This window comes from Geodermatophilus sp. SYSU D00700 (assembly GCF_054050255.1).
Window position 1 is genome coordinate 113,680 of sequence record NZ_JBJGZA010000007.1, and the last position, 57,533, is coordinate 171,212.

Below are 57,533 nucleotides of genomic sequence, written 5' to 3' on the forward strand. Positions count from 1 at the left end.
GCCCCTCGTACTCCAGCGCGACCTGCCACTGCTCGTAGCCGAGGTCCGCGTGCGCCACGGTGCGTCCTCCGCGGTCGACGACGGGGAGCTGTGGGACGGGGTCGGGCAGCTCGCTGCTGACCAGCCAGTAGCGGATCAGGCTCTCCGGCCGGGACGCCGCCAGCGGCGTCAGCAGGGGAGCGCACTCCCGCGCCCGGACCACCCCGCGGACTCCGTCCGCCCGCTCGAGCCGCTCGGCGAGCGCCGCGGCATCGAGGTGCCCGGCCCGGTACAGGGCGTCCCCGACGGCGACCAGCTCCTGACCCGACATCCGGGCGGCCAGGTCCAGCCAGGTCTGCGGACCGCTGGTGACCGGGATCCCCGTACACCGGACCTCGTCCTGGGCGGTCAGGTCCCGGACGTGGACGCGGACGCGCTGCCGGCGCGCCCGGTACACCCCCGGCCGCACCGCGAACTCGAGCGGCCACGACGCCCGGAGCGGTGCGCCCAGCAGGACGGCCGCGGTCCGGTGGGAGGCGACCGCGCCCTCGGGCAGGACGGCGAGCGCGGCACGGGCGGCGTTCGCCGTCGTCAGCGGGACCGACCGGGAGACGAAGGCGCCGCGGGTGACCCGCACGCCGTCCCCCGCGAGCTGCGCGCGGGTCAGCTCGGCGACGTCGGCCGCGGCGCGGGTGTAGATCGGCGGGAGCAGGTGTCTGGTCACGCACCGACGCTGACCGCGACGGCGGGCGGTGGCCGGGGGCGCCGGTCACCGGTGGACGGACGCTGCGGCTGTGGATCCACGCGACTGCGCAGTCGTGGTCGCCGCCCGCGGCGCGCCGGCGCGTGTCGTCGACCGCAGGTGCTCACTCGGCCCGGACACGAGGACGACGAGGGGCCCCGGTCCGGGTGGACCGGGGCCCCTCGTCGGGTGGTCAGGACTCGATGTTGGCCATGACGTGCTTGACGCGGGTGTAGTCCTCCAGGCCGTACAGCGAGAGGTCCTTGCCGTAGCCGGAGTGCTTGAACCCGCCGTGCGGCATCTCGGCGACCAGCGGGATGTGGGTGTTGATCCACACGCAGCCGAAGTCCAGCCGCTTGCTCATGCGCATCGCGCGGCCGAAGTCCCTCGTCCACACGCTGGAGGCCAGACCCAGCTCGACGCCGTTGGCCCAGCGCACCGCCTCGTCCTCGTCGGTGAACCGCTGCACGGTGATGACCGGGCCGAAGACCTCCCGCTGCACCATCTCGTCGTCCTGCCGCAGGCCCGCCACCACGGTCGGCTCGACGAAGAAGCCCCGGTCGCCCAGCCGGTGCCCACCGGTGGTGACCTCGGCGTGGTCGGGCGCGCGGTCGAGGAACCCGGTGACGTGCGCCAGCTGGTTGGCGTTGTTCACCGGCGGCACCAGGGCGTCCTCGTCGCCGGCGCCCTTCTCGTAGGTGGTGGCGGTGTTGCGGGCCTGCTCGGTCAGCGCCGCGACGAAGTCGTCGTGGATCCCGGGGCCGGCCAGCACCCGGGAGGCGGCGGTGCAGTCCTGCCCGGCGTTGAAGTAGCCGGCGACGGCGATCGCCTCGGCCGCGGCCTCGAGGTCGGCGTCGTCGAAGACCACGACCGGCGCCTTGCCGCCGAGCTCGAGGTGCACCCGCTTGACGTCCTTGGCCGCGGCGCCGGCGACCTCCATGCCGGCGCGGACCGACCCGGTGATCGCCACCAGCTGCGGCGTCCGGTGCTCCACGAGCGCCCGGCCGGTGTCGCGGTCGCCGCAGACGACGTTGAGCACGCCCGGCGGCAGGATCTCGGCGGCCAGCTCGGCCAGCCGCAGCGTGGTGACCGGCGTGGTGTCCGAGGGCTTGAGGACGACGGTGTTGCCCGCCGCCAGCGCCGGGGCGATCTTCCAGACCGCCATCATCATCGGGTAGTTCCACGGGGTCACCTGGCCGACGACGCCGATGGGCTCGCGCCGGATGAAGCTGGTGTGCCCCTTCATGTACTCCGCGGCCGCCTTGCCCTCCAGCGTGCGGGCGGCACCGGCGAAGAACCGGATCTGGTCGACCATCGGGGGGATCTCCTCCGAGGCGGTCAGCCCGAGCGGCTTGCCGGTGTTGCGGCTCTCCAGCGCCACGAGCTCCTCGGCGTGCTCCTCCACCGCGTCGGCCAGCTTGAGCAGCGCCTGCTGCCGCTCCGAGGGGGTGGTGTCCCGCCAGGTCTCGAACGCGTCGGCGGCCACCCGGTAGGCGCGGTCGACGTCCTCGGGGCCCGACACCGGCGCGGAGGCGAACACCTCCCCGGTGGACGGGTCGACGAGGTCCATCCGGCGGCCGTCGGCGGTGTCGACGTGCTCCCCGCCGACGACGTTGCGCAGTTCGAGCTTCTCGCTCACTCGGGGTCCCTCTCGTCGGTCATCGGTGCTGATCCGGTGGTCATGGTGCTACCGGGCCGCTGATCGGTCCAGCACCGGGGGTCTCCGGCTGCGGATTCCCTGCTCCCTCTGCCTCCACCTCGGCGAGCAGTTCGGAGCCGGTGACGACCTTCTCGGCGAAGTGCCGGTGCATCCACGCCAGGTGGTCGTGCCGGCTGCGCATGATCCGCAGCGTGTCCCAGTTGGGGAACACCTGCTGCAGCACGTGCTCCTGCATCAACCGGGGGTCGACCTCGTAGACGTGCTCGAACGTCGTCTGCGCCACCTCGCTGACCCGCACCGGCGGTGGCGGGGTGTGCTGCTCGGCGAAGCGGTACGGAGCGGTCGCGGCCGGGCCGGCGGGCTGGTCATCGGTTCTCATCGGTCGTGTCCCTCCCGTAGGCCCGGTCGAGCAGGTACTTGCCCGGGTTCATGACGTTGTTCGGGTCCAGCGCCCGCTTGACCTCGAGCATCACGTCGAACCCCTTGCCGAGTTCCTGCGGGAGCAGGTCGACCTCGCCCTCGCGGCAGGAGCCGTGGCAGGCGCTCATCGACCCGCCGTGCGCGATCGCCACCGCGGCGATGTCGCGCTTGGCCTGCACCCAGGCGGCCCAGGCGGCGTCGTCGAGGCGCTGCTCCCAGATGCCGACGTCGATCTCGGTGAGGTAGTCGACCCCGGTGCTGCCGGAGGTGTAGGCGAACATGCCCCAGTCGTCGAAGACGTCGGTCTTCCGGCGCAGGTCGGCCATGATCTCGTGCCAGGCTCGGCTGACCGCGGGGACGGCGGAGAAGTTGACCGCGGCGTCCTCGCAGTGCCAGGACATCGGGATGACCTGGCCGTCCTTGGTCCGGCCGTGCAGGGGAGTGGCGTACCGGTCGTGCCGGGCGGCCCAGTCGCCCTCGGAGATCTCGTCGCCGAGGTAGCGGGCCCCGTGCTCCTTCGCGATCCGGAACAGCCGCTTCCCGCCGGCGCGCACCTCGTCCTCGTAGCCGTACATGACCGCGCAGACCAGGGCGCGGACGTCGGCCGGCTGCGGGATGTAGGCCTCGTCGTCGCGGCGCAGGTAGGCGACCTTGTGCTCGTCGAAGAGCACGGCGCCGGCGAAGGTGGCCACCCCGGCGCGGGCCAGCGCGCCGGTGCACGCGTGGGCGTCCTCGTAGCTGTCGAACGCCCAGAACGGGGAGAGCTCGGCCTCGGGCTTGGGGAACAGCTTCAGCGTCGCCCGCGTGGCGATGCCGAGGGTGCCCTGGTGCCCCATGAACAGGTGCTTGAGCTGGTAGCCGCTGGAGCTCTTGCTGATCTTCTGGCCGATGCCGTCGCCGACGTGCAGCACCTCGCCGGTCGGCAGCACGTGGTCGAAGCTGAGCACCAGGTCGCGGGTGTGCCCGTACCGGGAGCCGATCAGCGACCAGCCGCTGGTGCCGATCCGGCCGCCGACCAGCGAGCACGGGTAGGACGCCGGGTCGTCCGGGTAGAACAGCCCGTGCGGTGCCAGCCGCTCGTTGAGCTTGAGCATGTTGATGCCGGTGCCGACGGTGACGGTCCGGTTGACCAGGTCCAGCTCGTGGATCTGGTCCATCTTCTTGACGTCGACGACGATGCCGCGCCGGTGCGGGACGGCGCCGTCGGTGAGCCCGGTGCCGCCGTCGCGGGGGACGACGGGGACCTTCAGCTCGTTGGCGATCCGGACCACCGCGGCCACCTGCTCGGTGGAGGTGGGCATGACCACCACGTCGGGCACCCGCTCGGACCAGCGGTGCACCGGGAAGGGCGCCGGCACGCGGGCCCGGTTCCAGCGGTCGGTCTTGGCCAGCAGGAGCTGGTCGTCGGCCAGCACCGGCCGCAGCGCGGCGACGAGCTGGTTGAGCCGGTCCTCGCCGAGCGGCTCGGTGGTGAACGGGGCCGGTTCGGTCATTGTCATGGTCAGTGTCCTCCGCACCCGCAGCCGCCGGAACCGTTGCCGCACCCGCTCCCGCCGCAGCCGCCGCGCGAGCTGCCGTGCGCCCGCCGGGCCCGGCCGGGGACGCCGGTGCGCTCCTGGGCCAGCCGGCGGTCGCCGACGTCGCCGCGGGAGCCGCCCACGCTGATGCCGAGGGACTGGGCGAACAGCTCGTGCAGGTCGACGACGTCGATGTCCTGCGCGTCGCCGGCCTCCGACAGCGGGCGCTCCGACCACGGGCAGGCGCTGACCAGCGTGTCGACGTCGAGCTCGGCGGCCCGCTCGAGGCGCAGTGCGCTGATCTTGGCGGTCAGCTCGGGCTTCTCGATCGGCAGGCCGCCGCCGCCTCCGGAGCAGTAGGACCACTGGGTCACCCGGTCGACGTCCTCGAAGCGCAGCCCGGGGATGGCGCGCAGCAGCTCGCGAGGCTCCTGCCAGATCCCCTTGCGCTTGTTGAGCCGGCACGGGTCGTGGTACGTGATCGCCCGGTCCACCGGCACCGAGGGGGTCAGCCGCCCCTCGCGCAGCAGCTGGGCCAGCACCTCGATGACCAGCACGACCTCGATGTCGAACTCCTCGCCGAAGTACCTGGGGTAGTCCTCGGTGAAGCTGATGTAGTCGTGCGGGTCGAGCACGAGCACCCGCCTGGTGCCGGTGGCCCGCCAGTCGTCGAGGTTGTGCCGGGCGAACCGCTGCGCCTGCTCGGTGTACCCCATCTCGGCGGCCGGCCCGCCGCAGCACCACTGGTCGCGCATCAGGCCGAACTCGTAGCCGGCCATCTGCAGCATCTGCGCCACGGCTCGCGGCACCGACGTCCGGTAGAAGGCGGCCTCGCAGTCGACGAACAGCACCGTCTCCCCGCCGACCGGGATGTCGAGCCCCTCGGCCCAGTCGCGCACCCTCTCCTGGCTGATCGGCGTCTCGCCCAGGACCGGCTCGTGGGTGCGCAGGTCGGTGCGCTCGTTCCACACCTGCCAGCTCGGCTGGTGCACGCCGCTCTCCACGGCCAGCGAGCGCACCGCCTTGACGACGTCGACCGTGCGGGTGCGGAACCGGTAGAAGTCGCCGGTGAACAGCGTGTTGGGACAGCGCAGCTCGCACGCACCGCACTGGGTGCAGTTGACGTAGTCGGCGGCGACGTCGGCGACGTCGAGTTCGCCGCGCTCCATGGCGACGACGTTGGCGTGGAAGGCCGTCGGGGTCCACGACTCGTTGCGCTCGACCTGGGTGACCGGGCAGACCTCGCGGCAGAACTTGTGGCCGGAGGAGAAGCAGTTGTAGGAGGCGTTGCGCCACTGCTCGACGAACGCCGCCGTCCTCGGGTCGGCGACCGGCGAGGGGACCGGGCCGGCCAGCAGCTCCGGGTACCCGGCCAGCTCCGGCGGGTTGGACGGGGCGCCCGGCGTGAAGGGCTCGGAGAGCGCGTCTGCGCCGGGCGCCCGGTCGGGCTCGACCTGTGTCACTGCGTGCTCCTCGTCACAGGATGGCTGGGGTGGGCGTCACGCTAGCCATCAAAACCTATGGATTCAACGGTTAAGGGTGCCGATCGCGGTGACACACTGAGGTGTCCACCCGTCACAGGAGGCGAGCGTGCAACTGCTCAGCGGTGACGCCCGGCGGGCCGTCTTCGCCCCCCTCGACGACGGCGCCCTCCGCAGCGAGGCGGTCGTGCGGCGCGTGGGCAGCGCCATCGCCCTGGGCCTGCTCGGCGACGGCGAGCAGCTCCCGGCCGAGACCGACCTGGCCACCATGCTCAACGTCTCGACGATGACGCTGCGCGAGGCGCTGGCCGAGCTGCGTGGGCTCGGGCTGGTCGAGACCCGCCGGGGCCGCGGTGGGGGCAGCTTCGTGCAGGCCCGCGACGACGTCCTCGCCGAGCTGGCCGACGCCCGGCTCGCCGAGCTGGCCACCACCGACCTGCGCGAGCTCGGCGACGTGCACGGCGCGGTCGCCTCCGCGGCGGCCCGGCTCGCGGCGACCCGGGCGTCGCGGGTCGAGATCGCCCGGCTGCGCGACATCGTCGACCGGCTGGCCCGGGCCGGCACGGTCACCGGGCAGCGCCGGGCCGAGGGCCGCTACTACGTCGAGCTCGCCGCCTGCGCCCAGTCGGTGCGGCTGACCATGCAGGAGATGGACCTGCACCTGGAACTCGGGCAGCTGCCCTGGCCGCCGGCCCACGCCCCCGCCCTGCTCGACCGCATCGTCGCCGCCCACCGGGCCGTGGTGGACGCCGTCGAGGCCCGCGACCCCGCCGCGGCCCGGGCGCTCACCGAGGAGCACATCGAGACCCGCACGCTGTGGTCGATCGAGCTGCGGCTGCGCGCGGACGGCGGCGACGGGACCCTCGCCCGCCGGGAGGTCTCGTGACCCCGGTGGTCGAGGCGGTGTCCGAGGTGGTCGAGCAGGTCTTCGCCACCGTCGCCGAGGTGCACGACGCAGCGCTGCGGCCGGCCGCGCGCGAGGGTCTGCGGGCCGGGCGGCCGGTCCTCGGCGACGACGTCCGCGACCTCCTGCACGAGCCCGGCCAGCTCGCCGTCGGCCTCGGGCTCGTCGTCGCGCCGCGTCCCGCGCGCGGCCTGCCGCTGCGCCTGGAGTGGTGGCAGGCCGACCCCGACGGCGGCCGGCTGCGCAGCCTCGAGCCCGACCTGCGGCCGACCAGCCTCGGCTACTACGACTACACCGCGGCCGCGTGGTTCGACGTGCCCCGGCGGACCGGGCGGCGGCACGTCGTCGGGCCCTACGTCGACGTCCACGGCACCGGCCGGTACCTGCTGACGCTGACCGAGCCGGTGGTGGTCGACGGCGAGTTCGCCGGCGTGGCCGGGGCCGACGTCCCGGTCGGCCGATTCGAGTCCCACCTCCTGCACCAGCTCGGCCCCGGGGCGCCGTTCCTGCTGCTCAACGACGAGGACCGGGTCGTCCTCTCCACCGCGCCGCGATGGCTGGTCGGCGCCCTGGTGTCCCCGGCCGCGGTCGCCGCCGGCCCGGTCACCGCGGTCCCCGGCGTCCCGTGGCGGTCCGTGCCGGTCGAGGACCACCGGCTGCTCACCGCCTGAGCGCACCGGGCCGGACGGTCCCACGGCCGGGCGCCGCGGCCCTTGTCCTGTGACCTCTGGCTCTATAGGTTTCCGGCGTCCGTGTGGCCTGGCGCACACCGGCGTCCGCCGGCGCGCCCCCACCCTCGCGAGGAGACCGCCCGGTGACCGCACCAGGAGCCCCCGTCGGCCGGACCGACGACGACGCCCAGCTCGCCGCCCTCGGCTACCACGGGGAGTTCGACCGGAGCATGGGCCTGTGGGCGAACATGGCCCTCGGCTTCACCTACCTGTCCCCGCTGGTCGGCGTCTACTCGCTGTTCGCCTACAGCCTCTCCATCGGGGGACCGCCGGCGATCTGGTGGATCGTGATCGTCGGGGTCGGCCAGCTGCTGGTCGCGCTGGTCTTCGGCGAGGTCGTCTCGCAGTACCCGCTGGCCGGCGGCATCTACCCGTGGACCCGGCGGCTGTGGAACCGGCGCTACGCCTGGATCGTCTCGTGGATCTACATCTGGGCGATCATCGTCACCGTCACGGCCGTCGCCCAGTTCGGCGGCGGCTTCGTCGCCGCGCTGTTCAGCATCGACGCCACCCCGGGCGTCGTCCTCGCCACCGCGGTGGGGCTGCTCGTCATCGCGTTCCTGGTCAACTACAGCGGCACCCGCACGCTCGCCCGGATCGCCCGCATCGGCCTGGCAGCCGAGCTCGTCGGCGTCGTCGCCCTCGGGCTGTTCCTGCTGCTGTTCCGCCGCGAGCAGCCGTTCTCGGTCTTCTTCGACACCCTCGGCGCCGGCGGCGGCGACGCGTACATCGGCACCTTCCTCGCCGCGGCGCTGTCCGGCCTGTTCCTCTTCTACGGGTTCGAGGCCTGCGGCGACGTCGCCGAGGAGGTCGCCGACCCGGCCCGCCGGATCCCGCGCGCGATGATCCTGACCATCCTCGTCGGCGGGGTCTCGGGCTTCCTGTCCTACGCCGGCTACGTGCTGGCCGCCCCCGACGCCCAGCTGCAGGCGATCATGGCCGGTGAGGACGTCGACCCGATCCCCACCATCCTGGAGAGCTCGCTCGGGACCGTGGGCTCGAAGGTCTTCCTCGTCGTCACCGTCGTCGCCTTCATCTCCTGCGTGCTGTCACTGCAGGCCGCCGGCAGCCGGCTGCTCTACGCCTTCGCCCGCGACCGGATGCTCCCGGCCAGCGGCTGGCTGGGCCACGTGTCCAGCCGGCACGCGGTCCCGACCAACGCGCTGCTGGTCGTCTGCGTCGTCCCGGTGCTCATCTGCCTGTTCGTCTTCTGGCAGCCGGACTCCCTCGCCCGCGTCACCGCCTTCGCGGTGCTGGGCATCTACATCGCCTTCCAGGCCGTGGTGCTGGCGGCGCTGCGGCAGCGGCTCAAGGGGTGGCGCCCGGCGGGGGTGTGGAACCTCGGCTCGGCCGGCCTGGTGGTCAACGTGCTGGCCCTGGCCTACGGGGTGTTCGCCATCGTCCTGCTGCTCAAGCCCGCCCCCGGCACCGAGACCTTCCTCGACCGCTGGATCGTCGCGATCGGCCTGGCCATCGTCGCCGGCACCGGGCTCCTGTACCTGTTCGCCGCCCGGCCGGACCGGCACTCTGCCCACGTCCCCGAGGGCGACGCCCGCGAGGTGGCCGCACAGCTCCAGCAGATCCGGCGGGACGCCGGTGTCCCGGTGAGTGAGGAGATCCGATGAAGTTCAGCTACGCGATGCTGCCCGACTACTCCCTGGAGGAGTCGCTGCGGGCGATCGAGCTCGCCGACGAACTCGGCTTCTACGCCGTGTACGCCGCCGACGAGACCTGGCACAAGGACCTCTGGCTGCTCTTCGCCGCGGCCGCGGCGCGGACGTCGCGGGTGCGGATGGGGCCGAGCGTGTCGTCGGTGACGCTGCGGGAGCCCTCGCTCATCGCCCAGGCGGCCGCGACGCTCGACGAGCTCAGCGGCGGCCGGGCCGAGGTCGTGCTCTCGAGCGGCAACTTCGGGCTGCTGGCGCAGTACAAGCTGGACTGGAAGGGGATGAAGCCGCTCTCGCGCACCATCGAGGGGGTCCACGTCGTCCGGACCCTGCTCGACGAGGGTGCCATCACCTTCGACGGCGAGTTCTTCCGCTACGACGGGCTGTTCACCTTCGCCCGGCCGGTGCAGGAGCGGGTGCCGGTGAAGATGGGGGCCATGCGCGGGCCGCGCTCCTTCGAGGCGGCGGCGCAGTACTCCGACGGGTGCCACCAGGCGCTCAGCTACAGCCGGCAGGCCTACGACTACGCGGCCGAGCACTTCCGGATCGGGGCCGAGAAGGCCGGCAAGGACTGGACGACGCTGGACTTCGGCGCGTGGGTGGTCCTCGCGGTCGGCCGCGACTCCGCCGCCGCCAAGGAGGCCGCCCGCAGCATGGTCGGCATCTACGCCTCCTCCATGCCGGCCGAGCAGCTCGAGCGGCACGGTGTCGACCCCGACCAGCTCACGCCGATCGTCGACGCGATCGCCGGTGGCGACCTCGCCAAGGGCATCGAGCTGACGACGCCCGAGCTGACCGACAAGCTGTCCTTCGCCGGTACGCCCGAGGAGGTCACGGCCATGATCAAGGAGATCGAGCCGGCGGGGGTCAACCACGTCATCGCCGCGATCAACGACGCCTCGATCGTCAAGGCCTTCACCGGCCGCGAGCTGCCCGGGGTGGCCACCGTGGAGGAGCAGCTACGGCTGATCCACGACGAGATCATGCCCGCCTTCACCTAGGGAGCAGAGGTCGGCCCCCTTGCAGGGTCCCGCCGCGAGCGTGCGAGCGGTGGGGGGCAAGGGGGTCCTTCCTCAGCCGCCCTCGCGCATCCCCCAGGGAGAGCCGTAGGCGGTCAGCAGGTCGAGGAAGGGCCCCGCGTCGAGGGCCTCCGGCCCCAGCACCCCGGTGCCCCGCCACCGGCCGGTCGCCAGGAGCTCGAGCGCGACGACGGGGTTCACCGCGGTCTGCCAGACCACCGCCTGGGACCCGTACTCGGCCATCGACCAGGCGTTGTCGACCACGTGGTACAGGTACACCTGCCGCGGCCGGCCGTCGGTGCCGGTGCCGCTCACCCACAGGCCCGCGCAGGTCCGCCCGGTCATCAGCTCGCCGAGCGAGGCCGGGTCGGGCAGCGCCGCGGCGACCAGGTCGCGCGGCGCGACCTCGACGTCGCCCACGCGCACCGGCGTCGTGGAGTCCAGGCCGGTGGTGTGCAGGGCCTTGAGGACGGTGATGAACTCGCTCCCGAGGCCGTACTTGAAGGTGACCCGCCCGGCGTCGACCCACCGCGGCATGAGGAGCACCTCCTCGTGCTCCACGTTGACGCACTCGACCGGCCCGATGCCCTCGGGGAAGTCGAAGACCTCCGGCTCGCTGAAGGGCTCGGTCGTGTACCAGCCGCGGTCGCGCTCCCACACGACCGGCGGGTTGAGGCACTCCTCGATCGTGGTCCAGATGTTGAACGACGGCGCGAACGCGTGCCCGCGCACGGTCAGGTCCGACCCGTCGCGGACGCCGAGCTCGTCGATCTCGGCGAACAGGTGGTCGGCGGCGTACCGGGCGAACACGTCGGACAGGCCCGGCTCCACCCCCATGCCGACCAGGGCCAGCCGCCCGGCCGCCTCCCACTCGCCCGCGAGCGCGAACTGCTCGTCGCCGAGCTTCACCCCGGTCAGCTCGTAGGGGCGCTCGGGGTGCGGGCGCGACAGCGACATCGCCATGTCCAGGTAGTCGACGCCGGCGGCGAGCGCGGCCCGGAACAGCGGCATGACGAACCGCGGGTCGGTCGCGTTGAGCAGCACGTCGCAGTCGTGCTCGGCGAGCAGGGACCGGACGCCGGCCTCGTGGGAGGCGTCGACCCGGGCGGCCACGAACCGCGGGTCGCCCGCCGCGGCGACGGCCTTCTCCGCACGGGCGGGGTCGTAGTCGGCGACGACGAGCCGCGTCACGAACTCGCGCCGGGCCGCGATCGCCGTGATCGCGCTGCCGACTCCACCGGCACCCACCAGCAGGATGCGCATGTCCACCTCCACGGGAGGCGGGCAGTCTAGCGACGAGTTCGGTGGTCGATGCAGGTCCGCGGCCGCCGAACCCTTGTCGGATGGCCGGATCGCTGCGATAACCGTCGCATGCAGCCGGACTCCGCCGACCCCGTCGTCCGCCCGGGGGAGGAGGCCACCCTCCGCCCGGGCGCGATCGGGTTCGTCGACGCCCTCGTGATCGGCCTGGCCTCCACCTCCCCGGCCTACACCCTCGCGGCGATCATCGGTGCCCTCGTGGCCATCAGCGGGGTGCACGCCCCGGGCATCCTGCTGGCCTCGTTCGTGCCGATGGTGCTCATCGCGTCGGCCTTCGCCGCGCTCAACCGGGTCGATCCCGACTGCGGGACGACGTTCTCTTGGGTCACCCGGGCGATGGGGCCGTGGGCCGGCTGGATCGGCGGCTGGGCGATCACGATGACCGGCGTCCTCATCATCGGGTCGCTGGCCAACGTGGGCGTCGTCTTCACGCTGCGCCTGCTCAACCTGGACTCGCTGGCCGAGAACACCGCCGTCGTCCTGGTGCTCACCGTCGGGCTGATCCTGCTCATGACGTGGATCTGCGTACTCGGCACGGAGCTGTCGGCGCGGCTGCAGAACGTGCTGATCCTCGCCCAGACCGGAGCCCTGCTGGTGTTCGCGGCGGTCGCGATCTACCGGGGGGTGAGCGGCGACAGCACGCTGGGCGGGCTCGACCCCAGCTGGGACTGGCTCAACCCGTTCGGCGCCGGGGGCGCGGCACTCAGCGGCGGGCTGCTGCTCGGCGTGTTCGCGTACTGGGGCTGGGAGTCGGCGGTCAACCTGACCGAGGAGACCCGCGACTCCACGGTGACGCCCGGCCGCGCGGCGATCGTGTCCACCGTCGTCCTGCTGGTCACCTACGTCTCCGTCGCGATCGCCGTCCTCGCCTTCGCTGGCACCGACTACCTGGCCGACAACGCCGACGAGGAGGAGGCGATCTTCGCGCTGCTGTCCACCGAGGTGATGGGCGGCTGGGACTGGGTGGTCCTGCTGGCGGTCGCCACGGCCGCGATCGCGTCCACCCAGACGACGATCCTCCCGGCGTCGCGCACCGGCCTGTCGATGGCCCGGCGGCACGCGCTGCCGCGCCGGTTCGGGCACATCTCGCCGCGCCACCGCACGCCCGACGTCTCCACCTGGTGGGTCGGCGTCATCGCCAGCATCTGGTTCGTCGGGGTGAGCCTGCTCAGCGAGAACGCGCTGTTCGACTCGATCACCGCGCTGTCGCTGCTCATCGCCTTCTACTACGCGCTCACCGGCATCGCCTGCGCCGTCTACCACCGCCGGCAGCTGACCCGAAGCGTGTCGGCGTTCCTGCTCATCGGGGTGGGCCCGCTGGTCGGGGCCGGGCTGCTGATCTGGCTGCTGGCGCTCTCGATCCGCGACCTCGCCGACCCGGAGAACTCCTACACCGGCCAGGCGTGGCTGGGCGTGGGCCCGCCGCTGGTCATCGGCGTCGGGATCTTCGTGCTCGGCCTGGTGCTCATGGCCGTCTGGCGCAGCCGCGACCGCCGGTACTGGCAGGAGCGGCCGGGGATCGCCGGTGACCGCATCCACGTCGACGAGGAGCTGCGGTGAGCATCGTCCTGGGCTACGACGAGTCGCCGGGGTCCCGGCCGGCCCTGGCCATGGCGATCTCGCTGGCCGCCCGGTTCGACGAGCCGCTCGTCCTCGTGTACGGCGTCGAGCCGCCCGGCGGGCTGGGCGAGGAGTTCCAGGCCCACCAGCGGGCGCTCACCGAGATGGGCCGCACGGCGGTGGCGCACGCGGTCGAGGAGGCGCAGGCCGCCGGCGTCGAGACCGTCATCGAGGTGCTGTCGCAGAAGCCGGCGCAGGCGCTGGTCGACGCCGCGCGCCGGCACGACGGTCGGGTCGTCGTCGTCGGCACCCGCGGGGAGAGCCCGCTGCGCGGTGCCTTCCTCGGGTCGGTGTCGCACAAGCTGCTGCACCTGTCCGACCGCCCGGTGCTGTGCGTCCCCGCGCGGGAGGGCGAGGCATAGGAAGCGCTCCGCACGTCCTGGGCCGCAGGACGTGCGGATTGCTTCCCATGCCTCGCCGATCACAGCCGGGCCCAGGCCTCGGTCAGCACGCTGCGGAGGATCTGCTCCATCTCGTCGAACTCGGCCTGCCCGCAGACGAGCGGCGGGGCGAGCTGGATGACCGGGTCACCGCGGTCGTCGGCGCGGCAGTACAGGCCGGCGTCGAACAGCGCGCCGGAGAGGAACCCGCGCAGCAGCCGCTCGGACTCCGCGGCGTCGAAGGTCTCCTTCGTCGCCTTGTCCTTCACCAGCTCGATCCCGTAGAAGTACCCGTCGCCGCGGACGTCGCCGACGATCGGCAGGTCCAGCAGCTCCTCCAGCGTCGCCCGGAAGGCGCCCTCGTCGTCGAGGACCCGCCGCTCGAGCCCCTCCTCGGCCATGAGGTCGAGGTTGGCCAGGGCCACCGCGCAGCTGACCGGGTGCCCGCCGAAGGTGTACCCGTGCGGGAACGACGCGGTGTCGCGCAGGAAGGGCTCGACGACGCGGCTCGAGGCGATCATCGCGCCGATGGGGGAGTAGCCCGAGGTCATGCCCTTGGCGCAGGTGATCATGTCCGGCACGAAGCCGAACTTCGTGCACGCGAAGGTCGTGCCCAGCCGGCCGAAGGCGCAGATCACCTCGTCGCTGACCAGCAGCACGTCGTGCCGGTCGCAGATCTCGCGCACCCGCGCGAAGTAGCCGGGGGGCGGCGGGAAGCAGCCGCCGGCGTTCTGCACCGGCTCCAGGAAGACGGCGGCCACCGTGTCCGGGCCCTCGAAGAGGATCGCCTGCTCGATCTGGTCGGCCGCCCACCGGCCGAACGCCTCGGGGTCGTCGCCGAACACCGGAGCCCGGTAGAGGTTGGTGTTGGGCACCCGGACGCTGCCGGGCACCAGCGGCTCGAAGGGCTGCTTGAGCGCGGGGATGCCGGTGATCGACAGCGCCCCGTGCGTGGTCCCGTGGTAGGCCACCGCCCGGCTGATCACCTTGGTCTTCTGCGGCCGGCCGGTCAGCTTGAAGTACTGCTTGGCCACCTTCCACGCCGTCTCCACGGCCTCGCTGCCGCCGGTCGTGAAGAAGACCCGGTCCAGGTCGCCGGGAGCGGCGGCGGCCAGCCGCTGCGAGAGCTCGATCGCCGTCGGGTGGGCGTAGGACCACAGCGGGAAGAACGCCAGCTGCTCGGCCTGGCGGGCGGCGGCCTCGGCCAGCACGCGCCGGCCGTGGCCGGCCTGGACGACGAACAGGCCGGCCAGGCCGTCGAGGTACCGGCGTCCGCGGTCGTCGTAGATCGACGCGCCCTCGCCGCGGACGATCACCGGCGGCGGGGTGTCGCGGTAGGCGCCCATGCGGGAGAAGTGCAGCCACAGGTTGGCGGTCGCGTCCGCACCGATGCCCTGGTCCGGCGTCGCGACGTCCTGCTCCGTGGTGGTCATGGGTACGGATCCCGTCGTCAGGAGGAGCGTGCGATGCGTGGATCGTAGTCCCGGGGCCTCCGGACGGGCCAGACCGTCGGTCGCCGGCCGGTCCCCGCCGACGTCGGCGGAGTGCCACGACGGCGTCCCCGGACCGCGGCGGTGGACGGATCGGCCGTCCCGGGACCCGACTCTCCTCCGGCACGCTCGCTGCGCAGCCCCGCGTCCCCGAGGAGGAACCGTGACCACCACCCCGTACTGGATCGCCGGGCGTCCCGCGCACGGCGGCGAGGTGCTCGAGGTCCGCTCGCCGCACGACGGGTCGCTCGCCGGCCGGACCACCACCGCAAGCGCCGACGACGTCGAGACCGCGGTCGCCGAGGCCGCCCGGGTGCGCCGCGAGTTCGCCGCCACCCCCGCGCACGTGCGGGCCGCCGCCCTCGACCACGTCTCGCGCCGGCTCGCCGAGCGCGCCGAGGAGGTCGCCGCGCTGATCACCGCCGAGTCGGGCAAGCCGCTGAAGTGGTCCCGGCTCGAGGTCGCCCGCGCGGTGTCGACCTTCCGCTGGGGCGCCGAGGAGGCCCGCCGCTGGTCGGGCACGCTGCAGCGGCTGGACACCGACCCGGCGGCCACCGGCCGGATGGCGCTGGTGCGGCGCGTCCCCCGGGGCCCGGTGCTCGGCATCGCCCCGTTCAACTTCCCGATCAACCTGGTGGCCCACAAGGTGGCGCCGGCGATCGCCGTCGGTGCGCCGATCGTGCTCAAGCCCGCCCCGGCCACCCCGCTGACGGCGCTGCTGCTCGGTGAGCTCCTCGCCGAGACCGCGCTGCCCTCGGGCGCCTGGTCGGTGCTGCCGGTCCCGAACGAGGTCGCCGCCGACCTGGTCCGCGACCCCCGGCTGCCGGTCGTCTCGTTCACCGGCTCGGTGCCGGTGGGCTGGTCGGTCAGGGAGTCCGCGCCGCGCAAGCACGTCACCCTCGAGCTCGGTGGGAACGCCGCCGCCGTCGTCGGGCCGGACCAGGACGACGAGAAGTCCCTGTCGTGGGCGGCGTCGCGGATCGCGACCTTCGCCATGTACCAGGCCGGGCAGTCCTGCATCTCGGTGCAGCGGGTGTTCGCCCACCGCGCGGTCGCCGAGGCGCTGACCACGCGGGTGGTCGAGGCGGTGCAGCGGCTGGCCACCGGCGACCCCACCGACGAGAGCACCGACGTCGGCCCGCTCATCGACGAGGCCGCCGCCCGCCGGGTGGAGAGCTGGGTCGCCGACGCCGCCGCCGCCGGCGCGCGGGTGCTCACCGGCGGGCAGCGCACCGGCGCGACGTACGCGCCCACCGTGGTCACCGACGTCCCCGCGACGGAGAAGCTGGCGTGCGAGGAGGTCTTCGGCCCGGTGGTGGTCATCGACGTCGTCGACTCGCTCGACGAGGCCTTCGACCGGGTCAACGACAGCCGCTTCGGCCTGCAGGCCGGGGTGTTCACCCGCGACCTGCAGGTGGCCTTCCGCGCCGCCGCGGTGCTCGACGTCGGCGGCGTGGTGATCGGCGACGTGCCCAGCTTCCGCGCCGACCAGATGCCCTACGGCGGGGTCAAGGACTCCGGCACCGGCCGGGAGGGCGTGCACGCGGCGATGGAGGACCTCACCGAGGAGCGCGTCCTGGTGCTCACCGGCATCGAGGTGTAGCCCCCCGCGGCACGAGGCCCCGGTCCCTGCGGGGACCGGGGCCTCGTGCCGCGGGGCGGGTCAGCCGACGTGCGCGGCGAACGCGGCCTCGAGGACGTCGAGCCCCTCGCCGAGCAGGTCCTGGCCGATGACCAGGGGCGGCAGGAAGCGCAGCACGTTGCCGAACGTGCCGGCGGTCAGGACGACGACGCCCTCGGCGTGGCAGGCGCGCGCGATGCGGCCGGTGAGGGCGGCGTCGGGCTCGGTGGTGCCCGGCCGGACCAGCTCGACGGCGATCATCGCGCCCCGCCCGCGGACGTCGCCGATGGCCGGCGTGCGCGCCTGCAGCGCGCGCAGGCGGGGGAGCATGGTGTCGCCGATGGCGCGTGCGGCGCCGGCGAGGTCGCGCTCGCGCATGGTCTCGATCGAGGCCAGTGCGGCGGCGCAGGCCACCGGGTTGCCGCCGTAGGTGCCGCCGAGCCCGCCGGTGTGCACGGCGTCCATGATCTCGGCGCGGCCGGTCACGGCGGCCAGCGGCAGGCCGCCGGCCATGCCCTTGGCCAGGGTGACCAGGTCGGGGACGACGCCCTCGTGGTCGGAGGCGAACCAGTCGCCGGTGCGGCAGAAGCCGGTCTGCACCTCGTCGGCGACGAAGACCGCGCCCGACGCGCGGCACCACTCGGCCAGCGCCGGCAGGAAGCCCGGGGCCGGGACGACGAAGCCGCCCTCGCCCTGGATCGGCTCGATGAGCACCGCGGCGACGTTGGCCGCGCCGACCTGGGCCTCGATCTGCGCGATGGCGCGGGCGGCGGCCTCGGCCCCGGTGAGGCCGGGCTCGTCGCGGAACGGGTAGGACATCGGGACCCGGTAGACCTCGGGCGCGAACGGGCCGAAGCGGTGCTTGTACGGCATGTTCTTCGCCGTCAGCGCCATCGTGAGGTTGGTCCGGCCGTGGTAGGCGTGGTCGAACACGACGACGGCCTGCCGGCCGGTCGCGTGCCGGGCGATCTTGACGGCGTTCTCGACGGCCTCCGAGCCGGTGTTGAACAGCGCCGACCGCTTCTCGTGGTCGCCGGGGGTGACCCGGGCGAGCTCCTCGCAGACGGCGACGTAGCCCTCGTAGGGCGTGACCATGAAGCAGGTGTGGGTGAAGGCCGCCACCTGCTCCTGCACCGCGGCGACGACCCGCGGGGCGGCGTTGCCGACGTTGACCACCGCGATGCCCGAGCCCAGGTCGATCAGCGAGTTCCCGTCGACGTCGACGACCACCCCGCCGCCGGCGCGGTCGACGAACACCGGCAGGGTGGTGCCGACCCCGGCCGACACGACGGCGGCCCGGCGGGCCATGAGCTCCTGCGAGCGGGGACCGGGGACCGGGGTGACCAGCCGGCGCTCCTGGGGCAGCGTGGCGGTGGGCTCGAGCAGGTCGGTCACGGCAGCTCCTCGGTCTGGCGGATGGGTCGGCGGGACGGGCCGGCTGCCTCCGGCGGGGGAGGCTCCCCCTGCGAGTGTGGGACGCCCGCCACACCGGCGGTACCGTCCACACCGGCGCGTCGTGGGGGCGCGGATGTCCACTCTGTCAGGAGTCCTCCGTGCCGGTCACCGTCGCCGACCTGGTCGCCGACCCGGCGCTCGACCTCGTGCTGCACACGCCAGGGGGTGGGGTGGACCGGCCGGTGTCCTGGGTGCACGTCAGCGAGCTGGCCGACCCGACGCCGTTCCTCGAGGGCGGGGAGCTGCTGCTGACCACCGGCCTGGCGCTGCGCGAGGAGCCCGTCGGCCCGTACGTCTCGCGGCTGGCCGCGGCCGGCGTCGTCGGGCTGGGCCTGGGCACCGGGCTGGGGGTGGACGCCGTCCCCGCCGAGCTGGTGGCCGCCGCCGAGGGCGCCGGGCTGGCGCTGCTCGAGGTGCCCCGGCGGACGCCGTTCATCGCGCTGTCCCGCACCGTCTCGGCCGCGCTGGCCGCCGACGAGTACGCGGCCGTGGCCCGGGCGGCGGCCGCGCAGCAGGAGCTGACCCGGGCCGCGCTGGCGCCCGGCTCGCCGGCCCCGCTGCTGCAGCGGCTGGCCCGGCAGGTCGCCGGCTGGGTGCTGCTCCTCGACACCGCCGGCACCGTGCTGGAGGCGGTCCCGCCGTCGGCGGCCGAGCGGGCCGCGGCCCTCGCGCCGGAGCTGGACCGGCTGCGGTCGGTGCGCGCGCCGGCGAGCGCGGCGCTGTCCGGGCCGGGGGAGACGGTGCTGCTGCAGTCGCTGGGCACCGAGCGGCGCACGCGGGGCTTCCTGGCGGTGGGCCGGCCCGGGCCCGTGGGCGCGGCCGACCGGCACGTGGTCAACACCGCGGTCGGCCTGCTGACCCTCCGCCTGGAGCAGTCGCGCGGGCTCGACAGCGCCATGGCCGCGTTGCGGGCGGCCCTGCTGCGGATGCTGCTGGCCGGCGAGGAGGCCGCTGTCGCCGACACGGTCGCCGCGCTGGGGGAGCGGCTGCCCGCCGAGCCGCTGCGGGTGCTGGTGGTCCTCGGCGCCGCCGGTCGGCGCGCGGCCGCCGTCGACGTGGCCGCCGACGCCGCGGCCGCCGCCGGCTCGGCGTCCTTCTCCGCCGAGCTCGACGGCGCGCTGGTCCTGCTCGTCGCCTCCGACGGGCCGCTACCCGAGCGGTTGGAGGCGCTGCCCGAGCGGGTGCCCGACACCGCCGTCGGGATCTCCGGCCCGGTGCCCTGGGGGCGGCTGGCCGACGGCGTGCGCCAGGCCCGGCAGGCCGCGGAGCACAGCCGGGCGCGCGGCGGCGGGGTCACCTCGTTCGCCGGCCTCGCCGGGCAGGGACTGCCGGCGCTGCTCGACCCCGCGGCCACCCGCGCGTTCGCCGACGCGCTGCTGGCGCCGCTGGTGGCCGCCGACCGCGCCGGTGCCGGCGACCTGGTCGACTCGCTGCGGGCCTGGCTGGCCCACCACGGGCAGTGGGAGCCGGCGGCGGCGGCCCTCGGCGTGCACCGGCACACGCTGCGCAAGCGCATGCGGCGGGCGGGGGACCTGCTCGGCCGCGACCTCGACGAACCCGGCACCCGGGTCGAGCTGTGGCTGGCCCTGCACCCGCCCGCGTAGCGGCACCGGCGGCCGCGGGACTGACCCGGACGGGTGCCGCCCGGGTGGGCCGAGGCGCCGGCCTCGCTAGGCTGCGGGGACAGCGGCGGCCGGGAGGGGGCGGTGGCGATCCGGGAGCGTGAGTTCGTCCTGGACGACGTCTCCAGGGCGATCATCGAGCAGCTCCAGCAGGACGGCCGGCGTCCCTACGCCCGGGTGGCCCACGCCGTCGGGCTGTCCGAGGCCGCCGTCCGCCAGCGGGTGCAGCGGCTGCTCGACGCCGGGGTCATGCAGGTCGTGGCGGTGACCGACCCGATGCAGGTCGGGTTCTCCCGCCAGGCGATGGTCACCGTGCGGACCGCCGGCGACCCGCGCGTCGTCGGCGACGCGATCGCCGCGCTGCCCGAGGTCGTCTACGTGGTGGTCACCGCCGGCCCGGCCGACCTGCTCGTCGAGGTGGTCGCCGAGGACGACGACCAGCTGCTCGGGACCGTGGCCCGCATCCGGGCCGTCGAGGGCGTGACCTCCACCGAGACGCACATCTACCTGGGGCTGCGCAAGCAGACCTACGCCTGGGGCACCCGCCGCCCCGACCTGCCGGCCGCGGGCCTCTAGGACCCGCGGACCGGCACGCCGGTGGCCGGCGTCGTCGGGGAGGCGCCCGTCAGTGGCAGTGCCGCGCGGCGGTCGGCGGCACGTCGAGGGCGGGGTTGCGGTCGAAGAAGCCCACCGGCCGGAGCTGGAAGGACACCGTGTCGACCGGCATGACCGGCCAGTCCTCGGGCCGGGTGACGTGGTGGATGCCGAACACGTGCCAGAGCACGATGTCGGTGTCGGCGATGGACCGGCCGGCCTCGATCCACCGCGGCAGCCCGGCGTCGCGGCGGCTCTGGTTGCAGAACTCGCCGGCCGGCCAGCGCTCCTCCTCGTCGTAGCGGGTGACCCAGAGCGGGTGCGCGACGACGCCGGCCCGCTGCAGGATCGGTGAGGACGGGTCGGCCAGCGGCGGGATCCCCGCGCCGGACACCAGCTTGTAGCCGGGCGGGGTGCCCAGCCGGGTGGTCCGGGTGCGGTTGACCACCTTCCAGCTGCGCTGGGAGGCCCAGTCGGGGTCCTGGCCGCCCTCGGCCTCGGTCTCCAGCGGCCGGGTGCGCTGCACGACCGCGAGGCCGTAGGGGTTCTGCGGCGAGATCGGCGCCGCCTCGCTCTCGGAGACCAGCACGGTGTTCTCCGGCCCGTCGACCTCCATGTCGAGGCGGGCGACGACGAAGTGCTGGTGGAACGGCGCGTAGGTCTGCTCGTCGACGACCGTGCCGTACGGCGGCGGGGTGTCCGCGTAGGAGGTGGTCACCATGATCCCGGTGGCGCGGACCTCGCACTCGATCGTGCCGTCCTGGTAGAAGCGCCAGTAGGTCAGGTACTCGTAGTTGGCCACCGTGGCGTGGAACGAGACCACCATCCGCCGGGACCGCCGGACCTCGGCGCCGGCCTTCTCGTCGACGTGCTTCCACAGCACGCCGTCGTCCTCCTCGTGCAGGCAGATGGCGTTCTTGATCGTGTACGGCTCGCCGCGGGTGTCGTGCAGGACGGCGTCGACGTAGGTGATCTCGCCCAGGCAGTCGCAGCCGAGCTCCAGCGACGTCGTCATGAAGCCCAGGCCCCACTCGCCGATGTCGAACGCGGTGCGGCGGTAGTGGTCGGGGCCGGGGTCGCGGTAGGGGACCACCATCTCGGCGAAGGACAGCCGGTGCGCGATCGACCGGGTGCCGGTGCCGTCGTCGTAGCCGACCCGGTGGATCACCAGGCCCTCGCGGTGGTTGAAGCCCAGCCGCATCGTCCAGTTCTGCCAGCGCAGCTCGCAGCCGTCGAGGCGGAACGACACGCCCTCGGGCTGGGTGATCTCCAGCGGCTTCAGGTCGCTGCGCGGCACCAGCCCGGGGACCAGCGAGGGCGCGTACTCGCCCATGGCGAGGTTCGGCCCGGGTGGCGGCGTGTCCTCGACCCGGAGCAGCTCCATGGTGTTGAGGTCGACGACGAAGTGCAGCCCGTTGACCGGGTTGGCGTAGGGGTTGCCGCCGGGCACCGAGCGGCGCCACACGTCGGTCCAGCCCACCCGCCGGTCCCGCAGCCCCTCGGGGATGAGCGAGTGGCCGTAGGCCCAGGTGTCGATGAGGACCAGGTCGAGGTCGGTGATGCCGCGCGTGGCGAGCGCCTCGACGACGGTGGGGTGCCGGATGAGCGCCTCGTGGGCCTCGTGCCACTCGTCGAGGGTCATGTTGGGCTGCTCGCCGGGCACCGCCTCCCACGAGAGCACGGCGTCGTCGGTGAGGGACACGACGGCCTTGTAGGCGGTGCCCTCCTCGCGGCTCCAGCAGGTGACCCGGGCCTCGCGCCGGATCGTGTCGCCCGGGGTGAACGCGCGGACGACGTCCTTGGCCGGTTCCTTGAGCTCGATCGAGGCGAAGCGCCAGCGCTCGTCGACGCCCCGGTCGCGGCGCAGCACCGCGGCGGCGGCGCGGAACTCGTCGGCGTTGAGCGGGTCGAGGGGGTGGGCGGTCATGCCTGGGTCTCCGGGGTGGTGTGGGGGCGGTCGGCGAGGAGGGGGAGGGAGGGGTCCCAGCGGGTGCCGTCGCGGGCGTCGCGGCGGCGCCGGGCGATGGCCGAGAGGGCCTCGAGCACCACCCGGTTGGCGAGGGCGGCGGTGATGTCGGCGTGGTCGTAGGGCGGGCTCACCTCGACGACGTCGACGCCGACCACCGGCAGCTCGAGGCAGGTGCGGCGGACGGAGTCGAGCAGCTGGCGCGCCGACAGCCCGCCCGGTTCGGGCGTCCCGGTGCCGGGTGCGTGCCCGGGGTCGCAGACGTCGATGTCGACAGACAGGAACACGCCCTCGCACTCGTCGGTGGCGATGCCGAACGCCTCGGTCAGGCAGGCCTCGAGCCCGCGGTGGCCGATCTCGGTCATCTCGTAGGAGCGCATCCGCTGGCGCGCCATCCAGTCCAGCGTCTCCGGGGGCGGCCAGTAGCCGCGCAGCCCGATCTGCAGGAACCGGTCGCCGCGCAGGGCGCCGGACTCGATGAGCCGGCGCATGGGCTGGCCGTGACCCCACAGCGAGCCGAACTCGATGTCGCCGGTGTCGGCGTGCGCGTCGAAGTGGATCATCGAGACCCGGCCGTGGCCGAGGACGTTGGCCACGCCCTTCGCGTCGGCGAAGGCGATCGAGTGGTCCCCGCCGAGCACGACCGGGACGGCGCCGGCGCGGGCCACCTTCTCCACGGCCGCCTCCAGCGCGGGCAGGGCGGTCGCGATGTCGCCGGAGTACATCTCGACGTCGCCGGCGTCGACCACCCGCAGATCGCGCAGCCCGTCGGTGCGCAGCGCCAGGCTGGGCCGGGACCCGTCGTGGCCCAGGTAGTCGGTGGTCCGGATGGCGTGCGGCCCGAACCGGGTGCCGGGACGGTGCGACGTCCCCCCGTCGAACGGCGCCCCCAGGACGACGACGTCGGCGTCGGCGTAGCTGGCGGGGTCGTCGAGGTCGCAGTGGTCGACGCCGAGGTAGGTGACGTCGGGCCCGTACTGGGCGCCATAGCGGGTCATCGTGTCGCGGTCCGATCGGTCGTGCGGTCGCGGTGCCCGCAGCGTACGGGTCCATCCTGACGACCGGATCCGCGGTGTCAAGGAGGGCGGGCGACGGATTCCGGGGATCGTGGGTCCTCGGAGCGCTCGTTGCGGCGTCCCCGGCCGGGACCGCCGCTGCTCGGTGTGGGCCGTGCGGACGATCGACGGAATGCGTCACGAGCGTGCCGACACGCGCCGGAAACAGTCGCCGTGCATCCTCCTCACGCAGCGATCAGTGTGCCGGAGTGTCGACACCCCGGACGGCGGGTGTACGGCGCGGACCCTTCCCCTCCCGCGACGGTCACCCGATCGTCTCTCGCTGTGACCCGGCGCACAGGCCGGGCCTGGCTCCACGCCGTTCGGCGCAACGAGGAGGACGTGCATGACCCTGGACCAGCGGCCGGCGCCCGGACCGGCGGACCTGAGGGCCAAGGGGCTCTCGAGCAACTCGGTGGGGCTGCTTGCCAGCGTCGTCCTGGGGATCTCCAGCATCGCGCCGGTCTACGCGCTCACCGCGACGCTCGGCCCCACGGTGACCGAGGTCGGCCTGCAGATGCCGGCCGTCTTCCTCGTCGGCTTCATCCCGATGCTGCTGGTGGCCTACGGCTACCGGGAGCTCAACCGGGTGGCGCCGGACTGCGGCACGTCGTTCACCTGGGCCACCAAGGCGTTCAACCCCTACGTCGGCTGGCTCGCCGGCTGGGGGGCGCTGCTGGCCACGATCATCGTGCTGTCCAACCTCGCCGGGGTCGCGGTCTCCTTCTTCTACCTGCTGCTGGGGGAGATCACCGGGTCGGAGAGCCTCGCCTCGCTGGGCGACGACCGGCTGGTCAACGTGCTGACCTGCGTCGTGTTCGTCGCCCTGGCCACCTGGGTCACCTACCGCGGGGTGGAGGTCACCAAGCGGGTGCAGTACACCCTGGTGGGCTTCCAGATGGCGGTGCTGCTGCTGTTCGTCGTGCTCGCGCTGGTCAAGTCCGGCTCGGCGCCCGGCGGCATCCCCTTCGAGTTCTCCTGGCTCGACCCGACCGCGATCTCCTCGTTCAGCGCCTTCACCGCGGGGCTGTCGCTGTCGCTGTTCATCTACTGGGGCTGGGACACCTGCCTGACGGTCAACGAGGAGACCACCGGCTCCGCGCGGACGCCCGGCCGCGCCGCGCTGGTGACCATCGCCGTCATCGTGCTCACCTACCTGACCGCGGCGATCGCGGTGCAGATGTACGCCGGCATCGGCACCGAGGGCACGGGCCTGGGCAACCCGGACACCGGGGACAACGTCTTCGCCGCGCTCGCCGGGCCGGTGCTCGGCCCGGGGCTGGCGTTCCTGCTCTTCCTCGCGGTCGTGGCGAGCTCGGCGTCGTCGCTGCAGACCACGTTCCTCCCGCCGACCCGCACCCTGCTGGCGATGGCGACCTACGGCGCGCTGCCGAAGGGCCTGGCCGACGTGCACCCGCGCTACCGCGGCCCGTCCACGGCCACGCTCGTGGCCGGTGCCGGGACGGCGCTGTTCTACGTGGGGATGACGCTCATCAGCGAGAACGTGCTCATCGACACGATCTACGCGCTGGGCCTGATGATCTGCTTCTACTACGGGATCACCGCCTACGCCTGCGTCTGGTACTTCCGCCACGAGCTGCGCCGCAGCGCCAAGGACCTCCTGGTCAAGGGCGTCATGCCCCTGCTGGGCGCGCTGATGCTGACCGCGGTGTTCGTCCAGACGGCCATCGACACCCTCGACCCGGCCTACGGCAGCGGCTCGTCGGTGTTCGGCCTGGGCAGCGTGTTCGTCATCGGGATCGGGCTGCTGGTGCTGGGCGCGGTGCTCATGCTGGTGTGGCGCTCGCGGCACCCGGAGTTCTTCCGCGGCGAGACGCTGCGCCAGGACACCCCGTCGCTGGTCTTCGACGACTGACCGAGCGGCCTGCTCCGCGAGTCGATCATCGGACGTGTGCACGGTCGTGCGGCGTGCCCGCGCGTGTCGCGTGCACACGTCCGATGATCACGTGACGGGCCCGCCCGGGCGCCAGCCGCGGCCGACCAGGGCGGCTCGCGAGCGCTCGACCACGACGGCGGGTCCACCCAGGTGCCGCGCGGCGAAGCGCAGCACCAGCCATCCGCCGGCCGTCATGAGCGAGTAGCGATCGACGTCCCGGCCGAACTGGCCGGCCTCGGCGTGCTGCCACCCCTCGTACTCGACCGCGACGCGGTACCGCTCCCAGCCCAGATCGGCGTGCGCGACCACGCGGCCGGACCGGTCGAGGACGGGGACCTGCACCTGTGGTGCGGGCAGGTCGCTGGTCGCGAGCCAGTAGCGCAGGAGGCTCTCCGGACGGGACATCGACCCGCCGTCGAGCAACGCGGCGCACGTCCGGGCCGCCACCACCCCGCGGACACGGTCCGCGCGGACCAGCCGGCCGTCGAGTGCTGCGCGGGTCAGGGCGCCGGTCCGGAGCAGGGCGTCGCCGACCGCGACCAGCTCGGCGGCCGGGAGTCTCGGGGCGAGGTCGAGGAACGTCTGGGCGCCGGAGGTGACCCGCAGCCCGTCCAGCTCGGCGACGTCCTCGCTGCGCAGGTCCCTGACCGCCACGGCCAGACCGCGCCGTCGAGGCAGCACCGGCCGGGGTCGCAGTACGACCTGGACCTCAGGTGGAGGGTCAGTGTGTGCGCCGAGCAGGGCAGCGGCCGTCTCGAGGCCGAACGCGGCGTCGGGTGGGAGCAGCCGGGTCCACGCCCGGCAGCGGACGGCCAGCGACGACGGTTCCGCCCGGGACAGGTACAGGCCACGGGAGAGCTCCTCGCCGCCTTCCGCGATCTGGCGCCGCGTCGCTCCGCGCCGCCGGGCGTCCGTCCACGTCCAGCTCGACCCGAGGTCCAAGGGTTCCATGCGGCCACGCTCGGGCCGGCCGGCGCCGGTGCTGCGGGCGCGCCGTCAGCTGTGGACGGCGCTCCGGGCTGTGTACGGAGGCGCGTCAGGCCGTGATCATCCGATGCGTGCACGGGCGGACGGCGTGTCCCCGGCAGTGTCGTGCACACGTCCGATGATCAACTCGAGATGCTCCTCAGCCGTCCAGGCGGGCCAGCTGCTCGGGTGTCAGCCGCAGGTCCGCCGCGGCCGCGGAGTCCTGGATCGACGCCGGCCGCGACGCCCCGGGGATGGGCACCACGACGTCGGCCTGCGCCAGGTGCCAGGCCAGGGTCACCCGGTACACCGACACCCCCAGCTCCTGCGCGACCTCCGCGAAGGCCGGCGCGGCCGACCCCAGCGACCCGGCCGACGACACGCCGCCGAACGGGCTCCACGGCAGGAACGCCAGCCCGTGCCCGGCGCAGTGCGCGATCTCGCCGGCGGAGTGCCGCCACCCCGGCGAGAACTGGTTCTGCACGGCCACCAGCGCCGGTCCCACGATCGACCGGGCGACGTCGATCTGCGCGACGTCGGCGTTGGAGATGCCCACCATCTGCACCAGGCCGTCGTCGGCGAGCTGCCGCAGCGCGCCCATCGACTCCTCCCACGGCGTCGCGGGGTCCGGGCGGTGGAACTGGTAGAGCCCGATCGCGTCGACGCCCAGGCGCCGCAGCGAGGCCTCGCACGCCTGCCGCAGGTAGGCGGGGGACCCGTCGAGCTCCCAGTCGGTGCCGCGGCGGGTGTGCCCGCCCTTGGTCGCGACCAGCACGTCGCGCGCCCCGTCACCGTAAGAGGCCAGCGCCTCGGCCACGACCGACTCGTTGTGCCCGAACTCGGACTCGTCGAGGGCGTAGGCGTCGGCGGTGTCGACCAGCGTCACGCCCGCGTCGAGCGCGGCGTGCACGGTGGCGACGGCGTCCTCCCGGGAGGGGCGGTCGCTCCGGGTGGACAGGGGCATCGCCCCGAGCCCGATGGCGCTGACGGTCCGGTCTCCGATGTGTCGCTGCTGCACGGGACCGTCGTGCCCCGCGGGTAGCGTCGCCAAGCGTGACCAGCCTGTTCGACGAGCCGGTGGAGGCGGGCGGCGCCACCGTCGACCCGGGCGCCCCGCTGGCGGTGCGGATGCGGCCGCAATCGCTCGACGAGGTCGTCGGCCAGTCGCACCTGCTGGGCCCGCGCGCGCCGCTGCGCCGGCTGGTCGAGGCCGACGAGCCGATGTCGCTGGTGCTCTACGGCCCGCCCGGCACCGGCAAGACCACGCTCGCGCACGTCATCTCCCTGGCCACCAAGCGCCAGTTCGTGCAGCTGTCGGCGCTCGACGCCGGGGTCAAGGAGGTCCGCGCGGTCATCCAGGGCGCCAAGCGCGAGCTCACCTACGGCGGCCGGCGCACCGTGCTGTTCATCGACGAGGTGCACCGGTTCTCCAAGACCCAGCAGGACTCCCTGCTGTCCGCGGTCGAGGACCGCATCGTCAGCCTGATCGCGGCCACCACCGAGAACCCGTTCTTCTCCGTCGTCAGCCCGCTGCTCTCGCGCAGCCTGGTGCTGGCGCTGCAGCCGCTGTCCGACGACGACGTCCGCACGCTGCTGCACCGTGCCCTCACCAGCGAGCGCGGCCTCGACGGCGCGGTGACGCTGGCCGCCGACGCCGAGGAGCACCTGGTCCGCATCGCCGGCGGCGACGGGCGCAAGGCGCTCACGGCGCTGGAGTCCGGCGCCGGCGCCGCGCGGGCCGCGGGCGCGGGCGAGATCGACCTCGCCACTCTCGAGACCGCCGTCGCCCAGGCCGCCGTTCGCTACGACCGGCAGGGCGACGTCCACTACGACGTCGCCAGCGCCCTCATCAAGTCCATCCGCGGCAGCGACGTCGACGCCGCGCTGCACTACCTGGCGCGGATGGTCGTGGCGGGGGAGGACCCGCGCTTCATCGCCCGGCGCCTGGTCATCTCCGCCAGCGAGGACATCGGCATGGCCGACCCCACGGCCCTGCAGACGGCGGTCGCCGCGGCCGAGGCGGTGGCCTTCATCGGCATGCCCGAGGGCCACTTCCCACTGGCCCACGCCGTCGTGCACCTGGCCACCGCGCCGAAGTCCAACGCGGTCACCGTGGCCATCGGCGAGTCGGTGGCCGACGTGCGGGCGGGGCTCGGCGGGCCGGTGCCGCCGGGCCTGCGCGACGCGCACTACGGCGGGGCGAAGAAGCTCGGGCACGGGACGGGCTACGTCTACCCGCACGACGCGCCCGAGGGCATCGTGCCGCAGCAGTACCCGCCCGACGCGCTGGTCGGACGCGACTACTACCGGCCCACCGGCCGCGGCGCGGAGAGCGCCATCGGCGCGCGGCTGGTCAAGCTCCGGGCGATCCTCCGGCGCACCCGCTGACCGCCGGAGGCCGCGACTACTGTGGCCACGCCGGGCGTTGCCGACCACGCCGGCCGCCGACGCAACGAAGAGGAGACCCCGCGTGTCCGCAGGAGAGTGGGCCGGACTGATCGCCGCCCTGGCGCTGGTGCTGCTGGTGGTGCTGCTCGCCGTCCCGCTGCTGAAGCTCGGGCGCACCCTGGACGAGACGACGCTGACCATCCGCCAGGTGCGGGAGCAGAGCCGGCCGATCCTCGGCCAGGCCCAGACGACGATCGCCCAGGTGAACAGCAACCTCGAGCGGGTCGACGACATCACCGGCAACGCGGCCAACGTGTCGAGCAACGTCGCCGCGCTGACCAGCGTGGTGGCCGCCACCGTCGGCAGCCCGCTGATCAAGGTCGCCGCGTTCAGCTACGGCGTGCGCAGCGCCGCCCGCAAGCGCCGCGAGGGCCAGGCGATCGCCGAGGCCGCCGCCCGCGACAAGGCCGCGCGCCGCGAGCGCCGTGCCGCCCGGCGGGCCGCCTGATGCGCCGGCTGTTCTGGCTGGCGATGGGCGTCACCATCGGCGCGCTCGTCGTCCGCAAGCTGTCCCGCGCCGCCGAGAGGATGACGCCCGCCGGGATCGGCGCCTCGATCGCCGAGGGCCTGCGCGACCTCGCCGACGCCATCGGCGACTTCGGCGCCGACGTGCGCGCCGCGGCCGCCGCGCGCGAGGAGGAACTGCGCGCCGGCACCGGCCTCGACGCGCCGCTGCCCGAGCGCGACCAGGCCCAGCTGCCCACGCTGCCCGCGCGTCGGGGCGCGCACGCCGCCGACCGCTGAGCAGCTCCCACCCCGCGGGGGCTCCCCCCGCCCCGAGGACCGAGTAGGCCATGCAGACCGCCGAGATCCGCCGCCGCTTCCTGCAGCACTTCGAGCAGCGCGGCCACACCGTCGTGCCCAGCGCCTCGCTGGTGTCGCCCGACCCCTCGCTGCTGTTCACCGTCGCCGGGATGGTGCCCTTCATCCCGTACCTCACCGGCCGCGAGCCGGCGCCGTTCCCGCGCGCGACCAGCGTGCAGAAGTGCGTGCGCACCCTCGACATCGAGGAGGTGGGGAAGACCACCCGCCACGGCACGTTCTTCCAGATGAACGGCAACTTCTCCTTCGGCGACTACTTCAAGGAGGGCGCGGTCCAGCACGCCTGGGACCTGGTCACCGGGCCGGTGGCCGAGGGCGGGCTGGGCTTCGACCCCGACCGCATCTGGGTGACGGTCTACCTCGACGACGACGAGGCCGCCGACGCCTGGAACCGCGTCGCGGGCCTGCCGCGGGACCGCATCCAGCGGCTGGGCAAGAAGGACAACTACTGGCACACCGGCGCCGACGGTCCCGGCGGCCCGTGCTCGGAGATCTACTACGACCGCGGTCCGGAGTTCGGCCCCGACGGCGGGCCCCTGGTGGACACCGCCGGCGACCGGTTCCTCGAGATCTGGAACCTCGTCTTCATGCAGTACGAGCTCACCGACGTCCGGAGCAAGGAGGACTTCCGGATCGTCGGCGAGCTGCCGAAGAAGAACATCGACACCGGCATGGGCCTGGAGCGGGTCGCCTACCTGCTGCAGGGCGTCGACAACATGTACGAGATCGACGAGGTGGCGCCGGTGCTGCGCCGCGGCGCCGAGCTCGCCGGCGTCACCTACGGCAAGGACCACGACACCGACGTCCGGCTGCGCGTCGTCGCCGACCACGTCCGCAGCGGGCTGATGCTCATCGGCGACGGCGTCACCCCCGGCAACGAGGGCCGCGGGTACATCCTGCGCCGGCTGCTGCGCCGCGCCGTCCGCTCGATGCGGCTGCTCGGCGTCGACGCCGCCACCCTGCCCGAGCTGCTGCCGGTCTCCCGCGACGCGATGGGCGCGAGCTACCCCGAGCTGGTCACCGACTTCGACCGCATCAGCGCCGTCGCCTACGCCGAGGAGGAGGCGTTCCGGCGCACCCTCACCTCCGGCACCGCGCTGTTCGACACCGCGGTGGCGCAGGCCAAGGCCGCCGGCACGCCGTCGCTGTCGGGGGAGCAGGCGTTCTCCCTGCACGACACCTACGGCTTCCCGATCGACGTCACCCTCGAGATGGCCGCCGAGCAGGGCGTGACCGTCGACGAGGCGGGCTTCCGCGCGCTCATGCAGCAGCAGCGCGACCGCGCCCGCGCCGACGCCCGCGCCAAGCGCACCGGCTCGGTCGACGTGCTGGCCTACCGGCGGCTGCTCGCCGAGCACGGCCCCACCGACTGGCGGGCCTACGACACGCTGCGCACCGACTCCCGGGTGCTCGGCGTGGTGAGCGAACTCGGTGAGGAGGACGCGCCGGCCGCCCCCGCCGGGCCGGGCGAGGTCACCCGCGTCGTCCTCGACCGCACGCCGTTCTACGCCGAGTCCGGCGGCCAGGTCGCCGACGCCGGCACGCTCACCTGGGACGGCGGCCGTGCCGAGGTGCTCGACGTGCAGCGTCCGGTCAAGGGCCTGGTCGTGCACCAGGTGCGGGTGCTCGAGGGTGCGCTGGCCGAGGGTGCCGGGCTCACCGCCGAGGTCGACCGCGAGTGGCGGCTGTCGGCCTGCCAGGCGCACTCGGGCACGCACGTGGTGCACGCCGCGCTGCGCCAGGTGCTCGGCCCCCAGGCGCTGCAGTCCGGGTCGTACAACCGCCCCGGCTACCTGCGGCTGGACTTCGCCTGGCAGGGCGCGCTGACCCTGCAGCAGCGGCACGACATCGAGGACGTCGCCAACGCCGCCGTCCGCGCCGACCACCGGGTGCGGGCGGAGTTCATGACCCTGCCCGAGGCCCAGGCCATCGGCGCGCTGGCGCTGTTCGGCGAGACCTACGGCGAGAAGGTCCGCGTCGTCGAGATCGGCGGGCCCTGGTCGCGCGAGCTCTGCGGTGGCACGCACGTCACCGGCAGCGCGCAGATCGGCACGCTGGCGCTGACCGGCGAGTCGTCGGTCGGGTCGGGCGCGCGCCGGGTCGAGGCGGTCGTCGGCCTCGAGGGCTTCCGCTACCTCGCCCGCGAGCGCGACCTCGTCCGCCAGCTCGGCGAGCTGCTGAAGTCGCCCACCGACGGCCTGGTCGACCGGGTCGGCGGCGTCCTGTCGCGGCTGCGCGACGCCGAGCGCGAGATCGCCGAGCTGCGCGCCGCGCAGAACAAGGCCGCCGCCGGTCAGCTGGCCGCCGACGCGCGGGACGTCGGCGGCATCGCCGTCGTCACCGCCGCGCCGGCCGGGCTCTCCGGCGGCGACCTGCGCACCCTGGCCCTCGACGTCCGCGGGCGGCTCGGCGAGCGCCCGGGTGTCGTCTTGCTCGCCTCCGAGGCCGGGGGCAAGGTGGCTCTCGTCGCCGCGCTCACCCCGGCCGCGCAGGAGCGCGGCCTGTCGGCCAACGACGTGCTGCGGGCGGCAGCGGCCCCGGTCGGGGGCCGCGGAGGCGGGAAGGCCGACGTCGCCCAGGGGGGCGGCACGGACCCGGGCGGCATCCCCGCCGCCCTCCAGGCCGGCGAACAGGCGGTCGCGACCGCCGCAGGGAGGTGACCGGAGTGCCCGAGCAGCGCCCCGACGAGACCGGCGACGTGGGCGAGCGGCGCGTGCAGGGCCGCCCGGCCGTGCCGCCGGCCCGTCCGCGCCAGACCCCGCCGCAGCCGGTGCACCACCGCACCGAGCAGATCGACCTGCGCGCCGGGTTCCCGCCGGTGCGCAACGAGACGACCGAGATCGACCTGTCGCAGGGACTGCCGGCCGGGCTGCCGCTGCCCCCGCGCCGCACCCGCCAGGGGCGCCGGCTCGGTCTCGACGTCGGCACGGTGCGCGTCGGCGTCGCACTGTCCGACCCCACCGGCACGCTCGCCAGCCCGCTGGAGACCGTCGAGCGCCGCCGGGACGGGTCCGACCTGGACCGGATCGCCGCGCTCGTGACCGAACACGAGGTGACAGAGGTGATCGTGGGGGAGCCGAGGCACCTGTCGGGTGCGTCGGGCGCCTCCGCCCGGGAAGCGCGTGCCTACTCTCGGTCACTCGCCGGGCGCATCGGCAGCGTGCCCGTGCACCTCGTCGACGAGAGGCTCTCCACCGTGACCGCGTCCAGCTCCCTGCGGGCGAACGGGCTCGACAGCCGCGCCCAGCGCCCGGTGATCGACCAGGCCGCCGCCGTGGTCATCCTCCAGGCGTATCTCGACTCCCAGCGGGGGCGCTCATGACCGAGCTCGCGAGGTCATGGGTGGTCGCAGCACCGGCGGGCGCCGGTGCACCGAGCGCCAGCGAGGTGTGCCGGTGACCGGTCCGGTCCCGCCGTACGGGGGGCGGGGCCGGCACGCGGTGTCCGACGACGTCCCCGGCACGGGGAGCCCGGCCGGCGCCTGGTACGGCAACCGGCCGGTCGACGAGCCGCCGACGGCGCACCTCCCGGTGGGCCCGGCCCCGACCGGACCCGTGCTCAGCGGCCGGCACTCGGTACCCGGTGGCGGGCCCGACGACGTCCCCGGTGACGGCGTGCCCGGTCCCGGCGGGCCCGGCGACGACGACCGCACCGGCCCGCTGCCCACCGGGCAGCCGGCGCCGCCCGCGGCCGGCCTGCCGCCGCGCCCGAAGAGCGCCTGGTCGCGGATGGCCGGGCAGGGCGCCGCCGACCCCGACGCCACCGTGGCCGCCTACGGCACGGACCCGTCCGCCGAGGACCACCCCCCGTACGACCCGCACGAGGACGACGAGGCCACCGGCGGCCTCGACGTCCTCGGTGCCGGTGGCCGGGACGGCGGCCGCCGGGGTCGCCGCGGCCGGCGCGCCGCCGCCGCGCCCGAGCACCCCGAGCCCGAGCTCCACGAGGACGCCTACGACGTCCACTCCGACGACCACACCGACGAGCACCCCGTGCTCGGCGGGGGCCGGCGCAGCGGCTCCGGCAAGCGCCGCCGCGGGCCGCTGGCCAACGTGCTCGCCCTGCTGGTGCTGGCCGGGCTCGTCGCCGGCATCGTGTTCGGCGGCCGGGCGCTGATCGGCCTGGTCAACCCCCAGGCCGAGGACTACGCCGGCACCGGCACCGGCACCGTCGAGGTCCGCGTCGGCGAGGGCGACACCCTCAGCGACATCGCCGGCACGCTCGTCGACGCCGGCGTCATCGCCTCCAGCGAGCCGTTCCTCGACGCCGCGGAGACCCAGCCCGCCGCCATGGGCATCCAGCCCGGCGTCTACAGCCTGCGCGAGCAGATGAGCGGTGCCGCCGCCCTCGACCTGCTGCTCGACCCGGCCACCCGGCAGGTCTCGCGGGTCACCGTGCCCGAGGGCTTCACCGTCGAGGCCACCCTGCAGCGGATAGCCGAGACCACCGGGCTGCCGATCGAGGACCTCCGGGCCGCCGCGGCCGACCCCGCCGCCTTGGGCCTGCCGGCCTACGCCAACGGGCAGCTCGAGGGCTTCCTGTTCCCGGCCACCTACGACGTCGAGCCCGACGCCACCGCCGCCGACGTGCTGTCGGCGATGGTCAGCCGGTTCACCGAGACGGCCGCCGACCTGCAGCTCGAGCAGCGCGCCGCGGCCGCCGGCCGCTCGGTGTACGACGTGGTGGTCGTCGCCTCGATGGTGCAGTCGGAGACCCTGCTCGACGAGGAGCGCCCGAACGTCGCGCAGGTGGTCTACAACCGGCTGGCGCAGGGGATCGCGCTGGGCATCGACGCCACCCTCGCCTACGGCCTGCAGAAGAACGGCAACGAGCTCACCGTCACCGACCTGCAGACCGACAGCCCGTACAACACCCGCACCCGGGCGGGTCTGCCGCCCACGCCGATCAGCGCGCCGGGTGAGGCCTCGCTGGAGGCGGCGCTCGCCCCGAGCACCGGTGACCTCCTGTACTACGTCCTGGAGTCGCAGGACGGCCGGCACTTCTTCACCGCCAGCTACGACGAGTTCGTGGCCGCCCGGCAGCGCTGCGCCGACGCCGGCCTCGGGTGCGGTGGCTGACCGGCCGGTGCCCGCCGCTGGTCCCGCCGGCCGGGCGGCCGTCCTCGGCCGCCCGGTCGGGCACTCGCTGTCGCCGCTGCTGCACCGCGCGGCCTACGCCGCGCTCGGCCTGACCGGGTGGACCTACGACGCGCTCGACCTCGGCCCCGAGGACCTGCCGGTCCTGCTCGCCGGGCTGGGGCCGGAGTGGCGCGGCTTCTCGGTGACCATGCCGAACAAGCAGGCCGCCGTCGCCGCCGCCGACGACGTCGAGCCGCTGCCGCGGCTGCTCGGCGCGGCCAACACCCTCGTGCACACCGGGTCGGGCTGGCGGGCGGAGAACACCGATGTCCACGGGGTCGGGATGGCCCTGCAGGTCGGCGGCGTCGAGCGGGTCGCGCACGCGGCGGTCGTCGGCGGCGGGGGGACGGCGGCCGCCGCGGCCGTGGCGCTGGCCGAGCTCGGCGCCGAGTCGGTCGACGTCCTCGTCCGCGAGCCGTCCCGGGCCGCCGACGTCGAACGGGTGCTCGGCGCGCTCGGCGTCGAGGCCGTCGTCCGGCGGATCGCGGCCGGCCCGGTCGAGGCGCCGGTGGTCGTCAGCACCGTGCCCATCGGCGCGCACCGCGACCTCGCCGGCCTGCAGTGGCGCGGTGGGCAGACGCTGCTCGACGTCCTCTACGCGCCGTGGCCCACGCCGCTCGCGGCGCAGGCGGAGGCGGCCGGCGCCACCGTCGTCGGCGGCCTCGAGGTGCTGTTCTGGCAGGCCACCGTCCAGGTGGAGCTGATGACCGGGCGGCCCGCGCCGCTGGGCGCCATGCGCGCCGCCCTGGACGCCCGCTGACCGGAGTGGACGACGTCCTCCCGCGCGGGCCGCTGCTCGCGCTGGCGCTGCTGACCGCTGCCGTCGCCGGCCCTCTGCTGGCCCGCACCGCCGTCCGGCTGGCCACCCGCGACCCCGTCGCCCGTGCCGCGCCGGCCCGCACGGCCGCCTCGGCCGGCGTGCTGGGCGGACTGCTGTGCGGCGCGGTGCTGCTCACCGGCGCCCGCCCGGCCGGGCTCGCCTACGCCTGGGCGGCCGGTGCCGCCGTCGTCCTCGCGCAGGTCGACCTGACCGTCCACCGGCTGCCCGACCGGGTGACCTACCCGGCCACCGCCGTGGGGGCGGTCGCGCTGCTGGCGGACGCGGTGCTGATGGGCACCTGGCCGGCGCTGCTGCGCGCGCTGCTCGCCGCCGCCCTGGCCGGGGGCATCGCGCTGGCCGCCGCGCTGGCCGGGCCGTCGGGCCTGGGCCTCGGCGACGTCAAGCTGCTCGCGCTGCTCGGCCTGCTGCTCGGCTGGGCCGGGTGGGGGGTGCTGCTGGCCGGCGTGTTCCTCGGCCTGCTCGCCGGTGCCACGGTCTCGCTGGTGCTGGTGGCCACGCGGCGGGCCGGGTGGCGCACGCCGGTGCCGTTCGGCCCGCCGCTGCTGCTCGGCGCCGCCCTCGCCCTGCTCGTGGAGGGCCCGCTGGGCTGAGCCGCCCCCCGCGCGGGGATCAGGGTCCCTGATCGTCGGGCGTCCTCCCGCACGTCCCACCGTGAGGGAGGACGCCGCACGATCAGGGACCCTGATCGTGGCGCACGCCGCCGCGCATCACGCCCCGGATGGGTCGCGGGCCCCCGGCTGGCAGAATCCGGGGCATGTTGCGCTGGCTGACCGCCGGTGAGTCGCACGGCCAGCAGCTCACCGCCATCCTCGAGGGCCTGCCCGCCGGCGTGCGGGTGCAGACCGCCGACCTCGACGCCGACCTCGCCCGCCGCCGGCTCGGCCACGGCCGCGGCGCGCGGATGTCCTTCGAGCAGGACGTCGTCACCCTCACCGGCGGGGTCCGGCACGGGCTGACCATGGGCGGCCCGATCGCGGTGCAGGTCGGCAACACCGAGTGGCCGAAGTGGACGACGGTCATGTCGGCCGACCCGGTCGACCCCGAGGTGCTCGCCGGGCAGGCGCGCAACGCCCCGCTGACCCGCCCGCGGCCCGGGCACGCCGACCTCGCCGGCATGCAGAAGTACGGCTTCGACGACGCCCGGCCGGTGCTCGAGCGGGCCAGCGCCCGCGAGACCGCTGCCCGCGTGGCGCTCGGCGCGATCGCGCGGGCCTTCCTCCGCCAGACCCTCGGCGTGGAGGTGGTCAGCCACGTCGTCGGCATCGGCCCGGTCACCGTCCCCGACGGCGTGCTGCCCGGCCCGCAGGACAACCCGCGCATCGACGAGGACCCGGTCCGCTGCGCCGACCCCGCCACCAGCGCGGTCATGGTCGCCGAGGTCGACGACGCGCGGAAGAACGGCGACACTCTCGGCGGCGTCGTCGAGGTCGTCGTCCACGGGCTGCCGCCGGGCCTGGGCAGCCACGTGCACTGGGACCGCCGGCTGGACTCCCGCCTGGCCGCCGCGCTCATGGGCGTCCAGTCGGTCAAGGCGGTCGAGGTCGGCGACGGCCTGGAGACCGCCCGCCGTCGCGGCTCGGTCGCCCACGACGAGATCGTCAGCGACGACGGCCGGCTGCGGCGGGTCACCGACCGCGCCGGCGGCATCGAGGGCGGCATGACCAACGGCGAGGTGCTGCGGGTGCGCGCCGCGATGAAGCCGATCTCCACCGTGCCGCGGGCGCTGGCCACCGTCGACGTCGCCACCGGGGACGCCGCCGTGGCCATCAACCAGCGCAGCGACGCCTGCGCGGTGCCGCGCGGCTCGGTGGTGATGGAGGCGATGGTCGCCCTGGTGCTCGCCGACGCCGCGCTGGAGAAGTTCGGCGGCGACTCGGTGAGCGAGACCGCCCGCAACGCGCGGGCCTACCTCGACGCGCTCCCGTACCGGTGACCGCACCCGCCCTGGTCCTGGTCGGCCCGCCGGCGTCGGGCAAGACGACCGTCGGGACGGCGGTGGCGGCCGCGCTCGGCCTGGCCTTCCGCGACACCGACGCCGACGTCGAGGCCGCGGCCGGCGCGCCCGTCGCCGACCTGTTCGTCACCCACGGCGAGGCGCACTTCCGGGCGCTGGAGGAGCAGGCGGTGGCCCGCGCACTCGGGGAGCACGACGGTGTCCTCGCTCTCGGCGGCGGCGCGGTGCTCAGCCCGGCCAGCCGCGCGCTGCTGGTCGATTACGGCCGCGCCGGCGGCACCGTCGTGCACCTCGACGTCGACGTCCCCTCGGCTGCCCGGCGCGCCGGGCTGTCCCGCGACCGCCCGCTGCTGGCGGTCAACCCGCGGGCGGTGCTGCGCACCCTGCTCGAGCAGCGCGCCCCGCTCTACGCCGAGGTGGCCACCGACGTCGTCCCCACCAGCGACCGCACCCCGGACGACGTCGTCGCCGACGTGCTGGCCGCGCTGCCCGCGGGAGCCGGCCGGTGAGGCGGGTGACCGTCGCCGGGGAGCGGCCCTACGAGGTGGTCATCGGCCCCGGTGCGCAGGCCGAGCTCGGCGTGTTGCTGGCCGGCACGCCGAAGGCCGCCGTCGTGCACGCCCCGCCGCTGGCCGCGCTGGCCGGCGCCGCGGTCGAGACGCTGCAGACCGCCGGGGTGGCCGCCGAGGCCGTCGTCGTCCCCGACGGGGAGGCGGCCAAGACCGCCGCGGTCGCCGCAGCCGCGTGGGAGGAGTTCGGCCGGCTGGGGCTGACCCGCTCCGACGCCGTGGTCGGGGTCGGCGGGGGAGCGGTCACCGACCTGGCCGGCTTCCTCGCCGCCACCTGGGTGCGCGGCGTGCGCGTCGTGCACCTGCCGACCAGCGTGCTCGGCATGGTCGACGCCGCGGTCGGCGGCAAGACCGGCATCAACACCGGCGCGGGCAAGAACCTGGTCGGCGCCTTCCACCCGCCCGCGGGCGTGCTCGCCGACACCGACGTCCTCGCCGGGCTGCCCGAGGCGGAGTTCCGTGCCGGCCTGGCCGAGGTGGTCAAGTGCGGGTTCATCGCCGACGCGGCGATCCTCGACCTGCTCGAGGCCGACCCGACCGGCCGCCGCGACACCGCGGAGCTCGTCGAGCGCAGCGTGGCGGTGAAGGCCGAGGCGGTCGCCCAGGACCTGTTCGACACCGGCGTCCGGGAGTTCCTGAACTACGGCCACACCCTCGGTCACGCCGTCGAGCGGGTCGAGGACTTCGCCTGGCGGCACGGCGAGGCGGTTGCCGTCGGGCTGGTCTTCGCCGCCGAGCTCGGCGTGCAGGCCGGGCGCCTCAGCCGCGCGGAGGCCGACCGGCACCGGGAGCTGCTCACCGCCATGGGCCTGCCCACCCGCTACCGCGGCGACTGGGCGGCGCTGCAGGCGGTGATGCGGGTGGACAAGAAGGCCCGCGGGGCGACGCTGCGCTTCGTCGTCCTCGACGGGATCGGCAACCCGGGGATCCTCACCGACCCCGATCCGGCGTGGCTGGACGCGGCGTGGGCCGCAGTTGTGGAGGACGCGTGACGGTCCAGGTCCTGAACGGCCCCAACCTCGGCCGGCTCGGCACCCGCGAGCCCGAGGTCTACGGGACGACGACGTACGCGCAGCTCGTCGAGCTGCTCGAGAAGGCCGGGCACGAGCTCGGGATGGAGGTGCGGGTCCGGCAGACCGACGACGAGGCCGAGATGCTGCGCTGGGTCCACGAGGCCACCGACGCCGGGGACCCGGTCGTGGTCAACCCGGCGGCGTGGTCGCACACCTCGGTCGCGCTGCACGACGCGCTCGCTGCGCTCGGTGCGCCGCTCGTGGAGGTCCACATCAGCAACATCCACAAGCGCGAGCCCTTCCGGCACCACTCCCACGTCTCCGCGGTGGCCGACGGCGTCATCGCGGGGCTCGGCATCGAGGGCTACGTGCTGGCGCTGCAGTGGCTCTCGCTGCGGGGCGCGAAGTGACCCGGGAGGCCGGGCGCCGCGACCGGCTGCGGGTGGCGGCGGCCGAGCAGGGTCTGGACGCCGTCCTGGTCACCAACCTGCTCAACGTCCGCTACCTGACCGGGTTCACCGGCTCCAACGGCGCGCTGCTGCTGCGCACCGACGGCAGCTCGTCCGGGGACGGGGACCTGTTCGGCACCGACGGCCGCTACACCACCCAGGCCGGCGCCCAGGTGCCCGACGTCGAGCTGCTGGTCGACCGCGGGACCGTGCCGGCGCTGGCGCAGGAGGCGGTGCGGCGGGGTGCGGGGCGGATCGGCTACGAGAGCCACGAGGTCACCGTCGACGGGCACGCCCAGCTGCTGCGGGTGCTCACCGACGCCGCCGACGGCGGCACGGTGCCCGAGCTGGTGTCGGTGCGCCGGGCGGTGGAGGCGCTGCGCGCGGTCAAGGACGACGACGAGGTCGACGCCCTGCGGCGGGCCTGCGCGGTGGCCGACCAGGCGCTGGCCGAGCTGGCCGCCGAGGGCGCGCTGCGGCCCGGGCGCACCGAGCTGGAGGTCGGCCGCGAGCTCGACGCGCGGATGCTGACCCTGGGTGCGGAGGCGCCGTCGTTCGAGACGATCGTGGCCGCGGGCGCCAACTCCGCCGTCCCGCACCACCGGCCCGACCGCACGGTGCTGCGCGAGGGCGACCTCCTCAAGCTCGACTTCGGCGCGACCGTCGACGGCTACCACTCCGACATGACCCGCACGGTCGTCCTCGGGCACGCCGCCGACTGGCAGCGGGAGGTCTACGAGCTGGTGGCCGCGGCGCAGACGGCCGGGCGGGCGGCGCTGGCCGTCGGCGCCGACGTCGTCGCCGTGGACGCCGCCTCCCGCGACGTCGTGGCCGCCGCCGGGCACGCCGAGCACTTCACCCACGGCCTCGGGCACGGCGTGGGCCTCGAGATCCACGAGGCGCCGTCCATCGGCCCGTCCGGCGCGGGTAGGCTGGCCGCCGGCATGGCCGTCACCGTGGAGCCCGGGGTCTACCTCCCCGGCCACGGCGGTGTCCGGATCGAGGACACGCTCGTCGTCACGGCGGACGCGCCCGAGTTGTTGACCCTCACGAGCAAGGAACTGCTGGTCCTCTAGATGGCTACCACCAACGACCTCAAGAACGGCATGGTCCTCAACCTCGACGGCCAGCTGTGGTCCGTGACGGAGTTCCAGCACGTCAAGCCCGGCAAGGGCGGCGCGTTCGTGCGGACGACGCTGAAGAACGTGCTCTCGGGCAAGGTCGTGGACAAGACCTTCAACGCCGGCACCAAGGTCGAGACCGCCACGGTCGACAAGCGGAACATGACCTACCTGTACAAGGACGGCACCGACTTCGTCTTCATGGACGGGGAGACCTTCGACCAGATCCACGTGCCGGCCGAGACCGTCGGCGGCGGGGCGGACTACCTGCTGGAGAACACCGAGGCCGTCGTCGCCGTCCACGAGGGCACCCCGCTCTACGTCGAGCTGCCGGTGACCCTCGAGCTCGTCGTCGAGCACACCGACCCGGGCCTGCAGGGCGACCGCTCCACCGGCGGCACGAAGCCGGCCACCCTGGAGACCGGCGCGCAGATCCAGGTGCCGCTGTTCGTCAACACCGGCGACCGGCTCAAGGTCGACACCCGCGACGGCCGCTACCTCGGCCGGGCCAACTGACCGCGCCGGCCGGCACCGCACCCCGGAGCCCCCGCATGGCCGCCCGCACCAAGGCGCGCAAGCGCGCCGTCGACGTCCTCTACGCGGCCGACCTGCGGGGCGCCGACGCGGTGGAGATGCTGCGGGAGCGCATCGCGCTCGCCGACCCGCCGGTGTCCGACCACACGGTCCGGCTGGTCGAGGGCGTCGCCGCGCACGCCCGGCGCATCGACGAGCTGATCGGGCAGCACGCGCGCGGGTGGTCGCTGGAGCGGCTGCCCGACGTCGACCGGGCGATCCTGCGGATGGCGGTGTTCGAGCTGCTGTGGGCCGACGACGTGCCCGACGCCGTCGTCATCGACGAGGCCGTGGAGCTCGCGCGGGCGCTGTCGACCGACGACTCGCCGGCCTACGTCAACGGCGTCCTCGGCGCCATCCTCGACACCGAGGTGCCCACCTCCTCGTCGTGAGGTGCGGCCTCAGGCGGCGCCGGCCACCCCGGCGGCGGCCAGCATCGCCGCCGCCCGCGCACCGGCGTCGCGCCGCTGCGCCCGGCGCAGCGCGGCCCGGCGGCTGATGGCCAGCAGGGTCTCGCGGTCGGGCATCGGGACGGGCGGGACGGGGGTCACGGGTGCTCCTCGGGGGTGCGCGTGGTCGGCGCCGCCGACGCTAGGAGCACCCACCGACAGTTCCCGGCGCCCGGAGCCGGGCCCGGGTCGTGCACACACCGCGGTCGAGGAGCCCCGCCGGTCGCGCTGCGTGCACGTCCCGTCGGGAACGGGGCCCCGGGAACGGGACCCGGGGACGGATCGGTCAGCGCGGGGCGCGCCGGCGGTCCCAGGCCTCGTCGTCGTCGGCAGCGGCGGCGCCCAGGCCGTCCATGCCGCCCGGGTTGAGCACGCCCCACTCGATGAGGCGGGTGGTGAGCTCGTCGGGGCTCATGTCGTAGATGATCGCCAGCGACTTGAGGTCCTCCGCGCGGATGGAGAGGACCTTGCCGTTGTAGTCGTGCCGCTGTGCCTGGATGGTCGAGGCGTACCGCGCCAGCGGTCCGGCCTCGTCGGCGGGCAGCGAGCCCAGCGACTCGAGGTTGAGCACGATCTTCGTCGTGGACGTGACGGCCGAGGAGGGGCGCGGGTCGGGCAGCAGCTCGGAGACCGGCACGCCGTAGAAGACCGCCAGCTCCGAGAGGCGCTGGACGGTCACCGCCCGGTCGCCGCGCTCGTAGGAGCCGACGACGACGGCCTTCCAGCGGCCGTGCGACTTGTCCTCCACGCCCTGCAGGGAGAGGCCCTGCTGGTTGCGGATCGCCCGCAGCCGGGCACCGAGGGCCCGCGAGTAGTCCGTGCTCATGCGTGTCTGCTCACTGTCCGTCGTCGGTGGGAGGGCTCGGTCGTCACGCAGCGTACTGGTTGGGCGGACGGGGCGACAGCGCATCCCTCATCCGGGGGGCATCCTGCTTCACGCACCGCCACCAGCGGAACCGGGACGTGCCCCGAGGGCCCTCCGGCGGCATGCAGTACGGTCTGTCCCGGTCCGATCCGCTCCTTTAACGACCCGTCCCGTGAGGCGGGGAAGGAGGCCTGATGGCCGGCTCGCGCGAGCCTGCTCCCAGCCGCACGTCCACCGCCGGTGTGCTGCTCACCCCCGCCGACGTCGCCCGCGTGGTCGACCGCATGGCGCACCAGCTGATCGAGAAGGCGGGCAACGACCTCGCCGACCTCGTGCTCGTCGGCATCCCGACCCGCGGCGCCCCGCTCGCCCGCCGCCTGGCCGCCCGCGTCGAGGCCTTCAGCGGCACGGCGGTCGACGCCGGCACCGTCGACATCACCCTCTACCGCGACGACCTGCGGCTGCGCGGCGTCCGGACGCTGGAGGACACCGTCCTGCCCGAGCAGGGCATCGACGGCCGGCTGGTCGTCCTCGTCGACGACGTGCTGTTCTCCGGCCGCTCGGTGCGCGCGGCCCTCGACGCGCTGCGCGACCTCGGCCGGCCGCGGGCGGTCCAGCTCGCCGTCCTGGTCGACCGCGGCCACCGGGAGCTGCCCATCCGCGCCGACTACGTGGGCAAGAACGTGCCCACCTCGCGCGCCCAGACGGTGCGGGTGCACCTGACCGAGACCGACGGCACCGACGAGGTGCTGGTGACCGAGGGGGAGCGCCGGTGAAGCGGCACCTGCTGGAGGCGGCCGACCTCGACCGCGACGACGCCACGCTCGTCCTCGACACCGCCGCGCAGATCGACCAGGCGCTGGCCGGCCGCGAGGTCAAGAAGCTGCCCACGCTGCGCGGCCGCACGGTGGTCAACCTCTTCTTCGAGGACTCCACCCGCACCCGCATCTCCTTCGAGCTGGCGGCCAAGCGGCTCTCGGCCGACGTCATCAACTTCTCCGCCAAGGGCAGCAGCGTCTCCAAGGGCGAGAGCCTCAAGGACACCGCGCTGACGCTGGAGGCGATGGGGTCCGACGCGATCGTCGTCCGGCACTCGGCGTCCGGCGCACCGCACCGGCTGGCCGGCTGGGTGCGCGGCAGCGTGGTCAACGCCGGCGACGGCACCCACGAGCACCCCACCCAGGCGCTGCTGGACGCCTACACGATCCGGCGCCGGCTGGGCCGCCTCGACGGCGTCCGGGTGGCGGTCGTCGGCGACGTCCTGCACAGCCGGGTGGCCCGGTCCAACGTGTGGCTGCTGACGACGCTCGGCGCGGAGGTGACCCTGGTCGCGCCGCCCACCCTGCTGCCGGTGGGCGTGGGCTCCTGGCCGGTGGAGGTCTCCTACGACCTCGACGCGGTGCTGCCCAAGGCCGACGCGGTCATGATGCTGCGGGTCCAGGCCGAGCGGATGGACGCCTCGTTCTTCCCGAGCGCGCGGGAGTACAGCCGCCGCTACGGCCTCGACGCCCGCCGGATGGCGGCGCTGTCCGACGACGCGATCGTCATGCACCCCGGCCCGATGAACCGCGGCATGGAGATCGCCGCCGACGTCGCCGACTCGGTCCGCTCGACCATCGTCGAGCAGGTCGGCAACGGCGTCTCCGTCCGCATGGCCGTGCTCTACCTGCTGCTCGGAGGAACGTCCTCGTGACCACGCTGATCAAGGGGGCGCGCGTCCTGGGCGGCGACCCCGTCGACCTGCTGCTCAGGGACGGCCGGATCGCCGCGGTCGGCGACCGGCTCTCGGCGCCCGGCGCCACCGTCGTCGACGCCGACGGGCTGGTCGCGCTGCCCGGCCTGGTCGACCTGCACACCCACCTGCGCGAGCCCGGCCGCGAGGACGCCGAGACCGTCGAGACCGGCAGCCGCGCGGCGGCCCTGGGCGGGTTCACCGCGGTGCACGCGATGGCCAACACCGACCCGGTCGCCGACACCGCCGGCGTCGTCGAGCAGGTGTGGCGCCTCGGCCAGGAGGCCGGGCTGGTCGACGTCGTCCCGGTGGGCGCGGTGACCGTCGGGCTGCGCGGCGAGCGGCTGGCCGAGCTCGGCGCGATGGCCGACTCCGCCGCCCGCGTGCGGGTGTTCTCCGACGACGGGCACTGCGTCGCCGACCCCGCGCTCATGCGGCGGGCGCTGGAGTACGTCAAGGCCTTCGACGGCGTGGTCGCGCAGCACGCCGAGGAGCCGCGGCTGACCGCCGGCGCGCAGATGAACGAGGGCGACCGCTCCGCGCGGCTGGGGCTCACCGGCTGGCCGGCCGCCGCCGAGGAGGCGGTCATCGCCCGCGACGTGCTGCTCGCCGGCCACGTCGGCGCCCGGCTGCACGTCTGCCACGTCTCGACCGCGGGGTCGGTGGAGATCCTGCGGTGGGCGAGGTCCCGCGGCGTGCAGGTGACCGCCGAGGTCACCCCGCACCACCTGCTGCTCACCGAGGCCTGCGCCGAGACCTACGACCCGGTGTTCAAGGTCAACCCGCCGCTGCGCACCGACGAGGACGTGCAGGCCCTCCGTGCCGGGCTGGCCGACGGCACGATCGACGCCGTCGCCACCGACCACGCCCCGCACGCGGTGGAGGACAAGGAGAGCGAGTGGGCGCAGGCCCGGCCCGGGATGCTGGGGCTGGAGCAGGCGCTGTCGGTCGTCGTCGAGGCGCTGGTGGAGCCCGGCCTGCTCGACTGGGCCGGCGTCGCCGACCGCATGTCGGTCCGCCCCGCGGCCATCGGCCGCCTGGCCGGCCACGGGCGCCCGCTCGCGCCCGGCGAGCCGGCCAACCTGCTGCTGCTCGACCCCGCCGCCCGGGCGACCGTCGACCCGGCCGCGCTGGCCAGCCGCAGCCGCAACAGCCCCTACGCCGGCCGGGAGCTGCCCGGCCGCGTGGTCGCCACGTTCCTGCGGGGCGAGGCGACCGTGCTCGACGGGAAGGCGCAGAAGTGACCCAGGCGATCCTCGTGCTCGAGGACGGGCGGACGTTCCGCGGCGAGGCCTACGGCACGGTCGGCACGACGGTCGGCGAGGCGGTGTTCGCCACCGGGATGACCGGCTACCAGGAGACGCTGACCGACCCCAGCTACGCCGGCCAGATCGTCACCATGACCGCCCCGCACGTGGGCAACACCGGCGTCAATGACGAGGACGACGAGAGCCGCCGCATGTGGGTGGCCGGGTTCGTCGTCCGCGACCCCGCCCGCCGCCCGGCCAACTGGCGGGCCACCGGCAGCCTCGACGACGAGCTCGCCGACCAGGGCGTCGTCGGCATCAGCGGCATCGACACCCGCGCCCTCACCCGCCACCTGCGCGAGCGCGGCGCGATGCGGGCCGGGATCAGCAGCGAGTCGCTCGACGCCGATGCGCTGCTGGCCCGGGTGCGCGCGGCCGAGGGGATGACCGGGGCCGACCTCGCCCCGGGGGTGAGCACCCGCGAGCCCTACGTCGTCCCGGCGGCGGGGGAGCGGCGGTTCACCGTCGCCGCGCTCGACCTGGGCATCAAGAGCGCCACCCCGCGGCACCTGGCCGCCCTCGGCGTCGAGACCCACGTGCTCCCCGCGACGGCGACGGCGGAGGACCTGCTCGCGCACGGCTCCGACGGCGTCTTCCTCTCCAACGGCCCGGGCGACCCGGCCGCGGCCGACTACGCGGTGGCCGCCGTGCGGGGCGTGCTCGACGCCGGCCGGCCGCTGTTCGGCATCTGCTTCGGCAACCAGATCCTCGGCCGGGCGCTGGGCCTGGGCACCTACAAGCTGCGCTTCGGCCACCGCGGCCTGAACCAGCCGGTGCTCGACCGGGTCAGCGGCACCGTCCGCGTCACCAGCCACAACCACGGGTTCGCCGTCGACGCGCCGCTGGACCGGCCCACCGACACCCCCTACGGCCGGGTCGAGGTCAGCCACGTGGGCCTCAACGACGACGTCGTCGAGGGGCTGCGGCTGCTCGACGCCCCGGCGTTCAGCGTCCAGTTCCACCCGGAGTCCGCGGCCGGGCCGCACGACGCCGCGCCGCTGTTCGAGCGGTTCGTCGACCTGATGGGGGAGGCCCGCTGATGCCCCGGCGCACCGACATCTCGCACGTCCTGGTGATCGGGTCCGGCCCGATCCTCATCGGCCAGGCCGCGGAGTTCGACTACTCCGGCACCCAGGCCTGCCGCGTGCTGCGCGCCGAGGGGCTGCGGGTCAGCCTGGTCAACAGCAACCCGGCGACGATCATGACCGACCCCGAGGTCGCCGACGCCACCTACGTCGAGCCGCTGACGCCGGAGTTCGTCGAGCGGGTCATCGCCCGTGAGCGCCCCGACGCGCTGCTGGCCACCCTCGGCGGGCAGACGGCGCTCAACATCGCCATCGGCCTGTACCAGAACGGCACCCTCGACCGGTACGGCGTGCGGCTCATCGGCGCCGACGTCGACGCGATCAACCGCGGCGAGGACCGGCAGCTGTTCAAGGACATCGTCCGCTCGGTCGGCGCCGACGCCCCGCGCTCGCGGGTCTGCTCGACCGTCGAGGAGGCGCTGGAGACCGCCGCCGAGGTCGGCTACCCGGTCGTCGTCCGCCCGTCGTTCACCATGGGCGGGCTGGGCTCGGGCTTCGCCACCGACGAGCCGATGCTGCGGCGGATGGCCGCCCACGGCCTGGCCGACTCCCCGGTGCACACCGTGCTGGTCGAGGAGTCGGTGCTCGGCTGGAAGGAGTACGAGCTCGAGCTCATGCGCGACCGCAGCGACAACGTGGTCGTCGTCTGCTCGATCGAGAACGTCGACGCGATGGGCGTGCACACCGGCGACTCGGTCACCGTCGCGCCGGCCATGACCCTCACCGACGTCGAGTACCAGCGGATGCGCGACGTCGGCATCGCCGTGCTGCGCGAGGTCGGCGTCGACACCGGCGGCTGCAACATCCAGTTCGCCGTCGACCCGGCCGACGGGCGGCTGGTCGTCATCGAGATGAACCCGCGGGTGTCGCGGTCCTCGGCGCTGGCGTCGAAGGCCACCGGCTTCCCGATCGCCAAGATCGCCGCGAAGCTGGCCATCGGCTACACGCTCGACGAGATCACCAACGACATCACCGGCGTCACCCCGGCGTCGTTCGAGCCGGCGCTGGACTACGTCGTCGTCAAGATCCCGCGGTTCGCGTTCGAGAAGTTCCCCGGCGCCGACCCGCGGCTGACCACGACGATGAAGAGCGTCGGGGAGGTCATGGCGCTGGGCCGCAACTTCCCCGAGGCGCTGGGCAAGGCGATGCGGTCCACCGAGACGGCGGTGGCCGGCTTCTGGACCGGCCCGCCGGACCCGCGGACCGCCGACGAGCTGCTCGAGGCGCTGCGCACCCCCGTCGACGGCCGGCTGTACCTCGCCGAGCGGGCGCTCGCGGCGGGCGCGACCGTCGAGCAGGTGGCCGAGGCCAGCGGCTTCGACCCGTGGTTCGTCGACCAGGTCGCGCTGGTGCGCGAGGTGGGGGAGCAGGTGCGCGACGCGCCGGCGCTCACCCCCGAGCTGCTGCGGCGGGCCAAGCGGCACGGGCTCTCGGACCGGCAGGTCGCCGCGCTGCGGCCGGAGCTCGCCGGTGAGGACGGCGTCCGGGTGCTGCGCTGGCGCCTGGGCATCCGGCCGGTGTTCAAGACCGTGGACACCTGCGCCGCCGAGTTCGCCGCCCGCACGCCCTACCACTACTCGTCCTACGACGAGGAGACCGAGGTCGAGCCGCGCGAGCGCCCCGCGGTGCTCATCCTCGGCTCGGGGCCCAACCGCATCGGCCAGGGCATCGAGTTCGACTACTCCTGCGTGCACGCGGTCATGGCGCTGCAGGACGCCGGCTACGAGGCCGTGATGGTCAACTGCAACCCCGAGACCGTCTCCACCGACTACGACACCGCCGACCGGCTGTACTTCGAGCCGCTGACCTTCGAGGACGTCCTCGAGGTGGTCGAGGCCGAGCGGGCGGCCGGCCCGGTGGCCGGGGTGGTCTGCACCCTGGGCGGACAGACGCCGCTGGGCCTCGCGCAGCGGCTCAAGGACGCCGGGGTGCCGGTGCTGGGCACCTCGCCCGAGGCCATCGACGACGCCGAGGACCGCGGCGCGTTCTCCCGGGTGCTCGCCGACGCCCGCCTCCGCGCGCCCGAGCACGGCACCGCCACCACGTTCGCCGAGGCGCGGCAGATCGCCGCGGCGATCGGCTACCCGGTGCTGGTGCGCCCGTCCTACGTCCTCGGCGGGCGCGGCATGGAGATCGTCTACGACGACGCCACGCTCGAGGCCTACATCGCCAAGGCCACCGACGTCAGCCCCGCCCACCCGGTACTGGTCGACCGGTTCCTCGAGGACGCCGTCGAGATCGACGTCGACGCGCTCCACGACGGCGCCGAGCTCTACCTCGGCGGGGTCATGGAGCACATCGAGGAGGCCGGCATCCACTCCGGCGACTCCGCGTGCGCGCTGCCGCCGATCACCCTGGGCACCGAGGACCTGGCGAAGATCCGCACCGCCACGGAGGCGCTGGCCACCCGGATCGGCGTGCGCGGGCTGCTCAACGTGCAGTACGCGCTCAAGGACGACGTCCTCTACGTGCTGGAGGCCAACCCGCGGGCGTCGCGGACCGTGCCGTTCGTGTCCAAGGCGACCGCCGTGCCCCTGGCCAAGGCCGCGGCCCGGATCGCGGTGGGGGAGACCATCGCCGACCTGCGCGCCGCGGGCGTGCTCCCGGCCGCCGGCGACGGCGTCGAGCTCTCCGAGCGCGCGCCGATCGCGGTGAAGGAGGCGGTGCTGCCCTTCCACCGGTTCCGCACCGTCGACGGCCACGGGGTCGACACCGTGCTCGGCCCGGAGATGAAGTCCACCGGCGAGGTCATGGGCCTCGACGACGGCTTCGGCACCGCCTTCGCCAAGTCGCAGGTCGCCTCCTACGGCCCGCTGCCCACCTCGGGGACGGTCTTCGTCTCGCTGGCCAACCGGGACAAGCGGGCCGCGGTCTTCCCGGTCAAGCGGCTGGCCGACCTCGGCTTCCGCGTGCTCGCCACGGCCGGCACCGCGCAGGTGCTGCGCCGCAACGGCGTCGAGTGCGAGGTGGTCGGCAAGTACAGCGAGGGCCCGGGCAACTGCGTGGAGCGGATCCTCGCCGGCGACGTCGACATCGTCGTCAACACGCCGTTCGGGTCGCCCGGCAACAGCGGGCCGCGGCTGGACGGCTACGAGATCCGCACCGCCGCCGTCGCCGTGGACATCCCGTGCATCACCACCGTGCAGGGGATGGCCGCGGCGGTGCAGGGCGTCGAGGCGCTGCGCCGCGGCGGGCTCGGCGTGCGCAGCCTGCAGGAGGTCCACGCGGCGCTGTCCCCGCGCGCATGAGCGTCGTCGGGCGGGTGGGCGACGACCTCGCCGCCCGCGGGCTGCTCGACGGGCTGCCCGCCGCCTTCCTCGCCGGGGTCACCCGGTTCGCCGCGCCGCCGGCCGCGGAGCTCGCGGCGCTGCGGGCCGGCGCCGAGGGCCTGGCCGGCCGGCTGGCCGCGGGGGAGGCCGGCGACGCCGACCTGCCGCTGCTCACCCGCGTGCTCGTCCTCGCCGGGCACGGCGGGCTGCTGGCGGCGCACGGCGTGCGGACGCCCTCCTACGACATGCTGCGCTCCTACCGGGAGAACCTGACGACGCCGGTCGGCCCGCGGCTGGCCGAGCGCCCGCGCGCGGGGGACCGCCGCTGGCGGGTGCTCGGCCGCGACGTCGGCTTCCCGGTCGGGGTGCCCTCGTGCGTGCTCAACGGCGGCGAGGAGTGGGTGCGCTACCACGCCCGCAACGGCTTCAGCGTGCTCACCTACAAGACGGTGCGCAGCCGCGCGCACGAGCCCAACGCCCAGCCGAACTGGACCTTCGCCCCCCGGCCCGGGGCCGGCGTCGTGGTGGCCGACCCGTGGGACTGGATCCCGCCGGGCGACCCGGAGGTCAGCACGGTGAACTCCTTCGGGGTGCCCTCCCCGGCGCCGGAGGAGTGGATGCCCGACCTCGAGCGGTCGCTGGCCACCGTCGACGAGGACCAGCTGCTGCTGGTCAGCGTCATGGGGGAGGGCGACGGGCCGGCGCTGGCGGCCGACTTCGCCCGGACCGCGCGGCTGGCCGAGGAGGCCGGCGCGACCGTGGTCGAGCTCAACCTCTCCTGCCCGAACACGCTCACCGCGTCCCCCGACGGCGTCAGACCGCCGCTGTGCCTCGACGCCGACGCCACCGTCGCGGTGGTCGAGGCGGTGCGCCGCGACCTCGACGACCGCACCGGCCTGGTCGCCAAGCTCTCCTGGCTCGACGAGGACCGGCTCGCCGCGCTGGTGCCCCGGCTGGCGCCGCTGGTCGACGGCGTCGCGGGCATCAACACGGTGCAGACCCGCGTGGTGCGCCGCGACGGCGGGCCGACGTTCCCCGGCCGGGCCCTGGCCGGGCTGTCGGGGGCGGCGGTCCGCGGGCGCGCCCTGGACCTCACCCGCCGGCTGGTCGGGCTGCGCGAGGCCGGCGGGTGGGGCTTCAGCGTGCTGGCGATGGGCGGGGTGACCGACCCGGCGTCGTTCGCGGCGCTGCACGCGGCCGGCGCCGACGCGGTGCAGTCGGCGGCCGGTGCCTTCGCCGACCCGTTCCTCGCCCGCGACTGCATCGCCGCGTACGGCGACACCCTGCCGCGGTCGGTGCCGCGGTGACGGGGACCGAGCCGTTCGGGCGGCGCCTCGCCGACGCCGTCGCCGCCCGCGGGCCGCTGTGCGTCGGCCTCGACCCGCACGCCGGGCTGCTGGAGCGCTGGGGCCTGCCCGACGACCCCGTCGGGCTGGCCCGCTTCACCGACGCCGTCGTCGACGCGCTCGCCGGCCAGGTGGCGGTGCTCAAGCCGCAGTCGGCCTTCTACGAGCGGCACGGCGCGCGTGGGCTGGCGGTCCTCGAGGACGCCGTCGCCCGGGCCCGCGCGGCCGGGGCGCTGGTGCTGCTCGACGCCAAGCGCGGCGACATCGGCTCCACGATGGACGCCTACGCCGACGTGCTGCGCCCGGAGCACCCGTGCGCGGTCGACGCGCTCACCGTCAGCCCCTTCCTCGGCCCCGGCTCCCTGCAGCCGGCCGTGGACACCGCGCGGCTCACCGGCGGCGGGCTGTTCGTGCTGGCCCGCACCTCCAACCCCGACGCCGGCACGCTGCAGCACGCGCGGGTGGGGGAGCGGTCGGTCGCGCAGGTCGTCGTCGACGCCGTCCGCGGCTGGAACACCCCCGGCTGGGTCGTCGGCGACCCGCTGCCCGACCCCGGCGCGGTGCGGGACGTCGCCGGCCGCTGGGGCGCGGCGACGGGGTCCTTCGGCGTCGTCGTCGGCGCCACCCTGCGCGACCTCGACGTCGACCTCGACGGGCTCGGCGGCCCGGTGCTCGCCCCAGGCCTCGGCGCGCAGGGCGGCACGGTGCCCGACCTGCGGCGGCTGTTCGGGCAGGATCGCGCCGTGCTCCCCACCGTCTCCCGCGACGTGCTCGCCGCCGGACCGGACCCGGCCGCGCTGCGGGCCGCCGCCGCCCGCTGGACCGAGGAGCTGACCGCGTGAGGCAGGGCCCGGCGTCGGCGCTGCTGGTGGCGGCAGCCCTGCTGGTCTCCGGCGTCGGGCTGTTCTGGCGGGCGGACACGGGGCCCGTGGGCGTCCCGTCCGGGGGCAGCTACGCCTACGCGCCCCTGACGTCCGCCGACGCCTACGGGAGCACCCTGACGCCGACCGCCGGCGGGGTGGTCACCTGGACGACCGGGCACCTGGCCGGCATCGGGCTGGCCGTCCTCGGTGCGGTGGTGCTCGCCGCGGCCGGCGGGTGGGCGCTGGGTCGCCGGTCGGCCCGCTGAGTTCCCGTCCCCCGGCGTGTCGGGCTCCGCGTGTCTCGCGCGGCACATGCGAACCTAATACGTTCCGTATACTTTCTGACCTGCGGGTCTCACGGACCGTCACCCGGCCGGTGGACGGAGCGTGAGGTGCGGACGGGCGGAGATCGGAAACTCCGCGCGCACCGCGCGTGACCTGCGGATTCCCGGTTACTAGGTTGACCGCCGGGCCCGAGATCACGGGTTCCGGACCAGCCGCACGGCACGGACACAGCACCGAGACGCGGGGGGGCGAAACCCCTGCGACGACACGATTGGGACGCACCATGCCCCTGCCTGACCTGTCCCCGGAACAGCGCGCCGCCGCCCTGGAGAAGGCCGCCGCGGCCCGCAAGGCACGTGCCGAGCTGCGCGAGCGGCTCAAGAGCAAGGGCGCCACGGTCGGTGACGTCCTGCGCCAGGGCGACACCGACGAGGTGATCGGCAAGATGCGCGTCTCCGCGGTCCTGGAGTCCCTGCCCGGCGTCGGCAAGGCCCGTGCTGCGAAGATCATGGAGCGGCTCGAGATCTCCCCGACCCGCCGGGTCCGCGGCCTGGGCGCCAACCAGCGCCGCGCCCTGGAGGCGGAGTTCGGCGGCGAGCAGGTGGTCCCCGACCAGGTGCCCGCCGACTCCACGGCCTGAGGTCCGGTGCCGCACGCCCCGTCCGACACCAGCACCACGAGGGACCTCCCGTTGCCGACCGCCCTCCCGACCCCCGTCCCGGCGCGCCTGACGGTGCTCTCCGGTCCCTCGGGGGTCGGCAAGGGCACCGTCGTCGCCGAGGTCCGCCGCCGGCACCCCGACGTGTGGGTCTCGGTGTCGGTGACCACCCGGCGGGCCCGGCCCGGGGAGGTGGACGGGGTGCACTACCACTTCGTCGACGACGCCGAGTTCGACCGGCTCGTCGCCGAGGACGGCCTGCTCGAGTGGGCCGAGTACGCCGGCAACCGCTACGGCACACCGGCCGCCCCGGTCCGCGAGCGACTCGCGACCGGGGCGCCGGCGTTGCTGGAGATCGAGCTGCAGGGCGCGCGCCAGGTCCGCGCCCGCGACGCCGACGCCCAGCTGGTCTTCCTCGCCCCGCCGTCGTGGGCCGAGCTGGTCAGCCGGCTGGCCGGCCGCGGCTCCGAGCCCCCAGCGGTGCAGGAGCGCCGGTTGGCCATCGCGCAGGCCGAGCTGGACGCCGCCGGCGAGTTCGACGTCGTGGTGGTCAACGACGACGTCACCCGGGCCGCAGACGAGTTGGTATCCTTGCTAGCTGCGCCGTCGTCCGGGACGACCGGCGCGCCCGAGTGACCGGCCCCCCGAGGCCCCTCACCCCCGCCGAGCCAGCCGAGGAGTCCCGCGCCCGTGTCCGGAGTCGCACCCGCCCCTGAGGGCATCACCAACCCGCCGATCGACGAGCTGCTCGAGCGCACCAGCAGCAAGTACGGCCTGGTGATCTTCGCCGCCAAGCGCGCGCGGCAGATCAACGCCTACTACAGCCAGCTCTCCGAGGGCCTGCTGGAGTACGTCGGCCCGCTGGTCGACACCGCGCCGCAGGAGAAGCCGCTGTCGATCGCCCTGCGCGAGATCAACGAGGGTCTGCTGACCCACACCGCCGGCGAGAACTAGGAGGACCCCGGTCCTCCTCACCCCTCGCGAGCCCGGGGTGAGCCTCTGGACCGGGGCCGCGGCTGGTGGCGTTCCCACCGGCCGTCGCGCCCCGTGCGAGTGACGCCCCTGGCACCTGGTGCCGGGGGCGTCGCCGTGTCTGCGGGAGGATGGGGCACATGAGCCGGATCGTCCTGGGCGTCGCCGGTGGGGTGGCCGCCTACAAGGCCGCGCTGCTGCTGCGCGCGCTCACCGAGGCCGGGCACGACGTGCGCGTCGTCCCCACCCCGGGCGCGCTGCACTTCGTCGGGGCGGCCACCTTCGAGGCGCTGTCGGGTCACCCGGTCACCACCGACGTGTGGTCCGACGTCCCCGAGGTCGCCCACGTCCGGATCGGGCAGACCGCCGACCTCGTCGTCGTCGCCCCGGCCACCGCCGACCTGCTGGCCCGCGCGGCCGCCGGCCGCGCCGACGACCTGCTCACCGCGACGCTGCTCACCGCGCACTGCCCGGTGGTCTTCGTCCCGGCGATGCACACCGAGATGTGGCTGCACCCGGCCACCCAGGACAACGTGGCCACCCTGCGCCGCCGCGGGTCGATCGTGCTGCCGCCGGCCGTGGGCCGGCTGACCGGCCCCGACTCCGGTCCCGGCCGGCTGCCCGAGCCCGCCGACGTCGCCGCGCTCGCGCAGGTGGCGCTCACCGCCGGCGCCGACGTGCTGCGCGCCGACCTCACCGGCCGCCGGGTCGTGGTCAGCGCCGGCGGCACCCGCGAGCCGCTGGACCCGGTGCGCTACCTGGGCAACCGCTCGTCGGGCCGGCAGGGCTGGGCGCTGGCCCGGGTGGCCGCCGCCCGCGGCGCCGAGGTCACCCTGGTGGCGGCCAACGTCGACCTGCCCGCGCCGTTCGGCGTCCGCGTCGTCCCGGTGGGGACGGCGGAGGAGCTGCGCGCCGCGGTGCTCGCCGAGGCCCCGGAGGCCGACGTCGTGGTCATGACCGCCGCGGTCGCCGACTTCCGGCCGGCCACGGTCGCGGCCACGAAGCTCAAGAAGGACAGCGCGAACGAGCCCGACAGCGTGCCGCTGGTGCGCAACCCGGACGTGCTCGCCGAGCTGGTCACCAAGCGCGCCGCCGGCCAGCTGGTCGTCGGCTTCGCCGCCGAGACCGGCGACGAGCACGGCGACGTGCTCGCCCACGCCCGCGCCAAGCTCGCCCGCAAGGGCTGCGACCTGCTGGTCGTCAACGACGTCTCCGGCGGCGGGGTGTTCGGCCGGCCGGACAACGCCGCCGTCGTCCTGGCCGCCGACGGCAGCGCCACCGAGGTGCCGCACGGTACCAAGGACGCCGTCGCCGCGGCCGTCTGGCAGGCCGTGCTGCCCCGCCTGGCCTGACCGCCGGCTGCTGTCCCGGAGGCGCGCCGGTACCGTGCTCACGCGGCGGGGGGACGCCGCCCGTGACCCACCCACCGCCCGCGAGCCCGTCACCGAACCAGGGAGAACCGAGTGCCACGCCGCCTCTTCACGTCCGAGTCGGTGACCGAGGGCCACCCGGACAAGATCGCCGACCAGATCAGCGACGCCATCCTCGACGAGATGCTCCGCCAGGACCCGCGCAGCCGGGTCGCGGTGGAGACGCTGATCACCACCGGGCAGGTGCACATCGCCGGCGAGGTCACCACCGCCGGCTACGTCGACATCGCCGACATCGTGCGCCGGACGGTGCTGCGGATCGGCTACGACTCCTCCCGCAAGGGGTTCGACGGCGCCTCCTGCGGCGTGAGCGTCTCCATCGGCGCCCAGTCGCCCGACATCGCCCAGGGCGTCGACACCGCCTACGAGGCGCGCACCTCCGGCACCGCCGACGACGAGATCGAGCGCCAGGGCGCCGGCGACCAGGGCCTGATGTTCGGCTACGCCACCGACGAGACCCCCGAGCTCATGCCCCTGCCGATCGCGCTGGCCCACCGCCTGTCGCGCCGGCTGGCGGCCGTCCGCAAGGACGGCTCGGTGCCCTACCTGCGCCCCGACGGCAAGACCCAGGTCACCGTCGTCTACGAGGACGACCGGCCGGTCGGCGTCGACACCGTCGTCGTCTCCTCGCAGCACGCCGAGGACATCTCCATCGAGCAGCTGCTCACCCCCGACGTGCAGGAGCTCGTCGTCGAGCCCGAGCTCGCCGAGCTGGGGCTGCCCACCGACGGCTACCGGCTGCTGGTCAACCCGACCGGCAAGTTCGTCATCGGCGGTCCGATGGGCGACGCCGGCCTGACCGGCCGGAAGATCATCGTCGACACCTACGGCGGCATGGCCCGCCACGGCGGCGGCGCGTTCTCCGGCAAGGACCCGTCGAAGGTCGACCGGTCGGGGGCCTACGCGATGCGCTGGGTGGCCAAGAACGTCGTCGCCGCGGGCCTGGCGCGCCGCTGCGAGGTGCAGGTGGCCTACGCGATCGGCGCCGCGCACCCGGTGGGCCTGTTCGTCGACACCCACGGCACCGGCACCGTCCCCGACGACGTCCTGGAGAAGGCGGTCACCACGGTGTTCGACCTGCGCCCGGGCGCGATCGTGCGGGACCTCGACCTGCTGCGGCCGATCTACGGGCCGACCGCCGCCTACGGCCACTTCGGCCGCACCGACGTCGAGCTGCCCTGGGAGCGCACCGACCGGGTCGAGGCGCTGCGCTCGGCCGTCGGCTGAACCCCGGGACCGTCGTACCCGGCGGGGACACTGCTGCGACACGACCCCGCCGAACGGAGAACAGCGCTGTCGAAGGAAGCCGCGCCCCTTCCCCCTCGCGAGCTCGGGGCGAGCCTCCGCGCGGGGCCGCCGCGGGTGGCCCGGGTCGTCGTCGACGTGCCGCTGGCCCACCTGGACCGGCCCTTCGACTACACCGTCCCCGACGACATGGCCGGCGAGGTCCGGCCCGGCTGCCGGGTGCGGGTGCGCTTCGCCGGGCAGCTCGTCGACGGGTTCGTGCTCGAGCTGGCCGACACCACCGGCACCGACCGCAAGCTCGCCCCGCTGGCGAAGCTGGTCTCGCCCGAGCCGGTGCTCACCCCCGAGGTGGCCGCGCTCGCCCGCTCGGTCGCCCAGCGCTGGGGCGGCACGCTGACCGACGTCCTGCGGCTGGCCGTCCCGCCGCGCCGCGCCGCCGCCGAGAAGCGCCCGCCGGCCGAGCCCCCGCCACCGCCGACGCCGCCGGACCCGGCCGGCTTCGCCCGCTACCCGACCGGCCCGGCCCTGCTCGCCGCCGTCGCCGAGGGGCGGTCCGCACGTGCGGTGTGGACCGCGCTGCCCGGCGAGGACTGGCCGGCGCGGCTGGCCGAGCTGTGCCGGGCGGCGCTCTCGGGCGGGCGCGGCGCGCTGGTCGTGGTCCCCGACGGGCGCGACCTCGACCGGCTGGAGGCCGCGGCCGGCGCCGTCCTGCCGCCGGGGTCGTTCGTGGTCCTGCGGGCCGACGCCGCCCCCGACGCCCGCTACCGGCGCTTCCTCGACGCCGCCCGCGGCAGCGCCCGGGTGGTGCTGGGCACCCGCGCCGCGGCGTTCGCGCCGGTCGCCGACCTCGGCCTGGTGGCCGTCTGGGACGACGGCGACGACCTGCACGCCGAGCCCCGCGCGCCCTACGCGCACGCCCGCGACGTGCTCGTGCACCGCGCCCACCTGGCCTCGTGCGCGGCCGTCGTCGCGGCCACCGCACGCACCGCCGAG

The 57,533-nt window shown here is 74.9% G+C and carries 53 protein-coding genes (2 of these 53 only partly in view); 39 read left to right on the plus strand and 14 right to left on the minus strand.

Going from position 1 to position 57,533, the window contains the following annotated elements; all coding sequences use genetic code 11:
• The 5 genes from ACI79V_RS08085 to ACI79V_RS08105 all read right to left on the minus strand — a co-directional run.
• Window positions 1-703 carry the 5' portion of an endonuclease domain-containing protein gene (locus ACI79V_RS08085; protein WP_456888168.1) on the minus strand. 167 nt of this gene lie to the left of the window's left edge, so only the first 703 of its 870 coding nucleotides appear in the window; it begins with the start codon at window positions 701-703; its stop codon lies beyond the left edge, outside the window.
• A gap of 211 nt (window positions 704-914) precedes the next feature.
• Window positions 915-2,360, minus strand: a complete 1,446-nt coding sequence (locus ACI79V_RS08090) for a gamma-aminobutyraldehyde dehydrogenase (RefSeq protein WP_456888170.1) — start codon at window positions 2,358-2,360, stop codon at window positions 915-917.
• Between the two features lie 40 nt (window positions 2,361-2,400).
• Window positions 2,401-2,760: a hypothetical protein gene (locus tag ACI79V_RS08095; RefSeq protein ID WP_456888172.1), complete on the minus strand. Its 360-nt coding sequence runs from the start codon at window positions 2,758-2,760 to the stop codon at window positions 2,401-2,403.
• On the minus strand, window positions 2,747-4,300 hold the full coding sequence (locus ACI79V_RS08100) for an FAD-binding oxidoreductase (protein WP_456888173.1): 1,554 nt from the start codon (window positions 4,298-4,300) through the stop codon (window positions 2,747-2,749). The genes ACI79V_RS08095 and ACI79V_RS08100 overlap by 14 nt, the downstream gene beginning before the upstream one ends.
• A 2-nt stretch (window positions 4,301-4,302) precedes the next feature.
• Window positions 4,303-5,781, minus strand: coding sequence for a (Fe-S)-binding protein (locus ACI79V_RS08105; RefSeq protein ID WP_456888175.1), 1,479 nt, complete (start codon window positions 5,779-5,781; stop codon window positions 4,303-4,305).
• A gap of 127 nt (window positions 5,782-5,908) precedes the next feature.
• Between ACI79V_RS08105 and ACI79V_RS08110 the strand changes: the two genes are divergently transcribed.
• From ACI79V_RS08110 to ACI79V_RS08125, 4 genes are all read left to right on the plus strand, one after another.
• Window positions 5,909-6,685: a FadR/GntR family transcriptional regulator gene (locus ACI79V_RS08110; RefSeq protein WP_456888177.1), complete on the plus strand. Its 777-nt coding sequence runs from the start codon at window positions 5,909-5,911 to the stop codon at window positions 6,683-6,685.
• On the plus strand, window positions 6,682-7,374 hold the full coding sequence (locus ACI79V_RS08115) for a cache domain-containing protein (protein WP_456888178.1): 693 nt from the start codon (window positions 6,682-6,684) through the stop codon (window positions 7,372-7,374). Before ACI79V_RS08110 ends, ACI79V_RS08115 begins: the two co-directional genes overlap by 4 nt.
• A 143-nt stretch (window positions 7,375-7,517) precedes the next feature.
• Window positions 7,518-9,059 carry an APC family permease gene (locus tag ACI79V_RS08120; RefSeq protein ID WP_456888180.1) on the plus strand — a complete coding sequence of 514 codons (1,542 nt, stop codon included), beginning with the start codon at window positions 7,518-7,520 and terminating at the stop codon, window positions 9,057-9,059.
• Window positions 9,056-10,102 (plus strand): LLM class flavin-dependent oxidoreductase, encoded by a 1,047-nt coding sequence (locus ACI79V_RS08125; protein ID WP_456888182.1) that lies wholly within the window; start codon window positions 9,056-9,058, stop codon window positions 10,100-10,102. Before ACI79V_RS08120 ends, ACI79V_RS08125 begins: the two co-directional genes overlap by 4 nt.
• Before the next feature lie 72 nt (window positions 10,103-10,174).
• Here ACI79V_RS08125 and ACI79V_RS08130 read toward each other — a convergent pair whose 3' ends face one another.
• The gene (locus ACI79V_RS08130; RefSeq protein WP_456888184.1) at window positions 10,175-11,383 is read right to left on the minus strand and encodes a saccharopine dehydrogenase family protein; all 1,209 of its coding nucleotides are present in this window, start codon (window positions 11,381-11,383) and stop codon (window positions 10,175-10,177) included.
• A gap of 108 nt (window positions 11,384-11,491) precedes the next feature.
• Between ACI79V_RS08130 and ACI79V_RS08135 the strand changes: the two genes are divergently transcribed.
• Together ACI79V_RS08135 and ACI79V_RS08140 are read left to right on the plus strand one after the other, a co-directional pair.
• On the plus strand, window positions 11,492-13,000 hold the full coding sequence (locus ACI79V_RS08135) for an APC family permease (RefSeq protein ID WP_456888186.1): 1,509 nt from the start codon (window positions 11,492-11,494) through the stop codon (window positions 12,998-13,000).
• Entirely contained in the window at window positions 12,997-13,422 is a 426-nt protein-coding gene (locus ACI79V_RS08140) for a universal stress protein (protein ID WP_456888188.1), read from the plus strand. The genes ACI79V_RS08135 and ACI79V_RS08140 overlap by 4 nt, the downstream gene beginning before the upstream one ends.
• A gap of 59 nt (window positions 13,423-13,481) precedes the next feature.
• On the opposite strand, the gene ACI79V_RS08145 is transcribed toward ACI79V_RS08140, so the two are convergent.
• Entirely contained in the window at window positions 13,482-14,873 is a 1,392-nt protein-coding gene (locus ACI79V_RS08145) for an aspartate aminotransferase family protein (protein WP_456888191.1), read from the minus strand.
• A 220-nt stretch (window positions 14,874-15,093) separates the two neighbouring features.
• Between ACI79V_RS08145 and ACI79V_RS08150 the strand changes: the two genes are divergently transcribed.
• Window positions 15,094-16,533 (plus strand): aldehyde dehydrogenase family protein, encoded by a 1,440-nt coding sequence (locus tag ACI79V_RS08150; RefSeq protein ID WP_456888195.1) that lies wholly within the window; start codon window positions 15,094-15,096, stop codon window positions 16,531-16,533.
• Window positions 16,534-16,593: 60 nt separating this feature from the next.
• Here ACI79V_RS08150 and gabT read toward each other — a convergent pair whose 3' ends face one another.
• Window positions 16,594-17,946: a 4-aminobutyrate--2-oxoglutarate transaminase gene (gene gabT, locus ACI79V_RS08155; protein ID WP_456888198.1), complete on the minus strand. Its 1,353-nt coding sequence runs from the start codon at window positions 17,944-17,946 to the stop codon at window positions 16,594-16,596.
• A gap of 158 nt (window positions 17,947-18,104) precedes the next feature.
• Here gabT and ACI79V_RS08160 point away from each other — a divergent pair, with 158 nt between their 5' ends.
• Window positions 18,105-19,610: a PucR family transcriptional regulator ligand-binding domain-containing protein gene (locus ACI79V_RS08160; protein WP_456888200.1), complete on the plus strand. Its 1,506-nt coding sequence runs from the start codon at window positions 18,105-18,107 to the stop codon at window positions 19,608-19,610.
• A gap of 102 nt (window positions 19,611-19,712) precedes the next feature.
• A complete protein-coding gene (locus ACI79V_RS08165; RefSeq protein ID WP_456888202.1) occupies window positions 19,713-20,204 on the plus strand; it encodes an Lrp/AsnC family transcriptional regulator in 492 nt (163 codons plus the stop codon).
• A gap of 49 nt (window positions 20,205-20,253) precedes the next feature.
• On the opposite strand, the gene ACI79V_RS08170 is transcribed toward ACI79V_RS08165, so the two are convergent.
• Window positions 20,254-22,149 carry a primary-amine oxidase gene (locus ACI79V_RS08170; protein ID WP_456888203.1) on the minus strand — a complete coding sequence of 632 codons (1,896 nt, stop codon included), beginning with the start codon at window positions 22,147-22,149 and terminating at the stop codon, window positions 20,254-20,256.
• On the minus strand, window positions 22,146-23,186 hold the full coding sequence (speB, locus tag ACI79V_RS08175; RefSeq protein ID WP_456888204.1) for an agmatinase: 1,041 nt from the start codon (window positions 23,184-23,186) through the stop codon (window positions 22,146-22,148). Before speB ends, ACI79V_RS08170 begins: the two co-directional genes overlap by 4 nt.
• A gap of 403 nt (window positions 23,187-23,589) precedes the next feature.
• Between speB and ACI79V_RS08180 the strand changes: the two genes are divergently transcribed.
• Window positions 23,590-25,119 carry an APC family permease gene (locus ACI79V_RS08180; protein ID WP_456888206.1) on the plus strand — a complete coding sequence of 510 codons (1,530 nt, stop codon included), beginning with the start codon at window positions 23,590-23,592 and terminating at the stop codon, window positions 25,117-25,119.
• An 87-nt stretch (window positions 25,120-25,206) separates the two neighbouring features.
• On the opposite strand, the gene ACI79V_RS08185 is transcribed toward ACI79V_RS08180, so the two are convergent.
• The gene (locus ACI79V_RS08185) at window positions 25,207-26,091 is read right to left on the minus strand and encodes an endonuclease domain-containing protein (RefSeq protein WP_456888208.1); all 885 of its coding nucleotides are present in this window, start codon (window positions 26,089-26,091) and stop codon (window positions 25,207-25,209) included.
• A gap of 175 nt (window positions 26,092-26,266) precedes the next feature.
• Window positions 26,267-27,124, minus strand: coding sequence for an aldo/keto reductase (locus tag ACI79V_RS08190; RefSeq protein ID WP_456888210.1), 858 nt, complete (start codon window positions 27,122-27,124; stop codon window positions 26,267-26,269).
• Between the two features lie 35 nt (window positions 27,125-27,159).
• Between ACI79V_RS08190 and ACI79V_RS08195 the strand changes: the two genes are divergently transcribed.
• From ACI79V_RS08195 to nusB, 15 genes are all read left to right on the plus strand, one after another.
• Window positions 27,160-28,494 (plus strand): replication-associated recombination protein A, encoded by a 1,335-nt coding sequence (locus ACI79V_RS08195; protein WP_456888211.1) that lies wholly within the window; start codon window positions 27,160-27,162, stop codon window positions 28,492-28,494.
• Window positions 28,495-28,576: 82 nt separating this feature from the next.
• Entirely contained in the window at window positions 28,577-29,002 is a 426-nt protein-coding gene (locus ACI79V_RS08200; RefSeq protein ID WP_456876895.1) for a DUF948 domain-containing protein, read from the plus strand.
• Window positions 29,002-29,298 carry a hypothetical protein gene (locus tag ACI79V_RS08205; protein ID WP_456876896.1) on the plus strand — a complete coding sequence of 99 codons (297 nt, stop codon included), beginning with the start codon at window positions 29,002-29,004 and terminating at the stop codon, window positions 29,296-29,298. The genes ACI79V_RS08200 and ACI79V_RS08205 overlap by 1 nt, the downstream gene beginning before the upstream one ends.
• 50 nt (window positions 29,299-29,348) lie before the next feature.
• Window positions 29,349-32,036, plus strand: a complete 2,688-nt coding sequence (gene alaS, locus ACI79V_RS08210) for an alanine--tRNA ligase (RefSeq protein WP_456888213.1) — start codon at window positions 29,349-29,351, stop codon at window positions 32,034-32,036.
• 5 nt (window positions 32,037-32,041) lie between these two features.
• The gene (gene ruvX / locus ACI79V_RS08215; protein ID WP_456888214.1) at window positions 32,042-32,698 is read left to right on the plus strand and encodes a Holliday junction resolvase RuvX; all 657 of its coding nucleotides are present in this window, start codon (window positions 32,042-32,044) and stop codon (window positions 32,696-32,698) included.
• A 73-nt stretch (window positions 32,699-32,771) separates the two neighbouring features.
• Complete coding sequence (gene mltG, locus ACI79V_RS08220) at window positions 32,772-34,454, plus strand: endolytic transglycosylase MltG (RefSeq protein ID WP_456888216.1); 1,683 nt, start codon at window positions 32,772-32,774, stop codon at window positions 34,452-34,454.
• Entirely contained in the window at window positions 34,447-35,274 is an 828-nt protein-coding gene (locus ACI79V_RS08225; protein ID WP_456888218.1) for a shikimate dehydrogenase, read from the plus strand. The genes mltG and ACI79V_RS08225 overlap by 8 nt, the downstream gene beginning before the upstream one ends.
• Window positions 35,275-35,279: 5 nt before the next feature.
• Window positions 35,280-35,945: a prepilin peptidase gene (locus ACI79V_RS08230; RefSeq protein WP_456888221.1), complete on the plus strand. Its 666-nt coding sequence runs from the start codon at window positions 35,280-35,282 to the stop codon at window positions 35,943-35,945.
• A 164-nt stretch (window positions 35,946-36,109) separates the two neighbouring features.
• On the plus strand, window positions 36,110-37,288 hold the full coding sequence (gene aroC, locus ACI79V_RS08235; RefSeq protein WP_456888223.1) for a chorismate synthase: 1,179 nt from the start codon (window positions 36,110-36,112) through the stop codon (window positions 37,286-37,288).
• Complete coding sequence (locus ACI79V_RS08240) at window positions 37,285-37,818, plus strand: shikimate kinase (protein WP_456888225.1); 534 nt, start codon at window positions 37,285-37,287, stop codon at window positions 37,816-37,818. Before aroC ends, ACI79V_RS08240 begins: the two co-directional genes overlap by 4 nt.
• Window positions 37,815-38,870 carry a 3-dehydroquinate synthase gene (gene aroB / locus ACI79V_RS08245; RefSeq protein ID WP_456888227.1) on the plus strand — a complete coding sequence of 352 codons (1,056 nt, stop codon included), beginning with the start codon at window positions 37,815-37,817 and terminating at the stop codon, window positions 38,868-38,870. Before ACI79V_RS08240 ends, aroB begins: the two co-directional genes overlap by 4 nt.
• Window positions 38,867-39,301 carry a type II 3-dehydroquinate dehydratase gene (aroQ, locus tag ACI79V_RS08250; RefSeq protein WP_456876583.1) on the plus strand — a complete coding sequence of 145 codons (435 nt, stop codon included), beginning with the start codon at window positions 38,867-38,869 and terminating at the stop codon, window positions 39,299-39,301. The genes aroB and aroQ overlap by 4 nt, the downstream gene beginning before the upstream one ends.
• Window positions 39,298-40,416 (plus strand): M24 family metallopeptidase, encoded by a 1,119-nt coding sequence (locus ACI79V_RS08255; protein ID WP_456888228.1) that lies wholly within the window; start codon window positions 39,298-39,300, stop codon window positions 40,414-40,416. The genes aroQ and ACI79V_RS08255 overlap by 4 nt, the downstream gene beginning before the upstream one ends.
• Window positions 40,417-40,977, plus strand: coding sequence for an elongation factor P (gene efp, locus ACI79V_RS08260; RefSeq protein ID WP_456876585.1), 561 nt, complete (start codon window positions 40,417-40,419; stop codon window positions 40,975-40,977). It abuts the gene before it with no gap.
• A 35-nt stretch (window positions 40,978-41,012) separates the two neighbouring features.
• Window positions 41,013-41,426: a transcription antitermination factor NusB gene (nusB, locus tag ACI79V_RS08265; RefSeq protein WP_456876586.1), complete on the plus strand. Its 414-nt coding sequence runs from the start codon at window positions 41,013-41,015 to the stop codon at window positions 41,424-41,426.
• Between the two features lie 9 nt (window positions 41,427-41,435).
• On the opposite strand, the gene ACI79V_RS08270 is transcribed toward nusB, so the two are convergent.
• Together ACI79V_RS08270 and bldD are read right to left on the minus strand one after the other, a co-directional pair.
• The gene (locus ACI79V_RS08270; protein WP_456876587.1) at window positions 41,436-41,585 is read right to left on the minus strand and encodes a hypothetical protein; all 150 of its coding nucleotides are present in this window, start codon (window positions 41,583-41,585) and stop codon (window positions 41,436-41,438) included.
• A gap of 184 nt (window positions 41,586-41,769) precedes the next feature.
• On the minus strand, window positions 41,770-42,309 hold the full coding sequence (bldD, locus tag ACI79V_RS08275; protein WP_456876588.1) for a transcriptional regulator BldD: 540 nt from the start codon (window positions 42,307-42,309) through the stop codon (window positions 41,770-41,772).
• Window positions 42,310-42,542: 233 nt separating this feature from the next.
• On the opposite strand from bldD, the gene pyrR reads away from it, so the two are divergent.
• The 14 genes from pyrR to ACI79V_RS08345 all read left to right on the plus strand — a co-directional run.
• On the plus strand, window positions 42,543-43,124 hold the full coding sequence (pyrR, locus tag ACI79V_RS08280; RefSeq protein WP_456888230.1) for a bifunctional pyr operon transcriptional regulator/uracil phosphoribosyltransferase PyrR: 582 nt from the start codon (window positions 42,543-42,545) through the stop codon (window positions 43,122-43,124).
• Window positions 43,121-44,041 carry an aspartate carbamoyltransferase catalytic subunit gene (locus ACI79V_RS08285; RefSeq protein ID WP_456888232.1) on the plus strand — a complete coding sequence of 307 codons (921 nt, stop codon included), beginning with the start codon at window positions 43,121-43,123 and terminating at the stop codon, window positions 44,039-44,041. The genes pyrR and ACI79V_RS08285 overlap by 4 nt, the downstream gene beginning before the upstream one ends.
• A complete protein-coding gene (locus ACI79V_RS08290; protein ID WP_456888233.1) occupies window positions 44,038-45,324 on the plus strand; it encodes a dihydroorotase in 1,287 nt (428 codons plus the stop codon). Before ACI79V_RS08285 ends, ACI79V_RS08290 begins: the two co-directional genes overlap by 4 nt.
• Window positions 45,321-46,427 carry a glutamine-hydrolyzing carbamoyl-phosphate synthase small subunit gene (gene carA / locus ACI79V_RS08295; protein ID WP_456888235.1) on the plus strand — a complete coding sequence of 369 codons (1,107 nt, stop codon included), beginning with the start codon at window positions 45,321-45,323 and terminating at the stop codon, window positions 46,425-46,427. Before ACI79V_RS08290 ends, carA begins: the two co-directional genes overlap by 4 nt.
• Entirely contained in the window at window positions 46,427-49,720 is a 3,294-nt protein-coding gene (gene carB, locus ACI79V_RS08300) for a carbamoyl-phosphate synthase large subunit (protein ID WP_456888237.1), read from the plus strand. Before carA ends, carB begins: the two co-directional genes overlap by 1 nt.
• A complete protein-coding gene (locus ACI79V_RS08305; RefSeq protein ID WP_456888239.1) occupies window positions 49,717-51,048 on the plus strand; it encodes a dihydroorotate oxidase in 1,332 nt (443 codons plus the stop codon). The genes carB and ACI79V_RS08305 overlap by 4 nt, the downstream gene beginning before the upstream one ends.
• Entirely contained in the window at window positions 51,045-51,929 is an 885-nt protein-coding gene (gene pyrF / locus ACI79V_RS08310) for an orotidine-5'-phosphate decarboxylase (protein ID WP_456888240.1), read from the plus strand. The genes ACI79V_RS08305 and pyrF overlap by 4 nt, the downstream gene beginning before the upstream one ends.
• On the plus strand, window positions 51,926-52,216 hold the full coding sequence (locus ACI79V_RS08315; protein WP_456888241.1) for a hypothetical protein: 291 nt from the start codon (window positions 51,926-51,928) through the stop codon (window positions 52,214-52,216). The genes pyrF and ACI79V_RS08315 overlap by 4 nt, the downstream gene beginning before the upstream one ends.
• A gap of 302 nt (window positions 52,217-52,518) precedes the next feature.
• A complete protein-coding gene (gene mihF / locus ACI79V_RS08320) occupies window positions 52,519-52,875 on the plus strand; it encodes an integration host factor, actinobacterial type (RefSeq protein ID WP_456876597.1) in 357 nt (118 codons plus the stop codon).
• Between the two features lie 51 nt (window positions 52,876-52,926).
• Window positions 52,927-53,529, plus strand: coding sequence for a guanylate kinase (gmk, locus tag ACI79V_RS08325; protein ID WP_456888243.1), 603 nt, complete (start codon window positions 52,927-52,929; stop codon window positions 53,527-53,529).
• 54 nt (window positions 53,530-53,583) lie between these two features.
• Window positions 53,584-53,847, plus strand: a complete 264-nt coding sequence (gene rpoZ, locus ACI79V_RS08330; RefSeq protein ID WP_012949163.1) for a DNA-directed RNA polymerase subunit omega — start codon at window positions 53,584-53,586, stop codon at window positions 53,845-53,847.
• A gap of 158 nt (window positions 53,848-54,005) precedes the next feature.
• Window positions 54,006-55,217, plus strand: coding sequence for a bifunctional phosphopantothenoylcysteine decarboxylase/phosphopantothenate--cysteine ligase CoaBC (gene coaBC / locus ACI79V_RS08335; protein WP_456888245.1), 1,212 nt, complete (start codon window positions 54,006-54,008; stop codon window positions 55,215-55,217).
• Window positions 55,218-55,328: 111 nt separating this feature from the next.
• Window positions 55,329-56,522, plus strand: coding sequence for a methionine adenosyltransferase (gene metK / locus ACI79V_RS08340; RefSeq protein WP_456876600.1), 1,194 nt, complete (start codon window positions 55,329-55,331; stop codon window positions 56,520-56,522).
• A gap of 135 nt (window positions 56,523-56,657) precedes the next feature.
• Window positions 56,658-57,533: the 5' end (the start) of a primosomal protein N' gene (locus tag ACI79V_RS08345; protein WP_456888246.1), read on the plus strand. Its footprint extends 1,071 nt past the window's final position; the window shows 876 of its 1,947 coding nt (coding positions 1-876); its start codon is at window positions 56,658-56,660; its stop codon lies off the right edge, out of view.

What these genes read in the sequence shown, in the direction of transcription:
- ACI79V_RS08205 (WP_456876896.1), top strand. Translation starts at nt 29,002, where the DNA reads ATGCGCCGGCTGTTCTGGCTGGCGATGGGCGTCACCATCGGCGCGCTC.
- efp (WP_456876585.1), top strand. Translation starts at nt 40,417, where the DNA reads ATGGCTACCACCAACGACCTCAAGAACGGCATGGTCCTCAACCTCGAC.
- ACI79V_RS08145 (WP_456888191.1), bottom strand. Translation starts at nt 14,873, where the DNA reads ATGACCACCACGGAGCAGGACGTCGCGACGCCGGACCAGGGCATCGGT.
- aroC (WP_456888223.1), top strand. Translation starts at nt 36,110, where the DNA reads ATGTTGCGCTGGCTGACCGCCGGTGAGTCGCACGGCCAGCAGCTCACC.
- pyrR (WP_456888230.1), top strand. Translation starts at nt 42,543, where the DNA reads ATGGCCGGCTCGCGCGAGCCTGCTCCCAGCCGCACGTCCACCGCCGGT.
- ACI79V_RS08135 (WP_456888186.1), top strand. Translation starts at nt 11,492, where the DNA reads ATGCAGCCGGACTCCGCCGACCCCGTCGTCCGCCCGGGGGAGGAGGCC.
- carB (WP_456888237.1), top strand. Translation starts at nt 46,427, where the DNA reads ATGCCCCGGCGCACCGACATCTCGCACGTCCTGGTGATCGGGTCCGGC.
- coaBC (WP_456888245.1), top strand. Translation starts at nt 54,006, where the DNA reads ATGAGCCGGATCGTCCTGGGCGTCGCCGGTGGGGTGGCCGCCTACAAG.
- ACI79V_RS08125 (WP_456888182.1), top strand. Translation starts at nt 9,056, where the DNA reads ATGAAGTTCAGCTACGCGATGCTGCCCGACTACTCCCTGGAGGAGTCG.
- mihF (WP_456876597.1), top strand. Translation starts at nt 52,519, where the DNA reads ATGCCCCTGCCTGACCTGTCCCCGGAACAGCGCGCCGCCGCCCTGGAG.
- ACI79V_RS08305 (WP_456888239.1), top strand. Translation starts at nt 49,717, where the DNA reads ATGAGCGTCGTCGGGCGGGTGGGCGACGACCTCGCCGCCCGCGGGCTG.
- nusB (WP_456876586.1), top strand. Translation starts at nt 41,013, where the DNA reads ATGGCCGCCCGCACCAAGGCGCGCAAGCGCGCCGTCGACGTCCTCTAC.
- speB (WP_456888204.1), bottom strand. Translation starts at nt 23,186, where the DNA reads ATGACCCGCTATGGCGCCCAGTACGGGCCCGACGTCACCTACCTCGGC.
- alaS (WP_456888213.1), top strand. Translation starts at nt 29,349, where the DNA reads ATGCAGACCGCCGAGATCCGCCGCCGCTTCCTGCAGCACTTCGAGCAG.
- ACI79V_RS08130 (WP_456888184.1), bottom strand. Translation starts at nt 11,383, where the DNA reads ATGCGCATCCTGCTGGTGGGTGCCGGTGGAGTCGGCAGCGCGATCACG.
- ACI79V_RS08185 (WP_456888208.1), bottom strand. Translation starts at nt 26,091, where the DNA reads ATGGAACCCTTGGACCTCGGGTCGAGCTGGACGTGGACGGACGCCCGG.
- ACI79V_RS08095 (WP_456888172.1), bottom strand. Translation starts at nt 2,760, where the DNA reads ATGAGAACCGATGACCAGCCCGCCGGCCCGGCCGCGACCGCTCCGTAC.
- bldD (WP_456876588.1), bottom strand. Translation starts at nt 42,309, where the DNA reads ATGAGCACGGACTACTCGCGGGCCCTCGGTGCCCGGCTGCGGGCGATC.
- ACI79V_RS08100 (WP_456888173.1), bottom strand. Translation starts at nt 4,300, where the DNA reads ATGACAATGACCGAACCGGCCCCGTTCACCACCGAGCCGCTCGGCGAG.
- ACI79V_RS08170 (WP_456888203.1), bottom strand. Translation starts at nt 22,149, where the DNA reads ATGACCGCCCACCCCCTCGACCCGCTCAACGCCGACGAGTTCCGCGCC.
- ACI79V_RS08180 (WP_456888206.1), top strand. Translation starts at nt 23,590, where the DNA reads ATGACCCTGGACCAGCGGCCGGCGCCCGGACCGGCGGACCTGAGGGCC.